Origin of the sequence: Spirillospora sp. NPDC046719 (assembly GCF_040645715.1) — a bacterium.
In the GTDB taxonomy this organism is placed as follows: domain Bacteria; phylum Actinomycetota; class Actinomycetes; order Streptosporangiales; family Streptosporangiaceae; genus Spirillospora.
On record NZ_JBEYYT010000010.1, the window covers coordinates 1 to 57,671 of the forward strand.

General features: G+C 72.4%; 7 protein-coding genes (1 of these 7 running past the window's edge). 1 reads left to right on the plus strand and 6 read right to left on the minus strand.

The window, feature by feature from the left end; translation table 11 throughout:
* On the minus strand, window positions 1–7,975 hold a 7,975-nt coding region (locus ABZ914_RS03455; RefSeq protein WP_500191382.1), incomplete at its 3' end, for an amino acid adenylation domain-containing protein.
* 333 nt (window positions 7,976–8,308) lie between these two features.
* Here ABZ914_RS03455 and ABZ914_RS03460 point away from each other — a divergent pair.
* The gene (locus tag ABZ914_RS03460; RefSeq protein ID WP_500191383.1) at window positions 8,309–9,124 is read left to right on the plus strand and encodes a phenylalanine 4-monooxygenase; all 816 of its coding nucleotides are present in this window, start codon (window positions 8,309–8,311) and stop codon (window positions 9,122–9,124) included.
* A 20-nt stretch (window positions 9,125–9,144) separates the two neighbouring features.
* Here the strand turns inward: ABZ914_RS03460 and ABZ914_RS03465 are convergent, their stop codons facing one another.
* The 5 genes from ABZ914_RS03465 to ABZ914_RS03485 form a co-directional block, all read right to left on the minus strand.
* Window positions 9,145–10,356, minus strand: coding sequence for a cytochrome P450 (locus ABZ914_RS03465; RefSeq protein WP_500191384.1), 1,212 nt, complete (start codon window positions 10,354–10,356; stop codon window positions 9,145–9,147).
* 36 nt (window positions 10,357–10,392) lie between these two features.
* Entirely contained in the window at window positions 10,393–11,193 is an 801-nt protein-coding gene (locus ABZ914_RS03470; RefSeq protein ID WP_500191386.1) for an alpha/beta fold hydrolase, read from the minus strand.
* 16 nt (window positions 11,194–11,209) lie between these two features.
* Window positions 11,210–12,796: an MBL fold metallo-hydrolase gene (locus tag ABZ914_RS03475; RefSeq protein WP_500191387.1), complete on the minus strand. Its 1,587-nt coding sequence runs from the start codon at window positions 12,794–12,796 to the stop codon at window positions 11,210–11,212.
* A gap of 126 nt (window positions 12,797–12,922) precedes the next feature.
* Entirely contained in the window at window positions 12,923–42,796 is a 29,874-nt protein-coding gene (locus tag ABZ914_RS03480; RefSeq protein ID WP_500191388.1) for a non-ribosomal peptide synthase/polyketide synthase, read from the minus strand.
* Between the two features lie 5 nt (window positions 42,797–42,801).
* Window positions 42,802–57,671: the 3' portion of a non-ribosomal peptide synthetase gene (locus ABZ914_RS03485; RefSeq protein WP_500191390.1), read on the minus strand. It continues 1,162 nt past the right edge of the window; only the last 14,870 of its 16,032 coding nucleotides appear in the window; the start codon falls outside the window, past its right edge — the gene reads right to left on this strand; the stop codon is at window positions 42,802–42,804.

A 57,671-nucleotide genomic window follows, 5' to 3' on the forward strand; every position in this document is an offset into this window, starting at 1 on the left:
CGCCCGTCACGTCGGCGACCGGCAGCGGGAACGGCGCGGGCGGGTCGACCAGCTGGCCGGGGACGCCGTCCGAGCCGGCGACCAGCCGGGACCGCAGCACCTCGTGCCGCCGGACCAGCGCGGTCAGCGCGGCCTCCAGCGCCCGGACGTCCAGCTCGCCGCCGAGCGGGATCGGCATCCGCACGTTGTACTCCACCGACCCCGGCTCGACCTGGTCCATGAACCAGAGCCGCTGCTGGGCGAACGAGAGGGGCAGCGGCCCGGTCCGGGGCACCGGGACCACCGGCGGGGCCGCCGCGCCGGCGGCGGTCTGCTCGATCACCGCGGCCAGGTCCCGCAGCCTCGGCTGGTCGAACAGCGCCGCGAGCGGGATCTCCACCCCGAACACTTCGCGCACCCGCGAGGCCACCCGGGTGGCCAGGAGGGAATGGCCGCCCAGCTCGAAGAAGTGGTCGTCCGCGCCGACGCGTTCGGTGCCCAGCACCTGGGCCCAGATCCCGGCCAGCAGTTCCTGGGCGGGTGTCGACGGGGCCACGAACACCCCGAGGTCCACCCGGTCCGACTCGGGAACGGGCAGCGCCGACCGGTCCAGCTTCCCGTTCGGCGTCAGCGGGAGCGAGGCCAGCTCGACGAAGACCGATGGGACCATGAACTCCGGCAGCCGCCGCCCGGCGAACTCCCTCGCCTGCGCCAGGACGGCCGCCCGGCTGCCCAGCGGCCGGCTGGCATAGGTCGCGAGCGCCGGGGAGCCGTCCGCCGCCGGAAGGTAGCAGGGTGCCGCCCGGCCCGCGCCCGGACCGGTGAACACCACGTCGAAGCGGCCGTCGTCGGCGCCGGACGACCAGGTGACCGCCACCTGGTAGCCGGCCTCGGCTCCCAGCGCGTAGAAGTCCTCGGGGTCGGCGCCCGGCACCGCCTCCTCGGCCTCCCCGCCGTCCAGGGCGCGGACGGCGGCGAGGTCGGCGGCGAGCCGGTCGTTCGGTACTCCGCTGATCCGCAGGAACCGCGGGTGCTGGCGGGCCAGATAGTCTCCGACCGCGGCCGGGGCCGCCAGCAGGTTCCACGGCAGGCACGGCACCTCGGGCTCCGCCCCGTCGGGCGCTGGGCCGCCGGTCTCGAGCGCGGGCGCCTGCTTGGTGAGGACCACGTCGTACCGGTAGCGGCTCAGCTCGTTGCGGAACCGCCCGCGTTTCAGCAGGACGTCGATCCGGTCGATGCCGGGCAGCCCGCGCGCGGCCGCGGCGAAGAACTCCGGGTCGACGAGCAGTTCCTTCTCCCGGGCGATGCTCCGCTCGGCCGCGGCGCGGACCACCACGGGGTCGTCGCCGCGGCCGCGCTCGATCGCCGTGTGGAACAGCCGCAGCAGGCGGAGGTTGCGGACGTCGCCGAGGAAGACCGTCCCGCCCGGCCGCAGCAGCCCCAGGGCCTTGCCGAGCACCTCGGTCAGGTACTCGGCGCTCGGGAAGTACTGCACGACCGAGTTGACGACGATCGTGTCGAAGTAGCCGGCCGGCAGGCCGCCGACGTCGTGCGCGGCCTGGGCGCGCAACTCCACCCGCCCCGCGAGCCGCGGGTCGGCCTCGACGTTCGCGCGCAGCAGGTCGATGGCCTCGGCGGAGAAGTCCGTCCCCCAGTACGTCTCGCACCGCGGCGCCAGCCGGGCCAGGATCAGCCCGCTGCCCGCACCGATCTCCAGCACCCGCCGCGGGCCGAGCGACAGGATCCGGTCCACCGCCGCCTCGCGCCACTCCGCCATCTCCTCGACCGGGATGGCCGCGCCGTCATAGGAGCTGTTCCAGCCGGTGAAGTCCTCGCCGAACTCCTGGTCCTTGGTGCCGGCGTACAGGTCGTCGTAGATCTGCCGCCACTCACCGACCTGCCGGCCCTCCGCGAACCTGTCCCGGTCCTCGTCCGCCTCGGCGGCGCCCGGCACCAGGTACGCCACCAGCCGCCGGTCGCCCGGCCGGTCCTCCCGGGCGACGACGACCGCCCGCGCCACTCCCGGGCACTCCGCGAGGACCGCTTCGACCTCGGCCGGCTCGATCCGGAACCCGCGCACCTTGAGCTGCTCGTCGGCGCGGCCGACGAACTCCAGCACCCCGTCGGCGCGCCAGCGCACCAGGTCACCGGTCTGGTACATGCGTGCCCCGCCGCCGGTGAACGGGTCGGCGACGAACCGCCCGGCGGTCAGCGCCGGGCGGCCGCCGTACCCGCGGGCCAGCCCGTCGCCGGCGATGTACAGCTCGCCCGCCACCCCGGCCGGGACCGGGTTCAGGGAGCCGTCCAGCACGAACAGCCGGGCGTTCCACACCGGCCGCCCGATCGGCGGTGCGCCGCCGTCGGGTTCGAGCGGATCGCTGATCGTGCCGCAGACCGTGACCTCGGTCGGCCCGTACGCGTTGACCATCCGGCGGCCGGGCGCCCACCGCGCCACGGCCTCCGCCGGGCACGCCTCGCCGCCCACGATCAGGGTGCGGAAGATGGTCGGGGACACCACCGGCACCCCCGCCAGCGCGGCCGGCGGGATCAGCGCGAGGCTCACCCCCCGCTCCTCCAGCGTCCTGGCCAGGACCTCGCCGATCAGGCGCACGCCCGGGGCGAGCACCAGCGTGCCGCCGGACAGCAGCGCCATGCAGAGCTCCCAGAACGCGGCGTCGAAGCTCAGCGAGGCCAGTTGGAGGACCCGGTCGCGCCCGTCGAGCCCGAGCCGTTCCTCGCTCACCCCCGCCAGGCCGGCGATCCCGGTGTGCGTCACCACCACGGCCTTCGGCAGCCCGGTGGACCCGGACGTGTAGATCAGGTAGGCGGGCGACGCGGGCAGCAGCGGCCCCCGGCGGTCTCCGCGCCCCAGGTCCGTCCCGGCCAGCCCGGCCACCTGCCGGACGACCTCGGGGTCGTCCACCACGATGTGCGCGGTGCCCGCGCCCCCGCCGGCGGCCGCGTCGGGAGCCGTCGCGGCGCCGGTGACGACGAACTTCGGCTTGGCGTCGGCCAGCATGAACGCCACCCGCTCGGCCGGATATCCCGGGTCGACGGGCAGGAAGGCCGCGCCGGCCTTCACGATGGCGAGCACGGCGGTGACCATGTTCACGTCCCGGTCCAGGGCGACCGCGACGACGTCCTCCGGCCCCGCGCCCGCTCGCACCAGGTGGCGCGCGAGCCGGTTCGCGTCCGCGTTCAGCCGGGCGTAGGTCAGCTGGACGTCCCCGCAGGAGACGGCCGTCGCGTCCGGGGTCCTCGCCACCTGCGCCTCGAACAGGTCCGGCAGCGTGGCCGCGGCCACGGGTGCGACGGCCTGGTTCCAGCCGGACACGAGCTGCGCGCGCTCGCCGGCGGCCAGGACCTGGATCTGGTGGACCCGCGTGTCCGGACGGGCCGCCACCGCTTCGAGGACCCGCATCAGGCGCCCCGCGACGGCCTGGACCGTCGGCTCGTCGAACAGGTCGCACGCGTACTGCAGATGGCCCGCGAGTCCCGCGGGCCTGCCCGCGTCGTCGAACTCCTCCGCGAGGAACAGCGTCAGGTCGAACTTCGCGGACCCGACCCCGGCCGGGTACGGCTCGGTGTCCAGCCCGGCGAACCCCTGCTCCGCCCCGGTCGGCGGGACGTTGCGGAACGCCAGCATCACCTGGATCAGCGGGATCCGCGACAGGTACCGGGCCGGGTTCAGCACCTCGACCAGGTACTCGAACGGGATGTCCTGGTGGGCGAACGCGCCCAGGTTCACCTCGCGGACGCGGGCCAGCAGCTCGCCGAACTCCGGGTCCCCGGACGTGTCGGCGCGCAGCACCAGCGTGTTGACGAAGAACCCGACCAGGTCGTCCAGCGACTCGTCGGTGCGGCCCGCGATCGGCGAGCCCACCGGCACGTCCGTGCCCGCGCCGAGCCGGGTGAGCAGCGCCGCCAGACCGGCCTGCACCACCATGAACATCGTGACCCCGTGGGTCCGCGCCAGCTCCGCGAGCGTGGCGTGCAGGCGCGCGCCGCCCCGTACCGGCACCGCCGCGCCCCGGTGCGACGCGATCTGGGGATGCGGCCGGTCGGCCGGCAGGTCGATCTGTTCCGGCAGCCCCGCCAGCGAGGTCATCCAGTACGACAGTTGGGCGGCCGCCGCCGATTCCTGGTCCTCGACGCTCCCCAGCATCTCCCGCTGCCACAGCGTGTAGTCGGCGTACTGCACCGGCAACGGCGCCCACTCCGGCTCCCGCCCGTCGCGCCGCGCGGCGTAGGCCATCGACAGGTCGCGCCCCAGCGGACCCATCGACCAGCCGTCGGACGCGATGTGATGGACGACGAGCACCAGCACGTGCTCGCGCGGGCTCACCGCGAGCAGCACCGCCCGCACGGGCGGCTCGACCGAGAGGTCGAACCGGTACCGGCTGACCTCGGCGACGGCGGCGGGCAGCTCCTCCGGGCTCACCCGCCGCACGGACAGCAGGTCCGCCGCGGCTTCGGGAGGAAGCACCCGCTGCCAGGCGACTCCGTCGTCCACCGGGAAGGTGGTCCGCAGGCTCTCGTGCCGGACGACCAGGTCCGCGAGCGCCGCGGCGAGCGCCGCCCGGTCCAGTTCGCCGGACAGCCGCATCGCCACCGGCACGTTGTAGGTCTCGCTCGGCCCCTCGAGCTGCGCCAGGAACCAGAGCCGCTGCTGGGCGAACGACAGCGGCACCCGGTCGGGGCGGCGCCGCGGCCGGAGCGCCGCCCGCGCCGTGCCCGCGCCGTCCAGCTGGAGCGCCAGCCCCGCGGGGGTGGGGCTGTTGAACAGCGTCCGGACGCCGAGCTCCGCCCCGAGGGCCGACCGGATCCTGCTCATCAGCCTCGTCGCGAGCAGCGAGTGGCCGCCGAGCGCGAAGAAGTCGTCGTCGGGCCCGGCCGCCGGAACGCCGAGGACATCGGCGAAGAGGCCGCACAGGATCTCCTCCTGCACGGTCCGCGGCTCCCGCCCGCCGGACGCCGGGGCCTCGGGCGCCGGGAGCGCCGCACGGTCCACCTTTCCGGCCGGCGACAGTGGGAAGGCCGCGAGCCCGGTGTAGACCGAGGGGATCATGTAGTCCGGTAACCGCTCGGCGGCGAAGGCGCGCAGCTCCGCGTCCGGCGGAAGGCCGGCGCCGTCGCCGGCCGGGACCAGCCAGGCCGCGAGCCGCGCCCGAGCGCCCTCGCCGGTGACCGCCACCACCGCGGCCGCCACCGCCGGATGGGCGGCCAGCACCGCCTCCACCTCGCCGGGCTCGACCCGGAACCCGCGGAGTTTCACCTGCTGGTCGATCCGGCCCCAGAATTCCAGCCGCCCGTCGGCGCGCCACCGCACCAGGTCCCCGGTCCGGTAGAGCCGGGACCCGTCGGCGGCGAACGGGTCCGCGACGAACCGCCCCGCCGTCAGCGACGGCCGGTCATGGTAGCCGCGGGCGACCCCGAGCCCGGCGATCAGCAGCTCGCCCTGGCCCCCCACCGGTACCGGGTTCAGCCGCGGGTCCACGACGTACACCCGGGTGTTGTCCACCGGGCCGCCCAGCGTCACGTCCGCCGGGTCGGCGATCCGCGTGCACGTCGACCAGATGGTGGTCTCCGTCGGCCCGTACATGTTCCACAGCTCCGCCGTGCGGTCCAGGATCTGCCCGGCGAGCTCCGCCGGGAGCGCCTCGCCGCCGCACAGCGCGCGCAGGCCGGGCGCGCCGGGCCAGCCGTCGTCGACCAGCATCCGCCAGGTGGCGGGGGTGGCCTGGAGCACCGTGACCGCCCGCCGCCCGATCTCCGCCGCCAGCTCCCCGGGCGCCGCGGCGGCCCGCCTGCTCGCGATCACCAGCCGCGCTCCGGTCAGCAGCGGGAGCCAGATCTCCAGGGCGGCGATGTCGAACCCGGCGGTGGTCACCGCGAGCAGCACGTCGGAGCCGTCCACCCCCGGGCGGCGGCTCATCGAGGCCAGGAAGTTGCGCAGGCTCCGGTGCTCGACCACGACGCCTTTGGGCCGCCCGGTCGACCCCGACGTGTAGATCATGTAGGCGGGCCGCGCGGGCCGCGGCGGGGGCGCGGGCGCGATCGGCGCCGCGGCCACCGCCGCCCGCACCTCGGGATCGTCCAGCCAGACCGGCCGGGTCCCGTCCGGCAGGTCGCCGTCGGCCGGCAGCGCCGCCGCGGCCGCGCGGTCCGCGACCAGCACCGCCGCACGGCTGTCGGCCAGCATGAACGCCAGGCGTTCCGCCGGGTGGTCGGGATCCAGCGGCAGATAGGCGGCGCCGGCCCGCCAGACGGCCAGCATCGCTACCACGAGGTCGATGCCCCGCGGGAGACACAGCGCCACCACGGTGCCCGGCCCGGCGCCCGCCTCGCGCAGGCGCGAGGCGAGCCGGCCGGCCCGTTCGGCCAGCGCCGCGCGGGTCAGCGAGGAGTCCCCGGAGACCACCGCGACCGCGTCCGGGGCCTGCGCCGCGCGCTCCGCGATCGCTTCGGGCGTCCCGACCGGCTCGGGCGCGGCCACCGCGGTGTCGTTCCACTCCCGGACGACCTGCTCCCACTCGCCGGACGACAGCATCGGCAGCCCGCTCGCGCGGGCGCCGGGCGCGCGGCCGACGGCGTCCAGGAGCGCGGTCAGGTGCCGGGTCATCCGCCGCATCCGGGCGGAGTCAAACAGCGCCGTACTGTAATGGAACGACCCGGCGAGGCCGTCGCCGCGCGGGGCCAGCATCACCGACAGGTCGTACTTCACCGGCTGCGGTCCGGCCAGCTCGGCCGATTCGGCCGGTCCGGCCAGCTCGGCCGCCCTGAGCCCGTCGGGTCCTTCGGGTCCTTCGCCTGCCTCGGGGCCGCCCGGTCCCGCGTCGGCCGCCTCGGCCAGGTAGCTGAAGAAGACCTGGAACAGCGGGGTGCGGGACGGGTCGCGCTCGGTGACCAGCTCGTCGACGAGCTTCTCGAACGGCAGGTCCTGGTGGTCGTAGGCGTCCCGGGCCAGCTCCCGCACCCGGCCCAGCAGTTCCCGGAACGACGGGTCCCCGGTCAGGTCGAGGCGCATCACCAGGTTGTTGACGAAGAACCCGATCATCTCTTCGGTGCCGGCCCGGTTGCGGTTGATCAGCGGCGTGCCGACGACGACGTCGTCCTGACCGGTGTAGCGCGCCAGCAGCATCCCGAAGGCGGCCAGCAGCGCCATGAACATGGTGGCGCCGGTCTCGTCCGCGACCTCGCGCAGGGCGGCCGCGGTCTCCGCCCCGACGGTGAACTCCGCGACGGCCCCGTCGGCCGAGCGCACCGGCGGACGCGGCCGGTCCGCGGGCAGCGCGAGCTCCGGCGCTCCGTCCAGCTTCCGCCGCCAGTAGTCGAGCTGCCCGTCCAGCACCTCACCGGAGACCCACTGCCGCTGCCAGAGCGCGAAGTCGGCGTACTGCGCCGGAAGCGGGGGCAGCGGGTCGGGCCGGCCCGTGCGGAAAGCCTGATAGAGCGCCAGCAGCTCGCGGCGGAAGATCCGCCCCGACCACTCGTCGAACACCACGTGGTGCGCGGTCACGATCAGCACGCACTCGGCGTCCCCGATCCAGACCAGGCAGGCGCGCAGCAGCGGCCCCGCCGCCAGGTCGAACGGCGTCAGCCGGGCGGCCGCCATCAGGCGCCGCGCGGTACCGGCCGGGTCCTGCGCCCCGGAGACGTCGACGACCGGGAGCGCCAGTGCCTCCGGCGCGCCGACCACCTGGTGCGCCGTCCCGTCGGACCCGGCCACCAGCCGCGTCCGCAGCACCTCGTGCCGGCGGATGATCGCGCTCAGCGCCCCGCCCAGGGCCCGGACGTCGACCGCGTCGCGCAGCGGCACCGCCATCGGCACGACGTACTCCACCGAGCCCGGCTCCAGCCGGTCCAGAAACCACAGCCGCTGCTGCCCGAACGACAGCGGGAGCGGCCCGTCCGGGCGCGGCTCCCATTCCTGAGGCGAGACCTGCTTCCCTCGCAGCCGTAGCTTCAGCAATTGACGCCGTGCCTCGGAATGCATCAACTGTCCTTCCTTGCCGCGGCTGCGCAGTGGGCCGCTGCGGACCATATCGACGGGCAGCGACGCTCGCTCGCTTGCAGTAGCGAAACCGATTCCGGTCTGTGCAGTATCCGTTCCGGCAGGTCATAGTGCCATGGCGACTATAGTCCAAATGACGTTATATGGAAACGCGCCGGCCGTTTGTCTGCGGCATGGCACACGTTGAACACCTCGGGGCCGGCACACCCGGTATACGCTCGGCCCACCGCACCGCGCCAATCACCGCCGAAGATGCGGACGCCGCCAATATCAGCGCCTTATCCGACAGGCGCCGCCAACAGAAACGAGAAGCGTATGCCCGACGAATTAATGCACATCTCCGAAGGTTACGGCAAGATCGACGGCCGCTGCGCGGACCGGCGCGAGGACATCAAGAAGCGGATCTCGGGGCACCGGCCCGGCGCCCGCCTGCCGAAGGTGACCTACGACGCGGAGGAGAACGCCCTCTGGGAGACGGTGATCAGCCGGCTCCACAAGATCCATCCCACGACCGCCTGCCACCGCTACATCCAGGCGGCGGACCGCCTGGTGCTCCCGCTGGACCGCGTCCCCGACCTGCAGGCCGTCTCCGACGAGCTCCGCGACCACACGGGCTTCCAGCTGCTCCCGGCGGGAGACCTCGTCCCGCCCAAGGACTTCTACTGCGGCTTCACCGACAGCTACTTCTACAGCACCATGTACATGCGCTGTCCCGCGGTGCCGTTCTACAGTCCCGACCCCGACGTCCTGCACGAACTCGTCGGCCATGCCGTCATGCTCACCGACCCCCTCTTCGCCGACCTCTACCGGCTCTTCGGCGAGGCGGTCTCGCGGGCCCGGACCGACGAGCAGATCGATCAGATCAGCAAGGTCTTCTGGTTCACGATGGAGACCGGCCTCGTTCGGGAATCGGGAACCCTCCGCGCCTATGGTGCGGCGCTCCTCTCCTCGGCCGGCGAACTGGAAGGCATGGACGAGGTCAGCCTCACGCAGTTCTCCATCGACAAGATGCTGCGCCAGCCGTACGACATCTACCAGTACCAGCATGTGCTGTTCGTCGTGGACTCCATCGACGTCCTCGCCCGCGAGATCCGCGGTTTCCTCGGCGACCTGCTGAGCGCCGGCGCCTGACCGCGCCTGACCGCGCCGTTTCACTCGTCCGGATCGGCCAATGCGGCGGCGTCGCCATCGAGCTCTATCTGCAGACTGCTCATGCCCTGCAGGAAATTGGAATAGAGATAACGCTCCGGCGCCGTCTGCCGCATGCTGACGGCCGCGACGCGCAACGCGTCCAGCATCGCCGTTATCTCCGCCCGTCCCAGGTAGCCGCCGAGGCAGAAATGGCGGGCGTACCCGAGCGCCACGTGCTTGTTCGGTGCCCTGCCGAGGTCGAACCGGCCCGGATCGGGGAACACGGCCTCGTCCCGGTTGGCGGACGCGAACCACAGGGTGACCAGGTCGCCGGCCGCGATGCGCTTGCCGCCCAGCGTCGTGTCCGCGAGCGCGGTCCGGCCGAAGTGCATCGTGGGAGTCGTCCAGCGGAGCACCTCCTCGCACGCCGCCTCCGGGGTCACCGCACCGCTCTTCAGGGCCTCCCACTGGTCCGGGTTGTCCATCAGCGCCTTGACCGCACCGATGATCGCGAGGCGGTTGGTCCCGTCTCCGCCCATGACGAGGCTGTAGCAGTTGAGGATGATGGTGATGTCGTCGAGGCGCTTGCCGCCCACCTCACCGGTCGCCATCAGGCTGATGGGATCCGACCCCAGGGACTTGCGGCGCTCCGCCACCAGGCCGGAGAAGTAGATCAGGATCTCCCGCCGCGCCGCGGGGTCCTCCCCGCTCTGCGATTCGTAGTCCAGGGACAGCGCCGACTTGGTCAGCTTGAAGACGTACTGCCGGTCGCCGGCCGGAACGTCCAGCAGGTCGCAGATCGTCTCCAGCGGCAGGACCGAGGCGATGTCCCGGGCGACGTCGCAGCCGCCCCGCTCGATCGCCTCCGCGAGCAGGCGGCGCGCGGTCCGCCGGACCCGGTGCACGACGGGTTCCAGGACACGCGGGGCGAACGCCTTGAGCAGCAGCTTGCGCAGCTCGGTGTGGTACTCGCCGTCGGACACGGCCAGCATCCGGCCGCCGCCCGAATCGCCCCCGTTCAGCATGGTGGCGAGGACGTTGCCCTTCTCCGACGTGTACACGGTGTCGTCGCGGAGCACGTCGAGCACGTCCGCGTAACGGCTCACCACCCAGAAGCCCGGGCCGTAGTCGCTTTCCGGATGCCAGTGCACCGGATCCCGCTCCCGCAGCCCGCGCCAGATCTCGTCCATGTCGTGCGCGGCGAACGTCCGCGGATCCGCGAGATTCGGCACGGCAACGCCTGCAATATCGGCCATAGTGTTTCCCGCTCAGTTCTTGTTGAGAAATTCGATGATGGCGTCGTTGACCTCGGCGGGACGCTCCAGGTAACCCGAGTGCCCGCCGCCGGCGATCTCCACGAAGTCGCAGTCCGGAATGGCGTCGGCCACCTCCGCGCCCAGATGCGGCGGTGTGATCAGATCGTCCGCGAACGCGATCACCCGGCAGGGAGCCGTTATCGCGCGCAGGGCGGCCCGCCGGTCCGCGCCGGTCTCGATCCACGCCTGGCCCGGCGCGGTGCCGTTCGGAGCGGCCAGCCGGAACGCCCCGAGCCACGGCGAGACCGCGGCGTCGTCGTTCAGGGTCGCCGGGGAGAGCATCTGCAGGGCGGTCATGGCCGCCTGGTGGTCGGCCGGCGGCGCGGTCCCGCTCGTGAGGACCGCCCGTTCCGCCCTCTCCAGCGCCGCCCGGACCGTGTCGGAGCGCGACTTCGTCGATATCAGGACCGCGCAGCGGACGAGGTGCGGCCAGCGGATCGCGAGCTCCTGCGCGATCATGGCCCCCAGCGAGGCCCCGACGATCCGGCACGGTGCCGCCTGCAACGCCTCGATGACGCCTTTCGTGTCGGCCACCAGATCGTCGATGGAGTACGCGCCCGGGGGGACGTCGGACGGCGGGATCCCGCGGTTGTCGAGGGTGATGGCCTGGTAGCCGGCGCCGACCAGCGCGGGTGTCTGGTGCATCGTCCACACCCGCCCGGCCGCCGCCTGGCCCATGATCAGCAGTACCCGCTCGCCGCGGCCGTGCCGCTCGTAACAGAGCCGGATTCCGTTGGTGTACACGTACGGCATGGCGGGCCCGCACTCCCTACCAGCGGATCTCGTGCTGCCCGTACAGGTGGTCGGCCTTGACTCCGTTGTCGGCGCACCAGTTCATGAACTCGGCCACCTGCTTGAGCTGGAAGGAGTCCTCGTTGTAGCTGGTCGCCATCACGTGCCCGACCAGCCAGTCCTCCTCCCCCATGGCGTACACGTAGGCCTCGTCGGCCCCGAGCTCGGTGACGATGGCGCCGGCCTGCTCGGCGTTGGAGCCGGACATCGTCCGCGAGTCGCTCATCTTCTTGGTCATCGGACGGGTCAGCAGGGCCTGGTAGACCCACGTCAGCGGGGCGCCCGCGCACTCCATCCCGAGGAAGGCGACGTCGACCGGGCCCACGTGGGCGCGGATGTTCCGGTAGAGCGCGGGGTCGATGCCGGACGAGTCCGCGCCGACGAAGACCGTCCGCCCGCCCAGCCGCACGCAGTAGGTGCTCTTCGCGCGGATGTCCAGGTCGGCGTGCTCGCCCAGGAAGGGCGTCGCGATGACGCTCCCCCCGGGGAAGTCCACCTGCGTGTAGTCGTCCACCTCGACCACCGGCAGGCCGAGGCGGGTCAGGTAGAGCGCGAGGGACGGGTCGCTCAGGTTGCCGCGCGAGGACCGCGGCACCACCACGGTGCCGACCCGGCCGCGCAGCTGCATCAGCGTCTCGGGGACGACATGGTCCTGGTGCCCGTGGGTGAGCAGCACGAGATCGATGTGGTCGGGCAGGTCGCGGTAGGTGTAGCGGCCGGCCGCCGTGCTGTCGGCGCTGACCCAGGGGTCGGTGACGATCGCGGCCTCGGGCGTCTGCATCACCAGGCTGGCATGCCCGAAGTAGCGGATCCGCGCTCCGTCGTCGACATGCCTGCTCGGGGCCAGGTCCGGCGCGTCGCACAGCAGCCCGGCCAGGAAGGCGCTCTGCTCGTCGTCGAGCTCCAGCGCGTCGCGGAGCCGGCCGAGCGTCGTGGGGGCGAGCCTGGCGCCGAACAGCTCTTCCAGGCCGGGGTGCCGGAACGGGAGATGGAGATCGAGCACGTCCGGCCCCGGGAGCCGCGGCGTGCTCATGATGAAGGGCCGCTCGATCCCCGTCTCGATGGACAGCTGCACCGACTGGCGGTCCTCGTCGTACAGCTCGCTGGAGTACACGACGGGTTCGAGATAGCGGAGCTGCGCCTGGTTGTTGGTGTCGTACGCCACCTCCACCAGGCCGGAGAGGTCCGCCGGCAGCTTCGGGTACAGGGGCGTCAGGTCGAATCCCGTCGCCTGCTGGCGCACCATCTCCTCGGCGTCGGACACGGCCTCGGCGAAGCGGAGCATCGCGGCCCGGTCGCGTTTGATCGACGCCAGCAGGTCGCGGACCTCGCCGCTGCGCTCCTCGTCGATGTTGACGAAGAATCCGCCCCTCATTTCCGGGTCCCTGCTGCTGTTGATATGGACCTTCGGCGCCTGCAGATACGCTTCCAGCATCGGCACCTGAAGATAGGCGAGGTTCATCGACGCCTGCACCGGCGCCAGCGTGTTCAGGGAAACGTAAAACCTGTCCACCAGCGGTTCGATGATGACGTTCGGCCGGAGAAACCTCGGCTCATTCTCCATCTGCGCTCCAGTCGTTTACCAACGGCTTTCGGGTCGCCGATCGACGCGGCAATATCATCACACGCGCCCGGGCCGGCCACTAAGCGTTTAACTGCGGCACGGCACCAGTTGCGATGCGGTTTCCGGCTACTCGGCGCCGTGCGCCCGGGTGATCTCGGCGCTCAGCAGCGCGCCGATGGCCGCCGCGCCCTCGCCGCGGACCAGCGAGCCGTGCCTGCCGGGGACCTCCACGGTCTCCGGCTCGGCGCCCAGCATCGTCCCCCACTGCTCGATCAGCAGCCGCTTCTCCTCCGGCGGGTCCTCGCGCGGGATCAGCAGCACCACCCGGCCGTCGTAGCGGTACTCGGGCCGGTGGTGGAGCAGGGCGCAGTAGTGCTCGAAGGCCACGCGGTAGGTCTGCATGGACCGCGCGCCCCTCAGGCCGTCCTTGTCACCGGCCCGGATCGCCACCGCGACCGGATCGTCCTTGGGACGGACCCGGAGGATCCGCTCCTCGACCGCCGCCGGAAGCCGGGTTCCGGGAGGGGCGTCGATGGTCTCGTCGATGGCGCGCAGGAGCCTGCGCTCCGCGCGGGTGAACGGGCGCTTCCTGACCCCGTCCGGCGGCGGCATGATCGGCGGCCCGATCAGGATCGCGCCCGCCACCCGCTCGCCCCTGGCGGCCGCCTGGCGCGCCATCTCGACGGCGACGTAGCAGCCGCCCGACCAGGACGTGAACAGGTACGGGCCGTCGGGCTGCAGCTGGAGCACGTCGCTCAGGTAGGCCGACGCCATCCGCTCCACCGAGCCGATCGGCCGTTCGCGGCCGGCCAGCCCGCGGCCGAGCAGCCCGTGGAACTGGTGGCCCTCGTCCAGGTGCCCGGCGACCTCGGCGTACGCCGCGACCTCCCCGGTCATGCCGTGGACGGCGAACACGGCCGGCTCGACCGTGCCGCTCCTGATCGGCACGGCGGAGCGCAGGTGCCGCTCCCTGGCCTTCAGCCGGGTGGCGGTCCCGGCGATCGTCGGATGGTCGAAGAACTCGCCGATGGCCAGTTCGTATCCTCCGGCGCGGATCCTGGAGACCACCTGGGGCACCAGCAGCGAGTGCCCGCCGAGCTCGAAGAAGTCGTCGTGCACACCGACGCCCTCGGTGCCCAGGACCTCCGCCCAGATCCGGGCCAGCAGCTGCTCGGCGAAGCCGGTCGGCGCGACGTACTCCGCCACGTCCGGCCGATCGGCCTCGGGGGCGGGCAGCGCCGCCCGGTCGAGCTTCCCGTTCGCGGTCAGCGGCAGCGCGGGGATCTCGACGAACGCCGACGGGATCATGAACTCGGGCAGCTGGCCGCGCACCTGCTCCCGCAGCCGGCCGGCCGAGAGCGGGTGGTCCCCGTCCGCCGGGACGAGGTAGGCGACGAGCCGGCGGTTCGAGCCTTCGCCGAAGGGCAGCACGACCGCGGAGCGCACGCCGGGCTGTGCGGCGAGCACGGCCTCGATCTCGCCGGGCTCGATCCGGAACCCGCGCACCTTGACCTGGTCGTCGGCCCGGCCGAGGAACTCCAGGGTGCCGTCGGCGAGCCAGCGCACCCGGTCCCCGGTCCGGTACACGCGGGCGCCGTCGCCGCGGAACGGGTCGGCGACGAACCGCCCGGCCGTCAGCGCCGGCCGGCCGTGGTAGCCGCGGGCCAGCCCGGTGCCGCCGATGAGCAGCTCGCCGGGGACACCCACGGGAACCGGGTTCATGCACCGGTCGACGACGTAACCGCGCATGTTGGCCATTGGGCGGCCGATCGGGACGACGCCGTCGGCGATGCCGGTGACCCGTCCCCAGGTGGCGAACGTGGTCCCCTCGGCCGGGCCGTAGAAGTGCAGCAGCCGGCCGGGGCGGCCCTCCGTCAGCATGCGCCGCACGTTCTCCGGATCCGCCGCCTCACCGCCGAACAGCAGGTTCCTGACCTTGTTCAGGCCCTCGGGCGCCTGCGCCGCGAGCTGGTGCAGCAGTGCGGTGATGAGGAAGACGACGGTCATCCCCTGCTGCCGGATCTGGGTGTTGAGCCGCCGCGGCAGCAGCAGCACGTCGCGGTCCACCCCGGCGAGCGTGGCGCCGCGGGCGAGCGCTCCCCAGATCTCGTAGACGGCCGCGTCGTAGGACGTGCTGGTGGTCTGCGCCACGACGTCGCCGGGCTCGATACCGGGGTAGTCCCCCGTCGCCAGGGCGATGATGTCCCGATGGGTCACGGCGATGCCCTTCGGGCGGCCGGTCGAGCCCGACGTGTACACGATGTACGCGAGCTGCCCGGCATGTCCCGCCGCCGCCCGGCCGCCGGCCGGGCACCGCCGGATCGCCTCCGCCGTCGCCGGATCGTCCAGCCGCAGGACGAGGGGCCGCGTGCCGTCGCCGGCGCCCGGCTCGAACCGGCCGCCGGACGTCACCAGCACCCGCGCGCCGCTGTCGGCGACCATGTACTCGAGCCGTCCCTGCGGGTAGTCCGGGTCCAGTGGCAGGTAGGCGCCGCCGGCCTGCCAGACCGCGAGCATGGCCGTCACCATGTCCAGGCCCCGCTCCAGGCACAGCCCGACCGTGGTCTCCGCCCCGACCCCCAGGCCGCGCAGGTAGGCGGCCAGCCGCGCCGACCGCTCCAGCAGCGCGCCGTACGTCAGCGCGGCCCCGCCGTACACGGCCGCGACCGTGTCCGGATGCCGGGCGGCGTGCCCGGCCACCAGCTCGTGCACCCCGCTCGCCGCGGGGACCGGCCGCTCCGGGCCGGTGCTCCACTCCGTGAGCCGGCGGCGCTCGTCGGGGGTCAGCGTCCGCAGCCGGGACAACGGCAGGTCCGCACCGTCGGCCAGCTCCCCCAGAAGCATCACCAGATGGTCCACCACGCGGCTGATCAAGGCCGCGCTGAACAGCGTGGTGCTGTACTGGACCTCGCCGGTCAGGCCGCCGCCGGCGTCGCCGACCACCAGTGTCAGGTCGAACTTCACCGGAACGGCGCCGGCCCTGACGTCGGTCTCCCGGCCGGCCGTGTCGTGCGGATCGCCCGCGACATGGTTGAACATGACCTGGAACAGCGGGGTGCGAGAGCGGTCCCGCACGGTGACCAGCTCGTCCACCAAGCGCTCGAACGGCAGGTCCTGGTGGGCGTAGGCGTCCAGCGCCACCCGCCGCACCCGCCGCAGCACCTCGGTGAAGGCCGGGTCGCCGGCCAGGCTCGCCCGCATCACCAGCGTGTTCACGAAGAACCCGATGAGGCCCTCGCTCTCCGCCCGGTCCCGGTTCGCGACCGGCGTGCCCACCACGATGTCGTCCTGGCCGGTGTAGCGGCCCAGCAGCACCATGAACGCCGCCAGCAGCGTCATGAACATCGTCGCCCCGCCCTGTCCGGCCACCTCGCGCAGCCCGGCGGCCGTCTCCGGCGGCACGTCGAACCGGAGGAACGCCCCCGCCGAGGACCGCACCGGCAGCCGCGGCCGGTCGGCGGGCAGCTCCAGCACCGGTGCGCCCGACATCTGCGCACGCCAGTACGCCAGCTGGGACTCGAGCACCTCGCCGGACAGCCGGTCGCGCTGCCACACCGCGAAATCGGCGTACTGCACCGGCAGCGGCGGCAGCGGATCCGGCCGGCCCCGCCGCTGCGCCTCGTACAGCGCCGACAGCTCCCGCCGCAGGATCCGGCCGGACCAGTCGTCGAACAGCACATGGTGCACCGACAGCGCGAGCATGTGGCGCCCGCCGGCGGCCCGCACCAGGCACGCCCGCACCAGCGGGCCGACCGCGAGGTCGAACGGCGCCCGGGAGTCCGCGGCCAGCAGCGCTTCGGCCTCCCGCCGCGGGTCCCGCGCGCTGGACACGTCGGCGACCGGCAGCGGGAACGGCGCCGGCGGGTCGATGACCTGGAACGGGACCCCGTCCTGGCCCGCCACCAGCCGGGTCCGCAGCACCTCGTGCCGCGCCACCAGCGCGGTCAGCGCCGCGCCCAGTGCCGCGACGTCGAGGTCCTCGCCGAGCCGCACCGGCAGGGCGACCACGTACTCCGCCGAGCCCGGCTCCATCTGGTCGAGGAACCACAGCCGCTGCTGCGCGAACGACAGCGGCAGCCGCCGGTCCCGGGCGACCGGCAGCACGGGCGGCGCGGACGGGCCCGCCGTCATCGCCCCGATCGCCGCGGCGAGCCCCGCGACCGTCGGATGGTCGAACAGCTCCGCGAGCGGCACGCCGACGCCGAGCACCTCCCGCGCCCGCGAGATCACCTGGATCGCCAGCAGCGAGTGCCCGCCCAGTTCGAAGAAGTTGTCCGCCGCCCCGACCCGGTCGAGCCCGAGGACCTGGGCCCAGATCCCGGCCAGCAGTTCCTCGGTCCGGGTCGCCGGCGCGACGAACTCGCTCGCCGTGTCGCGGGACAGATCGGGAGCCGGCAGCGCCCTGCGGTCCAGCTTCCCGTTCGGGGTCAGCGGCAGCGACGCCAGCTCGGTGAAGACCGTCGGCACCATGAACTCCGGCAGCCGGCCCGCCAGGAACTCGCGCAGCTCCCCCGCGGCCGGCACGGTGGACGTCCCGGCGTCCGCTGCGGCGGGCACCAGGTAGGCGGCCAGCCGCTGCCCGCCGGAAGCGTCCTCGGCCACGGTCACCACCGCGTCGCCGAGCGACGGGTGGTCCTTCAACGCGGCCTCGATCTCCTCCGGCTCGATCCGGAACCCGCGGACCTTGACCTGGTCATCGGCCCGGCCGAGGAACTCCAGCACCCCGTCCGAGCGCCACCGCGCCCGGTCGCCGGTCCGGTAGAGCCGTCCGCCGTCGGCGGTGAACGGGTCGGCCACGAACCGTTCCGCGGTCAGCGCGGGCCGGCCCAGGTAGCCCCGCGCGACCCCGACGCCGCCGATGTACAGCTCCCCGGTGACGCCCGCCGGCACCGGCCCGCCGTCCGGGGCGAGCACGTACAGCCGGATGTTGTCCAAGGGCCGCCCGATCGGCACGCGGGCGTCCGGCTGGGCGTCCGGACTCACGGTGAACGACGAGACGTCGATCGTCGCCTCGGTCGGCCCGTACACGTTGTGCACGGGCACGCCGAGCCGTTCCGCCACCAGGGCCGTCACTTCCCTGGTCAGCTGCTCACCGCCGCACACGACCGCCCGCACCGAACGGGCCCGGGCGAGCAGCGGCTGCTCCGCGATCAGTTTCAGCACCGTCGGCACCACGGCCAGCACGGTCGCACCGCCCCTGGCCGCGACGCCGGCCAGCAGCTCCGCGTCGGCCCGGCCGCCGGACGGCGGCACCACGACCAGGCATCCGCCGGCCGCCAGCCCCGGGTGCAGCTCGATGCCGAACGCGTCGAAGCTCGGCGACGACGAGACGAGCACCCGGTCGCCCGGCCCCATCTCGAACCGCCGGCCGAACCAGCTCACGTAGTTGACCAGGGACCGGTGCTCGACCATCACACCCTTCGGCCGGCCGGTCGACCCCGAGGTGTAGATCAGGTAGGCGAGCTGCCCGGGGATCGGCCGGTCGCGCAGCGGCCTGGTGGGACCGGCCGAGAGTTCCGCGCTGGTGCCCGGATCGTCCAGCCACACCCCGGCGACGCCCTCGGGGAGCCCCTCCGCCGCCAGCCCGGCCGCCGCGCCGCGGTCGCTCACCAGGACGCGCGCGCCGCTGTCGGACAGCATGAAGGCCAGCCGCTCCGCCGGGTACCCCGGATCCAGCGGCAGGTACGCGGCGCCCGCCGCCCACACGGCCAGCACGGCCACCACGAGCTCCGGCCCGCGGTCCAGGCACAGCCCCACGACGGATTCCGGCCCGGCGCCGAGGCCGCGCAGGTGACCTGCCAGCCGCTCCGCCCGCGCGGCCAGCGCGGCATACGTCAGCGTCGCGTCCCCGGACACCACCGCCACGGCGTCCGGCCGCGCGGCGCATTGCCGGGCGACCATCTCGTGCACGCCCGCCTCCGCCGGCGCCGGCGTCGCCGTGTCGTTCCACGCGGTGAGCAGCTCGTCCCGTTCGCTCGCGGACAGCAGCGGCAGCTCCGACACCCGCCGCCCGTCGTCCGCCGCGATGCTCTCCAGCAGGACGGTGAGGTAGCCCGTCATCCGCTTGATCGTGGCCGCGTCGAACAGGACGGTGCTGTAGAGGATCTCGCCGAACAGCACCCCGTCGCCCTCGCTCATCGTGAGCGTCAGGTCGAACTTCACCGCGCGTTCGGCGGGCGCGCCGTCCTTGCCGCCGCCGCCCCGGCCGCGGCTGGGCCTCGCCCGGCCGCTGTCCGTCGTGCGGGTGACATAGGTGACCATCACCTGGAACAGCGCCGTCCGCGCCCGGTCCCGGTCGCCGGCCAGTTCGTCCACCAGCTGCTCGAACGGCAGGTCCTGGTGGGCGTAGGCGTCGAGCGCCATGGCCCGTACCCGGCCGAGGACCTCGCCGAACGACGGGTCCCCGCCCAGGTCGGCGCGCATCACGAGCGTGTTGACGAAGAACCCGATCAGGCCCTCGGTCTCGCCCCGCTCCCGGTTCGCCACCGGCGTCCCCGTCACCACGTCGTCCTGCCCGCAGTACCGGCTGAGCAGCACCATGACCGCCGACAGCCAGACCATGAACGTCGTCGCGGTCGCCTGCCGGGCGACCTCCGCGAGCCGCGCGGACACCTCGGCGGGGACGGTGAACTGCTCGGCGGCGCCCGCGGAGGAGCGGACCGCCGGCCGGGGCCGGTCGACCGGCAGTTCCATCGTCGGCGCGCCCGCCAGCTGGTCGCGCCAGTAGCCGAGCTGGGCCTCGAGCACGTCACCGGTCAGCCACTTGCGCTGCCACACCGCGAAGTCGGCGTACTGCACCGGCAGCGGCGGCAGCGGGTCCGGCTCCCCGGCACGGAACGCCCGGTACAGCACCTCGAGCTCCCGGCGGAGCACTCGCTCCGACCACTCGTCGAACGCCACGTGGTGCACCGAGACGAGCAGGACGTGATCGTCCTTGGCCACCCGGACGAGGCACCCGCGGATCACCGGGCCCGCCGCCAGGTCGAAGGGCGCCTTCGCGTCCGCCATGACCAGAGCGAACGTCGCACCCGCCGTGTCGGCGGCGCCGGAGATGTCCGCCACCGGCAGCGAGAACGGCGACGGCGGGTCGATCTCCTGGTACGGCACTCCGTCCGGCCCTGCCAGCAGCCGGGTGCGCAGCGCTTCGTGGCGGCGCGTGATGGCGCCCAGCGCCGCGTCCAGCGCGCGCAGGTCGAGCGGCCCGCGCAGCCGGATCGCCGTCGGGACGTTGTACTCCACGGACTCCGGGTCGAGCTGCCCGAGGAACCACAGCCGCTGCTGCGCGAACGACAGCGGCAGCCGGCCGTCTCGCGGCACCGGCACCACCGGCGGCACCGCCACGCCGGTGGCGGTGTCCTCGATCAGCGCGACGAGGCCGGCGACCGTCGGGTGGTCGAACAGCGACGCGACCGGAACCTCGGCGTCGAACACCTCCCGGATCCGGGAGATCAGCCGCGTCGCCAGGAGCGAGTGCCCGCCGAGCTCGAAGAAGTCGTCGTGGCCGCCGACGCGGTCGACGCCGAGGACCTGCGCCCAGACCCCCGCCATCAGCTCCTGCGCCGTGGTGGCCGGTGCCACGTAGGTGGCGCTCGGCTCCGGGCGAGCGGCCACGGTGACCGTCAGCGCGGCGCGGTCGATCTTGCCGTTGGGCGTCAGCGGGAGCGCGGCGAGCTCGGTGAACAGGGCGGGGATCATGTAGTCGGGCAGGTGCCGGGCGAGGTGCTCGCGCAGCTGGGCGGTGTCCGGGATGCCGGCCTCCGGGTCGGCGGGGACGAGCCAGGCGGCGAGGCGGCGCTCGGTGTGGTCGCCGTAGGTGGTGACGGCCGCGGTGGTGATGGCGGGATGTGCGGTCAGGACGGCTTCGATCTCGCCGGGCTCGATGCGGAACCCGCGGACCTTGACCTGCTCATCGGCCCGGCCGGTGAACTCCAACAACCCATCAGCCCGCCACCGCGCCCGGTCCCCCGTCCGATACAGCCGCGACCCGTCACCGGCGAAGGGGTCGGCGATGAACCGTTCGGCGGTCAATGCCGGACGCCCGTGATAGCCGAAGGCCAACCCGCCACCGCCGATGAACACCTCACCGCTCACCCCGGCCGGAACCAGACCAAGACGATCATCCAGAACCCGCACCCGCGCGTTCTGCACCGGCGCCCCGATCGGCGGCACACCAGACGCGGCCGGGTCCAGCGGGACAGTGGTGGTCATCACCGTGGCCTCGGTCGGACCGTAGGTGTTCACCAACCGCACATGCCGCAACCACGCCCGCGACAACGGCTCGGTCAGCAGTTCCGCCCCTGTCAAAACGGTCGCCAGGCCCGGCATCGCCCCCGGATCCACCACCGCCAGCAGCGACGGAGTCACACTCATCGCCTGCACGCCCGCCGCCCGCACCAACGCCGTCAGACGGGCGGGCTCGGCACGTTGCGCCGCCTGCGCCACCACCAACGTCCCGCCACCGGCCAACACGGCGGCGACGTCCAGTACCGCCGCATCGAAACTGAACGAGGCGAACTGCAACACCCGCACCCCAGGACCAGCACCCAACACCGGCCCCACACCCGCCACCAGATTCGCCACCCCGCCATGCCCGACCAGCACACCCTTGGGCCGGCCCGTCGACCCAGACGTATAGATCACATACGCCAAACCCCCACCAGCCCCGCCGTCACGCACCACCGGGGACGCCGCAATGGCCGCCGCCGTCGCCGGGTCATCCAGGACCACGCGTTTCACCGCAGGGGGCACCGTCCCCAGCACAGCCGCCGATTCGGTCATCCCCACCACGACGTCCGCGCCGCTGTCGGCGAGCATGTAGCCGAGTCGGTCTGCCGGGTATCCCGGGTCCAGCGGCACGTACGCCGCCCCGGCCAGCCACGACGCCAGCACGCCGACCACCATCTCCGCCCGGCGCGGCACACAAAGGCCCACGACCGACCCGTGACCGACGCCCAACCCCCGCAGATAGCCCGCCAGCCGCTCGGCCGTGCTCACCAACCGGCCATAGGTGACGGAGACGTCTCCGACGACCACCGCCACCGCATCCGCCCGCACCCGGGCGTGGCCCAGAACCGAACCCACCACACCCGACTCGACCGCGGCCTCGCCACCGGCACCCCACCCCAGTAGCTCCGCCCGTTCCCTCTCCGACACCAGCCGCAACTCCGACAGCCGCAGTTCCCGACCGCCCCCGGCAATCCCCTCCAGCAACACCCCCAAATGACCCGCCAACCGCGCCACACTGCCCGCATCGAACAAAGCGGTGCTGTACTCCACCGCACCCGCCAGGCCACCATCCGGACGGTCTTCCAGGGTCACTGACAGGTCGAATTTCACCGGCAGCGCACCATCGAGCCCGATGCTCGCCGGCTCGTTTCGGCCTTGGGCCGCCCCACCTCGCGACACCGCGCGCGGGGCCGTGTCGGCGGCGTCGTACCCGAAGAACACCTGGAACAGCGGCGTCCGCGACCGGTCCCGTTCGGTGACCAGCTCGTCGACGAGCTGCTCGAACGGCAGGTCCTGGTGGGCGTAGGCGTCCAGCGCGGTGGCCCTGACCTGCTCCAGCAGCTCAGCGAATGTCGGGTCGCCGGACAGGTCCGCGCGCATCACCAGCGTGTTGACGAAGAACCCGATCAGGCCCTCGGTCTCGGCCCGATCCCGGTTCGCCACCGGCGTCCCCACCACGACGTCGTCCTGACCGGTGTACCGCCCCAGCAGGACCATGTACGCCGACAGCACCGTCATGAACATCGTCGCGCCGCCGTCGCGCGCCACCGCGCGCAGCCCCTCGGCCATCTCCGCGGGGAAGGCGAATGCCTCAGCCGCTCCCACAGTGGACCGCACCGGCGGGCGGGGCCGGTCGGTCGGCAGGTCCAGCACCGGGACCCCGGCCAGCCGCTCCCGCCAGTACGCGAGCTGGCCTTCCAGCACCTCACCGGTCAGCCAGCGCCGCTGCCACACCGCGAAGTCCGCATACTGCACCGGCAACGCCGGCAGCGGATCCGGCTCGCCCCGCCGGAACGCCTCGTACAGCGCGGCCAGCTCACGCCGGAAAATCCCCGCTGACCATTCATCGCTCACCACGTGATGCAGCGACAGCACCAGCACGTGCTCGTCGCCCGCCACGCGCACCAGGCACGCGCGGATCAGCGGCCCGGCCGCCAGGTCGAACGGCTCCACCGCATCCGCCGCCACCAGCAGGCCCGCCGCCTCGCGTGGGTCGGCGGCAGCGGACACGTCCACCACCGGCAGCCAGAACGGCGACGGCGGGTCGATCACCTGGAACGGCACCCCGTCCTCACCCGCCACCAGCCGCGTCCGCAGCACCTCGTGCCGCCGCACCACCGCCGACAACGCCGCCGTCAAAGCCCCCACGTCCACCGCCGCCAGCAAGCGCAGCGGCATCGGGACGTTGTACTCCACCGACCCCGGCTCCAGCCGATCCAGGAACCACAGGCGCTGTTGCGCGAAGGACAGCGGCAGCGGCTCGTCCCGCGGAACGGGTTCTATCGGCGGCACGACCGTTCCGGCCGCCGCGTCCACCACCTCGGCCAGCTGACCCAGCGTCGGAGCGTCGAACAAGGCCGACACCGCGATCTCCACTCCGAACATCGACCGGACCCGCGACACCACCCGAGTCGCCAACAGCGAATGCGCCCCCAACTCAAAGAAATTGTCCTCCACCCCCACCCGCTCCACCTTCAACAACTCCACCCAAATCCCCGCCAGCACACGCTCGGTCTCCGACCGCGGCTCCACAAAAACCCGCCCCACCAACCGCCCCGCATCCGGCGCCGGCAACGCAGCCCGATCCAACTTCCCGTTACGACTCAACGGGAACTCCGAGATCTCGGAGAAGTAGGCCGGAATCATGAACTCCGGCAGCCGCCTACCAGCAAACTCACGCAACTCAGCGACAGAAGGCACACCAGCATCCGGATCGGCAGGCACCAACCACGCGACCAACTGCGGATCCTGCTCACCGGCCTCCGCAGTCCCCGCGTTTCCTCCGATGACGGCGACCGCGGCGGCGCTGATCTGGGGGTGAGCGGCCAGCACGGCCTCGACCTCACCGGGCTCGATCCGGAACCCCCGCAGCTTCACCTGCTCATCCACCCGGCCCGCGAACTCCAACACCCCGCCCGGACGCCACCGCGCCCGGTCGCCCGAGCGGTACAACCGGGACCCGTCACCCGCCAGCGGATCGGCGACGAACCGCTCGGCGGTCAGCCCCGCACGCCCCGCATAACCCCACGCCAGCCCCGCACCACCGATGAACAGTTCGCCGGTCATCCCGGCGAGCACAGGCTTGAGGCGCTTGTCCAGGACGTGCACCTGCACCCCGGGCAGCGGCGCTCCGATGGACACCACTCCGCCCGCAGCCGCGATCGCGGCCGGGTCCACCGGTCCTGCGGTCGCGCATACCGATGCCTCGGTCGGTCCGTAGGCGTTCACCACCACGCACTGGTCGGCCCACTGGGCCACTACCTGCTCATCGACCCGCTCGCCCGCCAACACCAACGTCGCCAAACCCGCGAACTCCGCCGGGTCGACCACGCGCGCCACCGACGGCGGCAACGTCACCACACCCACACCGGCGGCAGCCACCAGCGGCCCCAACCGGCCCACATCGATCCGGGCTTCCTCACCCACGATCACCAGACGCCCACCGTGCCCGAGGGTCACCCATACCTCCGACACCGCCGCGTCAAAACTGAACGAGGCGAACCCCGCCACCACCACACCCGGGGCAATCCCGAACACCGGCCCCTGGCCCGCAACCAGATTCGCAACACCACCGTGGTCGACCAGCACACCCTTCGGCCGACCCGTCGACCCCGAGGTGTACATCACGTACGCCAGGCCCTCACCGGCCGCAGCGTCACGCACCGCCGGTGCGGACGCCAGAGCCGCCGTCGTCATCGGGTCATCGAGCTCGACTACCCGGACGCCCCGTCCCACCGGGACATCCCCCACCGCCGAGCCAACGCCCACCACAACACCGGCACCACTGTCAGCGAGCATGAAACCCAGCCGGTCCGGCGGGTATCCCGGGTCCAACGGCACATACGCCGCACCCGCCAACCACACCCCCAGCACCGCCGCCACCATCTCCACATCACGCGGCACACACAAACCCACCACCGACCCCGGACCAACCCCCAAGCCCTGCAGATAACCCGCCAACCGCTCCGCACGCCCCACCAGCCACCCATAAGTCACACTCACATCCCCGACCACCACCGCTACCGCATCCGCCCGCACCCCCGCCTGGCCCAGAACCATGGCGACCACGCCGCTGCCGGCCTCTTCGTCCGCCTCGGACGGTTCGTCCTGCTCGCTCGGGGTGTCCATCGCCAGATCCGAGACCCACTGGCCCGCGTCGGTCGCGATGCTTTCCAGCAGCGCACCCAGGTGAGCCGCCATGCGCGCCGCCGTGGCGGCGTCGAACAGGTCGGTGCTGTACTCGACCGCCCCGGTGAGACCCGCATCCCGCTCGGCCAGGATCAGCCGCAGATCCGCTCGCGCGATCACGGCGGCGGGCATGGGGTCCGCGTTGGTCAGCGCGCTGACCCGGCGCCGCTCGTTCCGCTGGTCGCCCGGGGCGTCGACGGCGGTGTCATAGTTGAACAGCACCTGGAACAGCGGGGTGCGGGAGCGGTCGCGTTCGGTGACCAGCTCGTCGACGAGCCGCTCGAACGGCAGATCCTGATGGGCGTACGCCTCCAGGGCCATCTGCCGGACCCGCCCCAGCAGCTCGGCGAACGTCGGGTCGCCCGACAGGTCGCCCCGCATCACCAGGTTGTTCACGAAGTAGCCGATCAGCTCCTGGGTCTCGCCGCGCTCCCGGTTCGCCACCGGGGTGCCGATGACGATGTCGTCCTGGCCGGTGTAGCGGGCCAGCAGCACCATGAACGCCGCCAGCAGCGTCATGAACATCGTCGCGTCGCCATCGTGCGCCACCGCACGCAGGCCCTCCGCCACCTCCGCGGGGACCGTGAACTCGACGACCGCCCCCGCGGTGGAGCGGACCGGCGGGCGGGCCCGGTCGGCCGGCACGTCCAGCACCGGCAGCCCGGCCAGCTGCTCCCGCCAGTAGGCCAGCTGGGATTCCAGCACCTCGCCGGTCAGCCACTGCCGCTGCCAGACGGCGAAGTCGGCGTACTGCACGGGCAGCGGCGGCAGCGGATCCGGCTCTCCCGCGCTGAACGCGGTCTGCAGCGCCGTGAGCTCGGACTGCAGAACGCGCCCGGACCATTCGTCGAAGGCGGCGTGGTGCACGCACAGCACCAGCAGTCGCCGGCCGGCGCCCAGCAATGCCAGGAACCCGCGGATCACCGGTCCGGTGGCCAGGTCGAACGGCGTGGCCGCGTCGGTGGCGATCAGCTTCTCCAGCGCCCGCCTCGGGTGTGCCGCGCCGGACACGTCGACGACGGGCAGCGGGAAGGGGCTCGGCGGGTCGATGACCTGGTAGGGGACGCCGTCCTGGCCGGCGAGCAGCCTGGTGCGCAGCACTTCGTGCCGCCGCGTCACGGCCGACAGCGCCGCTTGCAGCGCGGCGGTGTCCACCGCCGCCGGCAGCCGCAGCGGCATCGGCACGTTGTACTCGGCCGACCCGGGTTCGAGCTGGTCGGCGAACCAGAGCCGCTGCTGGCCGAAGGACAGGGGGAGCTGCTGATCGCGTGAGACGGGGACCACGGGCGGGACCGCCATTCCGGTGGTGGTTTCTTCGATCACGGCGCCCAGGCGACGGATCGTGGGCTGATCGAAGAGGGTGGCGACTTTGATGTCGGTGCCGAACACCTCCCGGACCCGGGAGATGATCTGGACGAGCAGGAGCGAGTTCCCGCCCAGTTCGAAGAGGCTGTCGGTGGCGCTGATCGGGCTGATGCCGAGCACCTGCTCCCAGATCCCCGCCAGAAGTTCTTCCAGCTCGCCGCGCGGCGGGGTGAAGCCGCTCGCTCCCTCGGGGCGCCCCGTGTCGGGTGCGGGCAGCGCTGCGCGGTCCAGCTTCCCGTTGCGGGTCAGCGGAAGATGGGTGATCTCGGTGAAGTAGGCGGGGATCATGAACTCCGGCAACCGCCCGCCGGCGAACTCGCGCAACTCGGCGGTGGCGGGGATGCCGGTGTCGGGGCCGGCGGGGACCAGCCACGCCGCCAACTGCGGGCCCTGCTCTGCGTTGTCCGTGGTGTCTGTGGTGACGGCTACTGCGGCGGCGCTGATCTGGGGGTGGGCGGCCAGTACGGCCTCGACCTCGCCGGGCTCGATCCGGAATCCCCGCAGCTTGACCTGCTCGTCGATCCGGCCGAGGAACTCCAACACCCCGCCTGGACGCCACCGTGCCCGGTCGCCCGAGCGATACAACCGCGAGCCGTCACCTGCCAGTGGATCGGCGACGAACCGCTCGGCGGTCAGCGCCGCGCGTCCCGCATAACCCCACGCCAATCCCAGACCGCCGATGAACAACTCACCCGCCACACCCATCGGCGCTGGGTTCAGTCGCTCATCCAGTACGTGCACCCGCACGCCCGGCAGCGGTGCGCCGATCGGCACCACACTCGCGGCCGGATCCACCGGTCCGGCGGTCGCGCACACCGATGCCTCGGTCGGTCCGTAGGCGTTCACCACCACGCACCGGTCCGCCCACCGGGCCACCACCTGCTCATCGGCCCGCTCGCCCGCCAACACCAACGTCGCCAAACCCGCGAACTCCGCCGGGTCGACGAGTCGCGCCACTGATGGCGGCAAGGTCACTACTCCGACGCCCGCCGCAGCCAACACCTGCGCCAGCCGTGCGGTGTCCACCCGCTCCTCCTCGTCCACGATCACCAGCCGCCCGCCACGGCCGAGGGTCACCCACACCTCTGAGACCGCGGCGTCGAAACTGAACGAGGCGAACCCGGCCACAGCCATCCCCGGGGTGATCCCGAACACCGGGCCCTGACCCGCCACCAAGTTCGCGACACCGCCATGGCCGACCAGCACACCCTTCGGCCGACCGGTCGACCCCGACGTGTACATCACATACGCCAACCCACCACCGGCCGCGCCGTCCCCGACCAGCGAGGATCCGGCGATCGCCGCCGCCGTCGCCGGGTCGTCCAAGACCACCCGCTCCAGACCGGACGACACCGCCCCGAGCACAGCCGCCGACTCCGCCGTCCCCACCACGACGCCAGCGCCGCTGTCGGCGAGCATGAAACCGAGCCGGTCCGCCGGGTACCCCGGGTCCAACGGCACATACGCCGCACCCGCCAGCCACACGCCCAGCACGCCGACCACCATCTCCACACCGCGCGGCACGCACAGACCCACCACAGAACCCGCACCAACACCCAGCCCCTGCAGGTAGCCCGCCAAGCGGCCGGCCCGCTCCATGAGCGACCCGTAGGTGACACAGGCGTCACCCACCACCACGGCCACCGAGTCCGCCCGCGCCTCGACCTGAGCCGCGACCAAGGCCGCCGCATCGGCGACGCCGCTGTTGCCATCGGCTTCGACGCCGATTCCCCAGCTCAGCAGCTCCTCCCGCTCCGCGGTCGACACCACCGGTAGCTCCGACAGCCGCCGCTCGCCGCCACCGGCGGCGACCCCCTCCAGCAACACCGCCAGATGACCCGCCAGCCGGGCCACGGTGGAAGCGTCGAACAGGGTGGTGCTGTACTGAATCCCGGCCACCAGGCCGCCGTCATGGCCCTCGCCCACCGTCACCACGAGGTCGGTCCGCACCGGCAACCCACCGGTGACCGCACCGGAGTCACCGGTGTTGCCCGCCCAGTGCGATACGCCGCCGTCCGCGGGGTCCTGGGCGATGTAGCTGAACGCCACCTGGAAGAGGGGGGTGCGGGACTGGTCCCGTTCGATGACCAGGTCGTCCACCAGCTGCTCGAACGGCAGGTCCTGGTTCGCGTACGCCGCCAACGCCACCTGGCGCACCTGCCGCAGGAACCCACCGAACGTCGGATCGCCCGAGAGATCCGCCCGCATCACCAGCGTGTTCACGAAGAACCCGATCAGACCCTCGGTCTCGGCCCGGTCCCGGTTCGCCACCGGCGTCCCCACCACGACATCGTCCTGACCGGCGTAGCGGCCCAGCAGCACCATGAACGCCGACAGCACCGTCATGAACATCGTCGCGCCGCCGTCGCGCGCCACCGCACGCAGGCCCTCGGCCACTTCGGGCGGGATCTCGTGCCGCATCGCCGCTCCGGCGGATGACCGCACCGCCGGCCGCGGCCGATCAGTGGGCAGGTCCAGCACCGGGACGTCCGCCAGCTGCTCGCGCCAGTACGCCAACTGCCCTTCCAGCACCTGACCGGTCAGCCATTGACGCTGCCACACCGCGAAATCCGCATACTGCACCGGCAACGCCGGCAGTGGATCCGCTTCACCACGCCGGAACGCCTCATACAGCGCCGCCAGCTCACGCCGGAAAATCCCCGCCGACCACTCGTCGAAGACGATGTGATGCACCGACAGCACCAGCACGTTCCGGCCCCTGCCCATCCGGACCAGGCAGGCCCGGATCAGCGGCCCCGCAGCCAGGTCGAACGGCTCCGCCTCGTCCGCCACCACCAGCGCTTCCGCCGCCTGCCGCGGATCCGCCGCCCCCGACACGTCCACCACCGGCAGCCAGATCCGCGACGGCGGGTCGATCACCTGGAACGGCACCCCGTCCTCGCCCGCCACCAGCCGCGTCCGCAGCACCTCATGCCGCTCGACCAGCGCCGACAGCGCCGCCCCCAGCGCGTGGACGGCCACCTCGCCCATAGCCAGTGGCATCGGCATGTTGTACTCGACCGACCCGGGGTCCATCTGATCGACGAGCCAGAGGCGCTGCTGCGCGAACGAGAGCGGCAGCCGCTCCGTCCGGTCCGCCGGTTCGACGTGCGGTGCCGGGATCCCGGTGCCGGGTCCCGCGATGACGTTCGCGAGGCCCGCCACCGTCGGATGATCGAACAGCGCGGCCACCGGCACTTCCGCGCCGAACACGTCGCGGATCCGCGATATCACCTGGACGGCCAGCAGCGAGTGCCCGCCGAGATCGAAGAAGTCGTCGTCCGCCCCGACCTGGCCGACGCCCAGGATCTCGGCCCAGACTCCGGCCAGCAACTCTTCACCGGGAGTGGCCGGAGCGCGGAACTCACCGGCCGGGGCCGACCGTCCGGTGCCCGGAGCCGGGAGGGCGGCCCGGTCGGTCTTCCCCGCGGGCGTCAGCGGCACGGCCGCGATCTCGGTGTAGAACGCGGGGATCATGTACTCCGGCAGGTGCTCCCGCAGGCGCTCCCGCAGTTCGCCGGCCGCCGGGATGCCGGCGCTCGCGTCGGCGGGGACGAGCCAGGCGGCCAGCCGCGCCCGCGCGCCCTCGCCGGTCACCGCCGCCACCGCAGCCCGGACACCCGGATGGCCGGAGAGCAGGGCCTCCACCTCGCCCAGCTCCACGCGGAATCCGCGCAGCTTCACCTGCTGGTCGATCCGGCCGAGGTACTCGAGCTGCCCGTCCACCCGTCGGCGTGCCAGGTCACCGGTCCGGTACAGCCGCGACCCGTCGGCCGCGAACGGGTCGGCGACGAACCGTTCCGCGGTCAGCCCCGGCCGCGCGTGGTACCCGCGGGCCACGCCGGCGCCCGCGATCAGCAGCTCGCCCGCCGCTCCCACCGGAACCGGGTTCAGGAACGGGTCGACCACGTACATGCGCGTGTTGCCGACGGGACCTCCCAGCGTCACCGCCGCCTGGTCGGTGATCTGCCGGCAGGCCGACCAGATGGTGGTCTCAGTCGGCCCGTACATGTTCCACAGCTCCGCGACCCGGGGCAGCAGCCATCCCGCCAGCCCCGCCGGCAGCGCCTCCCCGCCGCACAGCGCCCGCAGGCCCGCCGAACCGGCCCAGCCGTTCTCGGCGAGCAGCCGCCACGTGGCCGGAGTCGCCTGCATCACCGTCACGCCCCGCCGGTCGATCTCCGCCGCGAGCGCCTCCGCCGACACGGCCGTCCCCGGCTCCGCGACCACGACGCGTGCCCCCGTCACCAGCGGCAGCCACAGCTCGAGCCCGGCGATGTCGAAGCCGAAGGTCGTGACCGCCAGCAGGACGTCGTCCGCCGCGAGGCCCGGCCGCCGCGCCATGGTCAGCAGCAGGTTCATCAGGTTCTGCTGCGATACGGGCACGCCCTTCGGCACCCCGGTCGACCCGGACGTGTAGATCATGTAGGCGAGCCGCCCCGGCGACCGCGGCGCCGCGTCCGCCGGCTGCTCCAGGTCCGGGCTCGTCCGCGTGTCGTCCAGCCACAGCGCCGGTACGCCCGCGGGCAGATGCCCGTCCGCCGGTTGCCGATCCGTCGCGCCCCGGTGCCCGACGAACACCCGCGCTCCGCTGTCGGCGAGCATGAACGCCAGCCGGGCGGGCGGATAGCCGGGATCGAGCGGCAGATACGCCGCCCCCGCCAGCCACGTCGCGAGACCGGCCACCACCATGTCGGTGCCGCGTTCGAGGCACAGCGCCACCACTGACTCCGGCCCGGCGCCCAGCTCGCGCAGCGTTGCGGCGAGCCGACCGGCGCGCAGCACCAATCCGGCATAGGTCAGGTACGTGTCACCGACGGTCACGGCGACCGCGTCCGGGGATTCGGCGGCCTGTTGGAGAATCAGGTCCGCCACACTCGGCACCGAGGGCGTGCGCATCTCGGTGTCGTTCCAGCTCTCGAGAAGTCGCTGCCGCTCGTCCGTTGGAAGCAGCTGCACAGTGCTCGTCCGTGCGTGCGGGTTCGCCGCGACGGCGTCCAGCACCGCGGTCAGGTATCCGGCGAGCCGCTGTATCCGGTCGGCATCGAAGAGCGCGGTGCTGTAGAGAAGCGAACCGGACAGACCGCCGTCGTGTTCTTCCGCCAGGTTCAGTTCCAGATCGCACCTGAGCGGCAGCGATACCGCCGGCCCGTCCGCCGCCGGCTGCCGGCCGCCTTCCGTCCCGGCATTTCCTTCCGCCCCACGGGTGGTGTCGTAGTTGAAGAGGGTTTGGAAGAGGGGGGTGCGGGAGCGGTCTCGTTGGGTGACGAGTTCGTCGACGAGTTGTTCGAAGGGCAGGTCCTGGTGGGCGTAGGCGGCCAGCGCGGTGGCCCTGAGCTGCTGTAGCAGTTCTGCGAAGGTGGGGTCGTCGGTCAGGTCGGTGCGGATGACCAGGGTGTTGACGAAGTAGCCGATGAGGTTCTCGGTTTCGGCGCGGTTGCGGTTGGCGATCGGTGTGCCGATCGGGATGTCGTGCTGGCTGGTGTAGCGGCCGAGCAGGACGGCGAACGCGGCCATCGTCGTCATGAACATCGTCGCGCCGTGGTCACGGGCGAGCTGCCGCAACTGCTCGACGGTGCCAGCGGGGACGGTGAATCGGACGGCTGCTCCGGCGGTGGTGCGGATGGCGGGGCGGGGCCGGTCGGTGGGCAGGTCCAGGGTGGGCAGCGCGGCGAGTTGGTCTCGCCAGTAGGCCAGTTGGGTTTCCAGGACGGTTCCGCTGAGCCAGGTGCGTTGCCAGAGGGCGTAGTCGGCGTACTGCACCGGCAGCGGCGGCAGCGGATCGGGCTCACCGGCACCCAACGCGGTATGCAGGGCGCGTAGCTCTCGGCGCAGGATGAGGGCCGACCATTCGTCGAAGGCGGCGTGGTGCACTGACAGCACCAGCAGATGCCGTTCGGTGCTGACCCGGGCCAGGCAGCCGCGGATGACCGGCCCTGCGGCCAGGTCGAAGGGTTCGGCCGCGTCTGCCATCACCAGCGCTTCCACCGCGCGTCGGGGATCGGCGGCACTCGACACGTCGACCACCGGCAGCGGGAACGGTGATGGCGGATCGATCACCTGGTACGGGACCCCGTCGTGGCCGGCGACCAGCCGCGTCCGCAGCACTTCATGCCGTCGGGTCAGCGCGCTCAGTGCCGCTCCCAGCGCGGCCACATCCACTCCACCGCCCAGCCCGACCGGGACCGGCACGTTGTACTCCACCGACCCCGGCTCCATCTGATCCAGGAACCACAACCGCTGCTGCGCGAACGACAACGCCAACCGTTCGTCCCGTGGCACCGGAACAACCGCAGGAACGTTCACTCGGTCAGCACCATCGACGACGTCCGCCAGTTCCGCCACCGTCGGGTGGTCGAACAGCGCCGCCACCGGCACCTCGACCCCCAGCACTTCGCGCACGCGTGAGATGACCTGGGTCGCCAGGAGTGAATGGCCGCCCAGCTCGAAGAAGTTGTCATCGGCGCCGACCCGCTCGACCTCCAGCACCAGCGCCCAGATCCCCGCCAGCAACTCCTCGGTCGCGGTGGCCGGAGCCTTGAACACACCCACGTCAGGACGCGACACATCCGGCGCCGGCAGCGCCGACCGGTCCACCTTCCCGTTCGGCGACAACGGCAACGCCGCAACCTCGGTGAACACCGAAGGCACCATGAACTCCGGCAGCCGCCCGGATACGTACTCCCGCAACTCTCCCGCCGCCGGAATTCCCACGCCGGGATCCGCAGGGACCAGCCAGGCCGCCAGCCGCGCTCCCGACTCATCGCCCGCGACGGCCACTGCCGCCGCAGCCACGGCGGGATGCGAAAGCAGTACCGCTTCGACTTCGCCGGGCTCGATCCGGAATCCGCGCACCTTGACCTGCTCGTCGGCACGGCCAAGGAACTCCAACTGCCCACCCGGGCGCCACCGCCCCCGATCCCCGGTCCGATAAAGCCGGGAACCATCACCGGCAAACGGATCCGCCACGAACCGCTCCGCCGTCAACGCGGGACGACCGCCATACCCCCGCGCCACCCCCACACCACCGATGAACACCTCACCGGTCACCCCAACGGCAACCGGCCCCATGTACCGATCGAGCACGTACACCCGCGCCCCCGGCAACGGCCCGCCCACCGGTACCGGCCCGTCCATCTCTGCCAGCCCCTCCAGCGGGCTGTAGGTCGAGTCGATCGTTGCTTCGGTGACGCCATAAGCCGTCAGCACCCGCACGCCATCACCCAGTGCAGCCCGCGCCCGTACGACCCCGGAGACCCGCCACACGTCCGTCGTCACCACCAGCAAACGCAGCCCCGGCAACCGCACCCCCGCCTCACCGACGAGATCCGCCAGTTGATCGGCATAACGCGGCGCACACTCCAGCGCCCCCACCCGCTCCGCCGCCAGCAACCACGTCCAATCCCGAACCGACAACACCACACCCGGATCACCCAAAAGCAACGCCCCACCCGACCCCAACGCCCGCACCACATCACCGGTGAACACATCGAAACTCATGCTCGCCACCGACAACCACCGCAACCGCTCACCACCGAAATGCGCCACCTCCCAACCCCCGAACACCCCCGCCAACGCCCCATGCGTCACCAACGCACCCTTCGGCCGCCCCGTCGACCCCGACGTATAAATCACCGCCGCCAACCCATCGCCATTGACCCCGCCTGCTGGAATTCCGGCCTCGCCCCGGCCGATCTCCGCCGCTGCCTCCGGGTCATCCAGCCACACGGCCCGTGCGGCACCTCCCGCCACCACGCCGGACACCGCGTCCGCCACCGCTCGATGCCCGAGCACCACTTCCGCCCCAGCGTCGGCCACCATGAATTCCAGCCGCTCCGCCGGATATCCCGGGTCCAGCGGCAGATACGCCGCGTCCGCCAGCCAGGTGCCCAGAACGGCCACCACCATTTCCGCGCCTCGCTCGACGCAGATCCCCACCACCGACTCCGCACCGACACCAAGCCCCCGCAGATAACCCGCCAGCTTCGCTGCGCGTGCTACCAGGCCGCCGTAGGTCACGCAGGCGCCGTCAGCCACCACCGCGACCGCGTCCGGGCACTCCACCGACCACCGCAGAACCCGACCCACAACCCCCTCCGCCGGCACCGGCGCCACCGCCTGATTCCACCCCGACACCACCCGCTCCCGCTCCCGCGACGTCAACACCGGCAACCGCGACAACCGCACACCCGGATCCACCGCAACCGCCTCCAACAACACCCCCAAATGCGTCGTCATCCGCCGAACCGTCGACCCATCGAACAACGCCGAGCTGTACTCCAAACCCCCCGCCAACCCACCCGAACCACCATCAGCCACCGTCAACGTCAAATCACACAACGCCACCCGCGGCGCCGCACCAGCCAACACATCACGACCATCCTCCTGGTCATTCCATTCACCGTTCTCCTCGCCACTCAGGAGCCCCTTGCCGCCGCCGGTGACGTAATTGAAGAACACTTCGAACAACGGCGTCCGCGACCGGTCTCGCTCCGTCACCAGTTCATCAACCAACCGCTCGAACGGCACGTCCTGATGCGCATACGCCTCCAACGCCACCCGACGCACCCGGCCCAACAACTCCACAAACGACGGATCCCCCGACAAATCCACCCGCAACACCAGCGTGTTAACGAAAAACCCGATCAGCCCTTCGGTCTCCGCCCGACCACGCCCCGCCACCGGCGTCCCCACCACCACATCGTCCTGACCGCTATACCGCCCCAACAGCACCATGAACGCCGCCAACACCGTCATGAACATCGTCGCGCCGGCCTCACGCGCCACCCCACGCAAACCCTCGGCCACCTCACCCGACACCGGGAAACCCGCCACCGCACCCACCGACGACCGCACCACCGGACGCGGACGATCCACCGGCAACTCCAACACCGGCACACCAGCCAACCGCTCCCGCCAAAACGCCAACTGACCCTCTAGAACAGCGCTGGTCAGCCACTGCCGTTGCCACACCGCGAAGTCCGCGTACTGCACCGGCAGCGGGGATAGCGGATCCGGCTCGCCGCGCCGGAACGCCTCGTACAGCGCAGCCAATTCGCGATGGAAGATCCCGGCCGACCATTCGTCGAAGACGACGTGGTGCACCGTCAGGATCAGCACATGCTCGTCGCCGGACACCCGCGCCAGGCACGCGCGGATCAGCGGCCCGGCCGCCAGGTCGAACGGCTCCACCGCATCCGCCGCCACCAACAGACCCGCCGCCTCGCGTGGGTCGGCGGCAGCGGACACGTCCACCACCGGCAGCCGGAACGGCGACGGCGGGTCGATCATCTGGAACGGCACCCCGTCCTCGCCCGCCACCAGCCGCGTCCGCAGCACCTCATGCCGCTCGACCAGCGCCGACAACGCCGCACCCAGCGCCGCTACATCCACCGCCGGCAACCGCAGCGGCATCGGCGCGTTGTACTCCACCGACCCCGGCTCCAGGACGTCCAGGAACCAGAGCCGCTGCTGCGCGAACGACAACGGCAGCCGCGCATCCCGCCCCACCGGAACCACCCCGGGGACCGGCACACCAGACGCGGTGCCCTCGACCACCTCGGCGAGGCCCGCCACGGTCGGGTGATCGAACAGCGCCGACACCGGCACTTCCGTGCCGAACACTTCGCGGACCCGCGAGATCACCTGCGTCGCCAGCAGCGAGTGACCGCCCAGCTCGAAGAAGTTGTCGGTGGCCCCGACCCGCTCCACTCCCAGGACCTGCTCCCAGATCCCCGCCAGCAGTTCCTGCGCCGGGGTGGCCGGCGCGGTGGATCCGCCGAGGTCGGGCCGGGCCGTGTCGGGTGCGGGCAGGGCCGCGCGGTCGAGTTTCCCGTTGCGGGTCAGCGGGAGCTGGGTGATCTCGGTGAAGTGGGCGGGGATCATGAATTCGGGGAGCCGCCTGCCGGCGAACTCGCGCAACTCGGCAGCGGTGGGGATACCGGTGTCGGGGTCGCCAGGGACCAGCCAGGCGGCGAGCTGCGGGTCCTGGCCTTCGGTGACGGCCACCGCGGCGGCGCTGATGTGAGGGTGGGCGATCAGTACGGCCTCGACCTCGCCGGGCTCGATCCGGAACCCTCGTACCTTGACCTGCTCGTCGATCCGGCCGAGGAACTCCAACACCCCGCCTGGACGCCACCGCGCCCGGTCGCCCGAGCGATACAACCGGGACCCGTCACCGACCAGCGGATCGGCGACGAACCGCTCCGCACTCAGCGCCGCGCGTCCCGCATAACCCCACGCCAACCCCGCACCACCGATGAACAGTTCACCGGCCACCCCTAGCGGCATTGGGCTCAACTGCTCGTCCAGCACATGCACCCGCAGGCCCGGCAGCGGTGTGCCGATCGGCACCACGCCACCCGCAGCCGCGATCGCGGCCGGATCCACCGGTCCTGCGGTCGCGCACACCGATGCCTCGGTCGGTCCGTAGGCGTTGACCACCACGCAGCGGTCCGCCCATCGGGCTACCAAATGCCCGTCGGCCCGCTCACCCGCCAACACCAACGTCGCCAAACCCGCGAACTGAGCCGGGTCGACCACGCGCGCAACCGACGGCGGCAACGTCACTACTCCGACACCCGCCGCAGCCAACACCTGCGCCAGTCGCACGGTGTCCACCCGCTCGTCCTCGCCCACGATCACCAGCCGCCCGCCACGGCCGAGCGTCACCCACACCTCCGACACCGCCGCGTCGAAACTGAACGAGGCGAACCCCGCCACCACCACACCCGGGGCGACCCCGAACACCGGGCCTTGGCCCGCCACCAGATTCGCGACACCGCCGTGCCCGACCAGCACACCCTTCGGCCGACCCGTCGACCCCGACGTGTACATCACATACGCCAACCCAGCTCCGGCCGCAGCATCACGGGTCACCGGGGATGCCGCTATCGCCGCCGCCGTCATCGGGTCGTCCAGCTCGACTACCCGGACGCCTCGTCCCACCGGCATCTCCGCCACCAGCGACTCGGCGCCCACGACGACGGCGGCACCGCTGTCGGCGAGCATGTAACCGAGCCGGTCCGCCGGGTATCCCGGGTCCAACGGCACGTACGCCGCCCCGGCCAGCCACACGCCCAGTACGCCGACCACCATCTCCACTTCACGGGACACGCAAAGCCCCACCACCGAACCTCGGCCGACGCCTAGTCCCCGCAGGTAACCCGCCAGCCGACCCGCACTCTCCACCAGCCGGCCATAGGTCATGGACACGTCCCCGACCACGACCGCCACCGCGTCCGCCCGCACCTCGGCGTGGCCCAGGACCAAGCCGACCACGCCGTCCATGCCGTCGACCGCGGCCTCGGCACCCGTGCCACTGTCGCCCCCGGCCTCGACGCCCACGGCCCAGCGCAGCAACTCCTCCCGCTCCGCCGCCGACACCACCGGCAGCTCCGACAGCCGCCGAAGGCCGCCACCGTCAGCGATCCCCTCCAGCAACGCACCGAAGTGACCCACCAGCCGCGCTATCGAGTCCCGATCGAACAGCCCCGTGCTGTACTCGACCGCACCCGCCAACCCGCCGCCCCGCTCCACCAGCACCAATCGCACATCCGTCTGCGCCACCACGTCCCCGTCCACGTCATCCGTGTCCTGGCGTGCGACAGCGCCCTCGCCCGCCTGGGGACGGCTCCCGTTCGCGGCTGCATCGGCTCCGCCGCCGGTGCCAGTGGTGGTGTCGTAGTTGAAGAGGGTTTGGAAGAGGGGGGTGCGGGAGCGGTCTCGTTGGGTGACCAGTTCGTCAACGAGCTGCTCGAAGGGCAGGTCCTGGTGGGCGTAGGCGGCCAGCGCGGTGGCCCTGAGCCGCTCCAGCAGTTCTGCAAAAGTGGGGTCGTCGGTCAGGTCGGTGCGGATGACCAGGGTGTTGACGAAGTACCCGATGAGGTTCTCGGTTTCGGCGCGGTTGCGATTGGCGATCGGTGTGCCGATCGGAATGTCGTGCTGACTGGTGTAGCGGCCGAGCAGGACGGCGAACGCCGCCATCGTCGTCATGAACATCGTCGCGCCGTGGTCACGGGCGAGCTGCCGCAACTGCTCGACAGTGCCAGCGGGGACGGTGAAACGAACGGCTGCTCCGGCGGTGGTGCGGATGGCGGGGCGGGGCCGGTCGGTGGGCAGGTCCAGCGTCGGCAGCGCGGCGAGTTGGTCTCGCCAGTAGGCCAGTTGGGTTTCCAGGACGGTTCCGCTGAGCCAGGTGCGTTGCCAGAGGGCGTAGTCGGCGTACTGCACCGGCAGCGGCGGCAGCGGATCGGGCTCACCGGCACCCAACGCGGTATGCAGGGCGCGTAGCTCTCGGCGCAGGATGAGGGCCGACCATTCGTCGAAGGCGGCGTGGTGCACTGACAGCACCAGCAGATGCCGTTCGGTGCCGACCCGGGCCAGGCAGCCCCGGATGACCGGCCCTGCGGCCAGGTCGAAGGGTTCGGCCGCGTCCGCCATCACCAGCGCTTCCACCGCGCGTCGGGGATCGGACGCAGCCGACACATCGACCACCGGCAGCGGGAACGGTGATGGCGGATCGATCACCTGATACGGGACCCCGTCGTGGCCGGCGACCAGCCGCGTCCGCAGCACCTCATGACGTCGGGTCAGCGCGCCCAGCGCCGCTCCCAGCGCGGCCACATCGACCTCACCGCCCAGCCCGACCGGGACCGGCACGTTGTACTCCACCGACCCCGGCTCCATCTGATCCAAGAACCACAACCGCTGCTGCGCGAACGACAGCGGCAGGCGCTGATCCCGCCCGGCGGGCTCTACCGGTGGCACCGGCACTTCCGCGCTGGGACCCTCGACGACGTCCGCCAATCCGGCCACCGTCGGGTGGTCGAACAACGCGGCCACCGGCACCTCCGTGCCGAACACTTCGCGCACGCGCGAGATGACCTGGGTGGCCAGGAGTGAATGGCCGCCCAGCTCGAAGAAGTTGTCATCGGCGCCGACCCGCTCGACCTCCAGCACCAGCGCCCAGATCCCCGCCAACAACTCCTGAGTCGCGGTGGCCGGAGCCCTGAAGGCACCTACATCAGGACGCGACACATCCGGCGCCGGCAGCGCCGACCGGTCCACTTTCCCGTTCGGCGACAACGGCAACGCCGCAACCTCGGTGAACACCGACGGCACCATGAACTCCGGCAACCGCTCAGCCAGATGCCCGCGCAACTCACTCACCGTCGGGATACCGGCGGCAGGGTCGGCCGGCACCAGCCACGCCGCCAGCCTTGTGTGCTCCTGCACCCCCCAGACTCCAACCACGGCGGCGGCCACTGCCGGATGCGATTCCAGTAGCGCTTCGACTTCGCCGGGCTCGATCCGGAATCCGCGCACCTTGACCTGCTCGTCGGCACGACCAAGGAACTCCAACTGCCCACCCGGGCGCCACCGCCCCCGATCCCCGGTCCGATAAAGCCGGGAACCATCACCGGCAAACGGATCCGCCACGAAGCGCTCCGCCGTCAGCGCGGGACGGCCGCCATACCCGCGCGCCACCCCCACACCACCGATGAACACCTCACCGGCCACTCCCACCGCCACCGGTCCCATATACCGATCGAGCACATACACCCGCGCCCCCGGCAACGGCCCACCCACCGGCACCGGCCCATCAAGCGCCTGGCCGTCCAACGCCTGGCCGACTCCATCCAATGGGCTATACGTGGAATCGATCGTTGCTTCGGTGACGCCGTAAGCCGTCAAAATTCGCACGCCATCACCCAGCGCAGCGCGCGCTCGCACGACCCCGGAGACCCGCCACACGTCCGTCGTCACCACCAGCAAACGCAACCCCGGCAACCGCACCCCCGCCCCCTGGACGAGATCCGCCAACTGATCGGCATAACGCGGCGCACACTCCAACGCCCCCACCCGCTCCGCCGCCAACAACCCCGCCCAATCCCGAACCGACAACACCACACCCGGATCACCCAAAACCAACGCCCCACCCGAACCCAACGCCCGCACCACATCACCGGTGAACACATCGAAACTCATGCTCGCCACCGACAACCACCGCAACCGCTCACCACCGAAATGCGCCACCTCCCAACCCCCGAACACCCCCGCCAACGACCCATGCGTCACCAACGCACCCTTCGGCCGCCCCGTCGACCCCGACGTATAAATCACCGCCGCCAATCCAGCCGCACTTGCCGCGCCATCACGCACCGCGGGCGATTCCGCCACGGCCGCGATCGTCGCCGGGTCATCCAGCACCACCCGGTTCGTCGCGGACGGCACCGCCGCCAACGCGCTCGCCGGTTCCGTCATCGTCACCACGACGTCGGCGCCGCTGTCGGCCAGCATGAATTCCAACCGGTCCGCCGGATACTCCGGGTCTAGCGGTACGTAGGCGCCTCCGGTCAGCCACGCGCCCAGAACCGCCACCACCATTTCCGCGCCACGCTCGACGCAGATCCCCACCACCGACTCCGCACCGACACCAAGCCCCCGCAGATAACCCGCCAACTGCGAGGCGCGTGCTACCAGGCCGCCGTAGGTGACACAGGCGCCGTCAGCCACCACCGCGACCGCGTCCGGGGACTCCACCGACCACCGCAGAACCCGACCCACAACCCCCTCCGCCGGCACCGGCGCCACCTCCCGATTCCACCCCGACACCACCCGCTCCCGCTCCCGCGACGTCAACACCGGCAACCGCGACAACCGCACACCCGGATCCACCGCAACCGCCTCCAACAACACCCCCAAATGCGTCGTCATCCGCCGAACCGTCGACCCATCGAACAACGCCGAGCTGTACTCCAAACCCCCCGCCAAACCACCCGAACCACCATCAGCCACCGTCAACGTCAAATCACACAACGCCACCCGCAGCGCCGCACCAGCCAACACACCACGACCATTCCCACCGCCATCAGCATGACCATTGGCCCGGCCGTTTGCGCGACCGTCCACTTCACCACCAAGAAGCCCCTCGCCGCCGCCGGTCACGTAATTGAAGAACACCTCGAACAACGGCGTCCGCGACCGGTCCCGCTCCGCCACCAGCTCATCAACCAACCGCTCGAACGGCACGTCCTGATGCGCATACGCCTCCAACGCCACCCGACGCACACGCCCCAACAACTCCACAAACGACGGATCCCCCGACAAATCCACCCGCAACACCAACGTATTAACGAAAAACCCGATCAACCCCTCCGTCTCCGCCCGACCACGCCCCGCCACCGGCGTCCCCACCACCACATCGTCCTGACCGCTATACCGCCCCAACAGCACCATGAACGCCGCCAACACCGTCATGAACATCGTCGCGCCGGCCTCGCGCGCCACCCCACGCAAACCCTCAGCCACCTCACCCGACACCGGGAAACCCGCCACCGCACCCACCGACGACCGCACCACCGGACGCGGACGATCCACCGGCAACTCCAACACCGGCACACCAGCCAACCGCTCCCGCCAAAACGCCAACTGCTCTTCCAGGACCTCACCTGAAAGCCACCGGCGCTGCCAGACCGCGAAGTCCGCATACTGCACCGGCAATGCCGGCAACGGGTCCGGCTCGCCCCGCCGGAACGCCTCGTACAACGCGGACAGCTCGCGCCGCAGAATGCGGCCCGACCATTCGTCGCTCACCACGTGATGCAGCGACAGCACCAGCACGTGCTCTTCACCCGACATCCGCACGAGGAAGCCGCGGATCAGCGGCCCCATGGCCAGATCGAACGGCTCCGCCGCGTCCGACCCCACCAGCGCACCCGCCGTCCCGCGCGGATCCGCCGAAGAGGCCACGTCCACCACCGGCAGCCAGAACCGCGACGGCGGATCGATCACCTGGAACGGCACCCCGTCCTCACCCGCCACCAGCCGCGTCCGCAGCACCTCATGCCGCCCCACCACCGCCGACAGCGCCGCCGACAACGCGCCCACGTCCACCGCGCCCAGCCACACCGGCAGCGAGACGTTGTACTCCACCGACTCCGGCTCCAGTTGCCCCAGGAACCACAGCCGCTGCTGCGCGAACGACAACGGCAGCCGCTCGTCCCGCGCCACCGGGACCACCCCGGGGACGCGGCCGGCGCCGCCGTCGGCCTGCCGCCGCTCCAGGAGCCCGACGATCTCCTCCCGGTAGTCCTCCAGCCGTGCCCGGAGGTCCTCGGTCAGCACGTCCCGGGGCGCCTTGACGCGCAGGCGCCCGCCCGCGATCTGCAGGCGCACCCCGCGCTCCTGCAGGTTCTCGAGGAATTCCTCGGCTGACATCCTCATCAGAAGGCACCGCCCTCGTCGGGGTCCGCGTTTCGCGAGTGGCTGTCGAGTGCGTGCAGCACTTCGCTCTCCGACATCTGCTCTACTTCCGCCACGATCCGCTCCTCGATCACCAGGGCGAGGTCGCGCACCGTGGGATGGTCGAACAGCGCCGAGATGGGGATCTCCACGCCGAAGAGCCCGCGTATCTTGAACATCACCTGCGTGCCGAGCAGCGAGTGGCCGCCGAGCTCGAAGAAGTTGTCCTCGATCCCCACCCGGTCCAGCTTCAGGACGTCGGCCCAGATCGCCGCGAGCGCCTGCTCGGTCTCGGTGACGGGCGCCACGAACCCGCCCACGTCCGGGCGGTCGGTGGCCTCGTCCGGCAGCGCGGCGAAGTCGATCTTCCCGTTGACGGTCAGCGGCAGTTCGGTGATCTCGGTGAAGGTCGCCGGGACCATGAACTCCGGCAGCCGCCCGGACGCGTACTCCCGCAGTTCCCCTGCGGCGGGGATGCCCGCGCCGGGATCGGCGGGCACCAGCCAGGCGGCCAGCCGGGCCTCCGCCTGCTCCCCGGTCGCCGCCACCACCGCGGCGCCGACGTCCGGGTGGGCGGCGAGGACCGCTTCGACCTCGCCCGGTTCCACCCGGAACCCGCGCACCTTCACCTGCTCGTCCACGCGGCCCACGAACTCGAGCCGGCCGTCGCCGCGCCACCGGACCACGTCCCCGGTCCGGTAGAGCCGCGATCCGTCACCGGCGAACGGGTCCGCGACGAACCGCTCCGCGGTGAGCGCCGCGCGGCGCTGGTACCCGCGCGCCACTCCGGCGCCTCCGATGAACAGCTCACCGGCCACGCCCTCCGGGACCATGCCCAGGCGCTCGTCCAGCACGTGCACCCGGACGCCCGGCGCCGGCACGCCGATCGGCACCCCGCGCGGGCCGTCCTGCGGCCCGGACGCCGGGCCGGTGCAGCACATGACCGTGGCCTCCGTCGGCCCGTACCCGTTGAGCACCCGCAACCCGGGGACCTGCCATCTCGCCGCGACGGCGGCGTCGAACCGGTCGCCCGCTCCGACCAGCGTCCGCAGGCCCGGCACCTGCTCCGGCGCCAGCAGCGAGAGCAACGACACCGGCAGCACCGCCACCGCCACTCCCTCGGCCCGCAGCAGGGCCGCCAGCGCGTCCGGGGCCGTCCGCTCCCGCGCATCGGCCACCACGAGCGTCCCTCCGGCCGCGGGCACCGTCGCCAGTTCGAGGACCGAGCCGTCGAAGCTGAACGAGGCGAAGTGCAGCACCCGGACGCCAGGGGCGGCGCCGAGTTCCGGGCCGAGCCCGGCCGCCAGGTTCGACGCGCCTTCGTGCCGGACGAGGACGCCCTTGGGCCGTCCCGTGGAGCCCGACGTGTACACCAGGTACGCCAGGTCGTCGCCGCTCACCGGGACGGCGGGCGGCTCGGGCGGCATCTCCGCGATCGCCGCCCGTTCCACCGGGTCGTCGAGCGTGATCACCCGCAGCCGGCCGGCGGGCATGTCCCCGGCGGTCGCCGCCGTCGCGACCAGCACGCCGGCCTGGCTGTCCTTCAACATGAAGGCCAGCCGGTCCGGGGGGTAGTCCGGGTCCAGCGACACCCAGGCGGCGCCCGCCATCCACACCGCGGTGACCGCCGCGAACGCGTCCGCGTCCCGGCCGAGGCTCAGCGCCACCACCGATCCCCGCCCGACGCCCGCCCCGCGCAGGTAGTGCGCCAGCCGGGCCGCGCGCGCGATCAGCGCACCGTACGACAGGCACGTGCCGCCCGCGGTCACGGCCACCGCGTCCGGGGTCGCCGCGGCGCGCGCGGCGGTCAGTTCGGCGACGCTGCCGGTGGCCGGTGCCGCCGGCGCGGCGCCGGTTCCGTGGGAGAGGAGCCGGTCTCGTTCCGCCGCGGTCATCAGTGGCAGCTCGGACACCCGGGTGTCCGGGCCCGCGGCCACGGCGGCCAGAAGCACTTCGAGGTGCGCCGCCATCCGCTGGATCGTGGCGCGGTCGAACAGTGCCGTGCCGTACTCCATCAGCCCGGTCAGGCCGTCGTCCCGCTCGACCAGGACCAGCCTCAGGTCGGCCCTGGCGATGACGCCGACCCCGAGCGCGTCGGTGCTCTCGCGCGGGCCGCGGATGAGGCCGCCGTCCGGGTGCGGTGCCTCGCGGCCGGTCTCGTCCTCGTAGTTGAACAGCACCTGGAACAGCGGGGTCCTGGACCGGTCTCGCTCGGGGGCGAGTTCGTCGACCAGCCGCTCGAACGGCAGGTCCTGGTGCGCGTACGCCTGCAGCGCCGCCGTCCTCACCCGGCCGAGCACGTCGGCGAAGGACGGATCGCCGGCCAGGTCCGCTCGCATCACCAGCGTGTTCACGAAGAACCCGATGAGCGCCTCGGTCTCCGCCCGGTTCCGGTTCGCCACCGGCGTTCCGACCACGACGTCGTCCTGGCCGGCGTAGCGCCCCAGCAGTACCGCGAACGCGGCCAGCGCGGTCATGAACATCGTCGCTCCGCCCTGCCGGGCCACCGCCCGCAGCCCTGCGGCGACCTGCGCCGGAACGGTGAAGCGGACCACGTCCCCGGCCGAGGAGCGAACCGGCGGACGGGGCCGGTCGGCCGGCAGCTCCAGGACGGGCAGCCCTGTCAGCCGCTCCCGCCAGTAGGCGAGCTGGGATTCCAGCGCCTGCCCGGACAGCCGGGTCCGCTGCCAGACCGCGAAGTCCGCGTACTGCACCGGCAGCGGTGGCAGCGGGTCCGGCTCACCGCGCCGGAGAGCCGCGTAGAGGGCCTCCAGTTCACTGCGGAGGATCAGCGCGGACCACTCGTCGCTGACCACGTGGTGCAGGGCCAGGACCAGCACGTGGTCCTGGGCGGTGACCCGGACCAGGCAGGCCCGGATCACCGGCCCGGCGGCCAGGTCGAACGGCGCGACCGCGTCGGCGGCCACCAGCGCGCGGAGAGCCTGCCGCGGGTCCGCCGCACCGGAGACGTCGGCGACGGGCAGCCGGAACGGCGACGGCGGGTCGATCACCTGGAACGGCACCCCGTCCGCGTCCGCCACCAGGCGCGTCCGCAGCACCTCATGCCGCCGGGTGATCGCCGACAGTGCCGCCCCGAGCGCCGCCACGTCCAGCTCACCGGCCAGGCCCATCGGCATCGGCGCGTTGTACTCGGCCAGCCCCGGCTCCAGCTGCCCCAGGAACCACAGCCGCTGCTGCGCGAACGACAGCGGCAGCCGCCCGTCCCGCGGAACGGGGACCACGGCGGGGACGGCGACGCCATCGGCGCCCTCAAGGGCATCCGCGAGCCCGGCCACCGTCGGGCGGTCGAACAGGGCCGCCACCGGCACCTCCGCCCCGAACACCTCCCGCACCCGCGAGACGACCTGCGTCGCCAGCAGCGAATGCCCGCCCAGCTCGAAGAAGTTGTCATCGGCGCCGACCCGCTCCACCCCGAGCACCGCCGCCCAGATCTCCGCGAGCAGCTGCTGCACCGGCGACGACGCCGCCACGAACTCGCGCCCGGCGGGCCGCGACGCCTCCGGCTCCGGCAGCGCCGACCGGTCCAGCTTCCCGTTCGGCGCCAGCGGCAGCGCCGCCAGCTCGGTGAACACCGACGGCACCATGAACTCCGGCAACCGCTCGGCCAGGTACCCGCGCAGCTCGCTCACCGCCGGGACGCCGGCGGCGGGGTCGGCCGGCACCAGCCAGGCGGCCACGCGCCGGTCCGCGTCCTCTCCGGCGACCGTCACCGCCACGGCGGCGACCGCCGGATGGGCGGCCAGCGCCGCCTGCACCTCGCCCAGCTCGATCCGGAACCCGCGCACCTTGACCTGGTCGTCGGTCCGGCCGAGGAACTCGAGCAGGTGATCGGCCCGGCGGCGGACCAGGTCCCCGGTCCGGTACAGCCGCGCGCCGTCCGCGCCGAACGGGTCGGCGACGAAGCGCTCCGCGGTCAGCGCGGGGCGCCCGCCGTAACCGCGGGCGACCTGCGCTCCGCCGATGTACAGCTCGCCGCTCACCCCTGCGGGAACGGGGTTGAGATGCTTGTCCAGGACGTAGGCCCGGGTCCCGCCGAGAGGGGAGCCCAGCGGGATCCCGCCGCGTTCGAGCTGCTCCGGCCGCAGCCGGGCGGCGACGACGCCGATGGTGGTCTCGGTCGGACCGTAGTGGTTGACCACCGCGCACCCGTCGGCGGCGGCCAGTATCCGCCGCGCCAGCGGCGCGGGCGTCGCCTCGCCGCCGAGCATGAGCACGCCGCGGGGCAGCAGCCGGCCGGGCTCGTCCGCGCCGGCCAGCGCGGCCAGGTGCGAGGGCACGATCTTGAGATGGTCGATGCCGCGCTCGGCCGACCAGCGGGCGAACCCGCCGGCGTCGGTGGCGTCCGCCTGCGGCAGCATCTGCACCGTTCCCCCGGTCGCCAGGCCGGTGAACAGCATGGTGTTGCCGAAGTCGGTGGCGACGGGCTGCACCAGCCCGTACCGCAGGCCGGCGCCGCCCAGCCCGGCGCGGTCCGCGACCGCGGCGACGTAGGCCAGCAGGCCGCTCTGGGTGACCTGGACGCCCTTCGGCGTTCCCGTCGACCCGGAGGTGTACATGACGTAGGCGAGCCGGCTCGGCGGTGCCGGACGGACCGGCTCCAGCGTCCATGGCCCGTTGACGGCGGGGTCGTCCATCAGGACGACCCGCAGCCGTCCGGCGGGCAGGTCCGCGGCCGTGTCGGTGGTCCCCAGCAGCATGCTGGCCCGGCTGTCGGCCAGCATGAACGCGAGCCGCTGGACGGGATGGCCGCCGTCGAGCGGCAGGTACGCGCCGCCGGCCAGCCACACCGCGAGGATGGCCACCGCCAGGTCCGGCCCGGGGGCCAGGCAGACTCCGACGACGACCTCCGGGCCCGCTCCTTGCAGCCGGAGGTACGCGGCGAGCCGCCTCGCCCGGGCCAGCAGGGCCGCGTAGGTCAGGCACTCCGTGGCGCCGGCCACCGCGACCGCGTCGGGACGTTCCGCCGCGCGGGCCGCGATCAGCTCGGCCAGCCCGTCCGCCGCGGACGCGTCGGCCGGGGCGGACGCGTCGGCCGGGGCGGCCGGGGCGGCGTCCTGCCCGGTGACCAGCTCGGCGTGCTCCGTCCGGGTCAGCAGCGGCAGCCGCGACACGGGCCGTCCCGCGTCGGCCGAGATCGCCGCGAGCAGCGTTCCCAGGTGCCCGGTCATCCGCTCCGCCGTCGCCGCGTCGAACAGGGCGGTGCTGTAGTGAAGCTCGCCGACGAGGCCACCGCCGGCTCGTTCGGCGAGGATCAGCCGCAGGTCGAACTTGGCCGTCACGTCCGGGGCGGCGCCGTCGTTCCGCTGGCCGGGGGCGGGTTCCGCCGCCGTCGCGGTGTAGTTGAGCAGCACCTGGAACAGCGGGGTGCGGGAGCGGTCCCGTTCGGTGACCAGCTCGTCGACGAGCTGCTCGAACGGCAGGTCCTGGTGGGCGTAAGCGTCCAGCGCGGTACCCCTGACCTGCTCCAGCAGCTCGGCGAACGTCGGGTCGCCCGACAGATCGGCCCGCATCACCAGCGTGTTCACGAAGAACCCGATCAGGCCCTCGGTCTCGGCCCGATCCCGGTTCGCCACCGGCGTCCCCACCACCACATCGTCCTGACCGGTGTACCGCCCCAGCAGGACCATGTACGCCGCCAGCACCGTCATGAACATCGTCGCGCCGGCGTCGCGCGCCACCGCGCGCAGACCGTCGGCGACCTCGGACGGAACGGTGACCTCCACCGTGTCCCCGGCGGTGGACCGCACCGGTGGACGGGGGCGGTCGGTCGGCAGATCCAGCACCGGAGCGTCCGCCAGCTGCTCCCGCCAGTAGGCCAGTTGCCCTTCCAGCACCTCGCCGGTCAGCCAGCGCCGCTGCCACACCGCGAAGTCCGCGTACTGCACCGGCAACGGCGGCAGCGGATCCGGCTCGCCCCGCCGGAACGCCTCGTACAACGCACCCAGCTCGCGCCGCAGCACCGGCCCCGACCACTCGTCGAAGACCGCATGGTGCGCCGACACGGCCAGGACGTGCTCGCCGGGAGCCTGCCGGATGAGGCAGGTCCGCAGCAGCGGCCCGGCCGCCAGGTCGAACGGCGCCATCGCCACCTCGGCCAGCAGCGTCCTCGCCGCGCGGAACGGGTCCGCCGCGCCGGACACGTCGGCCACCGGCAGCGGGAGCCGGGACGGCGGGTCGATCACCTGGCACGGCACCCCGTCGTCACCCGCGACCAGCCGCGTCCGCAGCACCTCGTGCCGCGCGGCGAGCGCCGACAGGGCCGCGCCGAGCGCCGCCACGTCCAGGTCCCCGCCCAGCCGGACGGGCATCGCGACCACGTACTCGACGGACCCCGGCTCCATCTGGTCGAGGAACCACAGCCGCTGCTGACCGAACGAGAGCGGTATCCGCCGCTCCCGGCCCACCGGCACGACAGGCGGCGCCGCCGCGCCGGCGGCGGTCCGCTCGAGCGCCTCGGCCAGCTCCGCCACGGTCGGGTGATCGAACAGCGCGGCGACCGGCAGGTCCGCGCCGAACACCTCCCGCACCCGCGAGATCACCTGGATCGCCAGCAGCGAATGCCCGCCCAGCTCGAAGAAGTCGTCCGCGATCCCGACCGTGCCGGTGCCGAGCACCCGCGCCCAGACCTCCGCCAGCAGCCGCTCGGTCTCCGTGCGCGGCTCCTGCGGAGCGCCGAGGCCGGGACGGTCCGCCGCGGGCGCGGGCAGCGCCGCCCGGTTCACCTTGCCGTTCGGGGTGAGCGGAACGGCGGGCAGGGGCACGAAGACGGCGGGGATCATGAACTCCGGCAGCCGCTGTCGGAGGTATCCCCGCAGGTCACCGGTCGACGGCAGGTCCTCGTCCGGGTCATCGGGCACCACGTAGGCGGTGAGCCGCCGGTCTCCCGGCACGTCCTCGCGGACCATGAGGACGGCATCGCGGATCGAGTAGTGGTCCTTGAGCGCGGCTTCGATCTCCTCCAGCTCGATCCGCACTCCGCGGAGCTTGACCTGGTCGTCGGCCCGGCCGAGGAACTCGATGACGCCGCCCGCCAGCCACCGCACCTTGTCGCCGCTGCGGTACACCCGCGAGCCGTCCGCGCGGAACGGGTCCGCCACGAACCGCTCCGCGGTCAGCGCCGGCCTGCCGTAGTAGCCCCGCGCCAGCCCGGCGCCGCCGATGTGCAGCTCCCCGGGGACGCCGATCGGCGCGAGCGCGCCGTCCGGCGCCAGCACGTACAGGCGGGTGTTGTCGACCGGCCGCCCGATCGGGAGCCGGCCCTGCGTGCGGTCCTCCCACGGCTGGGTGTACGAGGTGACGTCGATGGTGGCCTCGGTCGGCCCGTACACGTTGTGCACCGGGACGGGAAGCCGGTCCGCGAACTCGGCCACGACCTCGCCGAGCAGCTGCTCGCCGCCGCAGACCACCTGCCGCACCGCCGTGCACCGGGCCAGCTCCGGATGCCCGGCGATCATCTTCAGCACGGTCGGGACGAGGGCGAGCAGCGTCGCCGCTCCACGGGCGGCCACGCCGAGCAGCCCGCCGGTGTCGGCGGACGTGACGGACGGCGGCATGACGACCAGCGACCCGCCGGCGGCCAGCGCCGGGTACAGCTCGATGCCGAACGCGTCGAAGCTCGGCGACGACGAGACGAGCACGCGGTCGGCGGACGTGATCGAGAACCGCCGGTTGAACCACGCGACGTAGTTGGCCAGCGAGCGGTGCTCGACCATCGTGCCCTTCGGCCAGCCCGTCGACCCGGACGTGTAGATCACGTACGCCAGGTCCTCCGGCCGGCCGCCGGCCTCCGCAACGGGCGACGCCGGCATCGCCGCCAGCGCGGTCCGCACCGCCGGGTCGTCGAGCGCGACGGCCCGGACCCGTCCCACCGGGAGGTCGTCCACGATCCCGGCCGTGCCGAGCAGGATGGCCGAGCGGCTGTCGGCGAGCATGAACGCCAGCCGCTCCGGCGGGTAGGCGGGATCCAGCGGCAGGTAGGTGGCGCCCGCCTTCAGGACCGCCAGGATCGCCACCACCAGGTCCGGTGTGCGGTCCAGGCACAGCCCGACGACGGTCTCCGCCGCCGCCCCCAGGCCGCGCAGGTAGTGCGCCAGCCGGTTCGCCCGCTCCTCCAGCTGCCCGTAGGTGAGCGTGAGGTCTTCGCAGACGACCGCCGTGGCATCGGGATTCCTCGCCGCCTGCGCCGAGACGAGCTCGTGGACGGCCGGTTCGGGGACGGCCGCCCCGGTGTCGTTCCATTCGTCCAGCAGTTGCTCCCGCTCGGGCGCGGGGATCATCGGCAGGCGGGAGAGGTGGGCGTCCGCATCGGCGGCCAAGGCGTCCAGCAGCGTCTCCAGGTGCCCGGCCATCCGCTGGATCGTGGCGGGCTCGAACAGAGCCGTGCTGTATTCCAGACCGGCGATCAGGCCGTCATCGTCGTCGGCGAACATGAGCCGCAGGTCGTACCGGGCGACGGTGCCGGCCTGGACGTCGTCGGGCGAGAAGGCGGTGCGCCCGCCCGCGCCGCCGCCGTTCTCGTCCTGGTCGCGGCCCGCGGCGAAGTAGTTGAACAGCGCCTGGAAGAGCGGGGTGCGGGACCTGTCCCGATCGGTCACCAGCGCCGTCACCAGCTGGTCGAAGGGCAGCTCCTGATGCGCGTACGCCTCCAGGGCCACCCGCCGGACCCGTCCCAGGAGCTCGGTGAAGGCCGGGTCGCCCGACACGTCCACGCGCAGCACGATGTCGTTGACGAAGAAGCCGATCAGGTCCTCGGTCTCGGCCCGGCTCCGGTTCGCCACGGGCGTCCCCGCCGCCACGTCGTCCTGGCCGGTGTAGCGGCTCAGCAGCACGGTGACGACCGCGAACAACGTCATGAACATGGTGGCGTCGTTCGCCGCGGCCTGCTCGCGCAACCGTCCGGCGGTGCTCGCCGGGACGCGGAACTCGACCACCGCACCCGCCGCCGCGGCGCGGACCGGAGGGCGCGGACGGTCGGTGGGCAGTTCGAGCACCGGGACGCCGGCGAGCTGCCGTCCCCAGTACTCGTGCAGCCCATCGAGCACCTCCCCCGCCAGCCACCGCCGCTGCCAGGCGGCGAAGTCGGCGTACTGCACCGGGAGCGGCGGCAGCGGGTCCGGCGCGCCGGCCGCGGCCGCGTCGTACAGCGCCGACAGCTCGCGGCGCAGGATCCGCCAGGACCACTCGTCGTTGACGACGTGGTGCGCCGTCAGCACGAGCACGTGGTCATCGGGTGCCAGCCGGATCAGGCAGGCACGGATCGGCCGTCCGGCCGCCAGGTCGAAGGGGGCCGCCACGTCCGCGGCCACCAGCGCCCCGACCGCCCGCCTCGGGTGCGCCGCGCCGGACACGTCGACGACGGGCAGCGGGAAGGGGGCCGGCGGGTCGATGACCTGGTAGGGGACGCCGTCCTGGCCGGCGAGCAGCCTGGTGCGCAGCACTTCGTGCCGCCGCGTCACCGCCGACAGCGCCGCTTGCAGCGCGGCGGCGTCCACCGCCGCCGGCAGCCGCAGCGGCATCGGCACGTTGTACTCGACCGACCCGGGTTCGAGCTGGTCGGCGAACCAGAGCCGCTGCTGCCCGAACGACAGCGGAAGCCGCTGATCGCGCGGCACCGGGACCACAGGCGGGACCGCCGTCCCGGTGGTGCTCTCCTCGATGACGGCGGCGAACCGGCGAACGGTGGGCTGCTCGAAAATGGCGGCGACCTTGATGTCGACGCCGAACACCTCGCGCACGCGGGTGATGATCTGGACGAGCAGGAGCGAGTTCCCGCCGAGTTCGAAGAGGCTGTCGGTGGCGCTGATCGGGCTGATGCCGAGCACCTGCTCCCAGATCCCCGCCAGAAGTTCTTCCAGCTCACCGCGCGGCGAGCTGTGGCCATCGGATCCGGACGGGGCCGCGTCCGGCGCGGGCAGCGCCGCGCGGTCCAGCTTTCCGCTGCGGGTCAGCGGGAATCGGATGATCTCGATGAACTGGGCGGGGATCATGAATTCGGGCAGCCGTGTCCCGGCGAATTCACGGAGCGCGGCGGACGTGGGGATGCCGGCGTCCGGGTCGGCGGGGACCAGCCACGCCGCCAACCGCGGATCTCCTTGGCCTTCAGTGACGGCTACCGCGGCGGCGCTGATGTCGGGGTGGGCGGCCAGTACGGCCTCGACCTCGCCGGGCTCGATCCGGAACCCCCGCAGCTTCACCTGCTCATCCACCCGGCCGAGGAACTCCAACACCCCGCCCGGACGCCACCGTGCCCGGTCGCCCGAGCGATACAAACGCGACCCGTCACCTGCCAGCGGATCGGCGACGAACCGCTCCGCACTCAGCGCCGCACGCGCCGCATAACCCCACGCCAACCCCGCACCACCGATGAACAGCTCACCCGCCACACCCATCGGCACCGGCCTCAAGCGCTCATCCAGTACGTGCACCCGCACGCCCGGCAGCGGTGTCCCGATCGGCACCACACTCGCGGCCGGATCCACCGGCCCTGCGGTCGCGCACACCGATGCCTCGGTCGGCCCGTAGGCGTTCACCACCACGCACTGGTCGGCCCACCGGGCCACCACCTGCTCATCGGCCCGCTCGCCCGCCAACACCAACGTCACCAAACCCGCGAACTCCGCCGGATCGACCACACGCGCCACCGACGGCGGCAACGTCACTACTCCGACACCCGCCGCAGCCAACACCTGCGCCAGCCGCGCCGTATCCACCCGCTCGTCCTCGCCCACGATCACGAGCCGTCCGCCGTGGCCGAGGGTCACCCACACCTCCGACACCGCCGCGTCAAAACTGAACGAGGCGAACCCCGCCACCACCACACCCGGCGTGATCCCGAACACCGGCCCCTGACCCGCCACCAGATTCGCGACACCGCCATGGCCGACCAGCACACCCTTCGGCCGACCGGTCGACCCCGACGTGTACATCACATACGCCAGGCCCTTAGCAGCCGCACCGTCACGCACCGCCGGTGCGGACGAAAGAGCCGCCGCCGTCGCCGGGTCGTCCAAGACCACCCGCTCCAGACCGGACGACACCGCCCCGAGCACAGCCGCCGACTCCGCCGTCCCCACCACAACACCGGCACCACTGTCGGCAAGCATGAAACCCAGCCGGTCAGCCGGATACCCCGGATCCAACGGCACATACGCCGCCCCGGCCAGCCACACACCCAGCACGCCGACCACCATCTCCACACCGCGCGGCACACATAGACCCACCACCGACCCCGCACCGACACCCAGCCCCTGCAGATAACCCGCTAACCGCTCCGCACGCCCCACCAGCCACTCGTAAGTCACGCTTACGTCCCCGACCACCACCGCCACCGCATCGGCCTGCGCTCCGGCGTGGCCTAGGACCAGATCCGCCACGCCGTTGATGTCACCTGCCGCACCGCTCTCCGCGCCGACGCCCCAGCCCAGTAACTCCTCGCGCTCTTCCAGCGACACCATCGGCAATTCCGACAGGCGGCGTCCGCTGCCATTTTCGGCAATGCCCTCCAGCAGCACCCCTAAATGGCCCATCAATCGCGCCACGGTTTCGGCGTCGAAAAGGGCAGTGCTGTACTGGATCCCCGCCACTAAATCGCCGCCGGACCCTTCACCGACCGTTACCACAACGTCGGTGCGCACCGGCAATCCGCCCGTCTCGCCGGCCCAGCGCATCATGCTTTCGTCGGCGACGGTCTCGCCGGCCGTGTAGCCGACGACCACCTGGAAGAGGGGGGTGCGGGACTGGTCCCGTTCGATGACCAGGTCGTCCACCAGCTGCTCGAACGGCAGATCCTGGTTCGCGTACGCCGCCAACGCCACCTGCCGCACCTGCCGCAGCAACCCACCGAACGACGGGTCGCCCGACAGATCCGCCCGCATCACCAGCGTGTTCACAAAGAACCCGATCAGACCCTCGGTCTCGGCCCGATCCCGGTTCGCCACCGGCGTCCCCACCACCACATCGTCCTGACCCGCATACCGCCCCAGCAGCACCATGAACGCCGACAGCACCGTCATGAACATGCTCGCGCCGCCCTCACGCGCCACCGCACGCAGGCCCTCGGCCACCGTCTCGGGGAAGGTGAAAGCCTCGAATGAGCCCGTGGTGGACCGCACCGGCGGCCGCGGCCGGTCAGTGGGCAGGTCCAGCACCGGGACGTCCGCCAGCTGCTCACGCCAGTACGCCAACTGCCCTTCCAGCACCTCGCCGGTCAGCCATTGACGCTGCCACACCGCGAAATCCGCATACTGCACGGGCAGCGCTGGCAGTGGATCCGTTTCACCACGCCGGAACGCCTCGTACAGCGCCGCCAGCTCACGCCGGAAAATCCCCGCCGACCATTCATCGAAGACGATGTGATGCACCGACAGCACCAGTACGTGGTCGTCACCAGCGAGCCTCGCCAGACATCCCCGAACAAGCGGCCCGGCCGCCAGGTCGAACGGCTCCGCCGCGTCCGCCACCACCAACGCACCGGCCGCCGCCGCGGGGTCCGCGGCACCGGAGACGTCGGCCACGGGCAGAGGGAACGGCGACGCTGGGTCGATCACCTGGAACGGCCGGCCGTCCTCGCCCGCCACCAGCCGCGTCCGCAGCACCTCATGCCGCTCGACCAGCGCCGACAGCGCCGCTCCCAGCGCCGCCACGTCCAGCGTTCCAGGAAGCCGTACCGGCAGCGCGAGGTTGTACTCGCTGGAGCCGGGGTCCATCTGGTCGAGGAACCACAGCCGCTGCTGGGCGAACGAGAGCGGCAGGGGCACGTCCCTGGTCCCGTTCGTCACCGGCGGCAGCACCGTGCCGGACGCGACTTCGCCGATCGACCTGGCCAGGCTTCGGACGGTCGGCCGGTCGAACAGCAGCGACAGCGGGATCTCCACCCCGAACACGGCGCGGATCCGGGAGATGACCCGCGTCGCCAGCAGGGAGTGGCCGCCCAGTTCGAAGAATCCGTCGCCGGCGCCGACGCGGTCCACGCCGAGAACCTCGGACCAGATCCCCGCGAGCAGTTCCTCGGTCGGAGTGGCGGGGGTGATGGACGCGCCCAGGTTCGGCCTTTCCGCGGCCGGGGCGGGCAGCGCCGCCCGGTCGACCTTGCCGCTGGGCGTCAGCGGCAAGGACGGCAGCCAGGTGAACACCGAGGGGACCATGAACTCCGGCAGCCGGGCCGTGAGGAAGGCCCGCAGTTCGCCCGCGTCCGGCGTCGCGGTTCCCGCCCCGGCCGGCACCAGCCAGGCCGCCAGCCGCGCCTCGTCCTGGTCTCCGGCCGTCGCCACGACCGCCGAGCCGACCGCGGGGTGAGCCGCCAGGGCGGCCTCGACCTCTCCGGGTTCCACCCGGAAGCCGCGGACCTTGATCTGGTCGTCGGCCCGGCCGACGAATTCCAACCGCCCGTCGGGCCGCCACCGGACCAGGTCTCCGGTCCGGTACATCCGCTCGCCGGGGCCGCCGAAGGGGCCGGCCACGAACCGCTCGGCCGTCAGGGCCGCCCGGTTCAGGTAGCCCCGCGCCAGCCCCGCGCCCGACACGTACAGTTCGCCCGCGACCCCGGCCGGAACGAGCCGCAGGGAGCCGTCCAGGACGAACACCCGCAGGTCCGGGATGGGTTCGCCGATGACGCTCGACGCGCCGTCGGACGTCCCGTCGACGACGTGCCTGGTGACGTGCACCGTCGTTTCGGTGATGCCGTACATGTTGACCAGTTCCGGGCGGTCCGGGGCGGCCCGCAGCCAGCGGGCGGCCCGGGCGCCGTCCAGCGCCTCGCCTCCGAAGATCACGTACCGGACGGCGAGCCCGCCGCCGTCGTCCCACGGGCCCATGAGCTGATAGAACGCCGAGGGGGTCTGGTTCAGGACGGTCACCCGTTCGGCGGCGAGCAGCGACCGGAACGTGCCGGGCGACCGGGTGACCAGGTAGGGGACGACGACCAGCCGGCCGCCGGTGAGCAGCGAGCCCCAGATCTCCCATACCGAGAAGTCGAAGGCGTAGGAGTGGAAGAAGGTCCACACGTCCTGCGGCCCGAACCCGAACCACGCGTCCGTCGCGGCGAGCAGCCGGACCACGTTCCGATGCTCGACGACGACGCCCTTCGGACGCCCGGTGGAGCCGGACGTGTAGATCACATACGCCGGGTCCTCCGGCCGCGTCGAGCGAGGCGGCGCCTCACCGGCACCCGCGAGGCCGGCTGCCGACGCCTGGACCCGCGCATCATCGAGGACCAGGACGGGCGCGGCTCCGTCCGGCACCCGGTCGGCGAGGGCACCGGTCGAGAGGACCAGGTCCGGGGCGGCGTCGGCGAGCAGGTAGCGGATCCGCTCGGCCGGGTAGTCCGGGTCGACGGGAAGGTACGCCGCCCCCGCCTTGAGGATCGCCAGCAGCGCCACGACCAGGTCGGCGGAACGCCCGATCATCACCGCCACGAGACTTCCCGGGCCGATGCCGCGCTGCGCGAGCACCCGTGCGAGCCGGTCGGACCGGTCGCCGAGCCCGGCATAGGTCAGCGACGTGTCCCCCGCGGTGACGGCCACCGCGTCCGGGTACCGCCGCGCGCGCTCGCTGATCAATTCGTGGACGCCGCCCGTCACCGGGGCGGCCGGCCCGGTCCCGTTCCACGCGTGCAGCACCTGCCGCCGCTCCGCCTGGGTCAGCAGCGGCAGCTCTCCGACCTTGTGGCCCGTGTCGTGGGCCATCGCCTCGAGCAGGACGCGCAGATGCCCGGCCATCCGCTCGACGGCGTCGTCGTCGAAACGCGCGCGGTCGTACTCCAGGGTCATCGCGGAGGCCCGCGCGGTGCCGGCGGCCGCGACGAGCCCCTGTTCGTTCCGTTGCCAGAAGAGGT

Bases quoted from the DNA above. Each gene is read 5' to 3' on its own strand.
- ABZ914_RS03460 (WP_500191383.1), top strand. From the start codon at position 8,309: ATGCCCGACGAATTAATGCACATCTCCGAAGGTTACGGCAAGATCGAC.
- ABZ914_RS03470 (WP_500191386.1), bottom strand. From the start codon at position 11,193: ATGCCGTACGTGTACACCAACGGAATCCGGCTCTGTTACGAGCGGCAC.
- ABZ914_RS03475 (WP_500191387.1), bottom strand. From the start codon at position 12,796: ATGGAGAATGAGCCGAGGTTTCTCCGGCCGAACGTCATCATCGAACCG.
- ABZ914_RS03480 (WP_500191388.1), bottom strand. From the start codon at position 42,796: ATGTCAGCCGAGGAATTCCTCGAGAACCTGCAGGAGCGCGGGGTGCGC.